Source organism: Polaromonas sp. YR568 (assembly GCF_900116715.1).
Lineage (GTDB): Bacteria > Pseudomonadota > Gammaproteobacteria > Burkholderiales > Burkholderiaceae_C > Polaromonas.
Window position 1 is genome coordinate 1 of record NZ_FPBM01000011.1, and the last position, 57,671, is coordinate 57,671.

At 62.0% G+C, this 57,671-nt stretch carries 46 protein-coding genes, 2 tRNA genes and 1 pseudogene (1 of these 49 running past the window's edge); 31 read left to right on the forward strand and 18 right to left on the reverse strand.

Annotated elements, in window-relative coordinates; genetic code table 11:
- The 20 genes and pseudogenes from BM408_RS19515 to BM408_RS19610 all read left to right on the forward strand — a co-directional run.
- Positions 1 to 114 (forward strand): annotated as a pseudogene (locus BM408_RS19515) (elongation factor Tu); the annotation flags it as partial.
- Between the two features lie 17 nt (positions 115 to 131).
- Positions 132 to 207, forward strand: a tRNA-Trp gene (locus tag BM408_RS19520).
- A 134-nt stretch (positions 208 to 341) separates the two neighbouring features.
- On the forward strand, positions 342 to 725 hold the full coding sequence (secE, locus tag BM408_RS19525) for a preprotein translocase subunit SecE (RefSeq protein ID WP_092132057.1): 384 nt from the start codon (positions 342 to 344) through the stop codon (positions 723 to 725).
- 68 nt (positions 726 to 793) lie between these two features.
- A complete protein-coding gene (gene nusG, locus BM408_RS19530) occupies positions 794 to 1,321 on the forward strand; it encodes a transcription termination/antitermination protein NusG (protein WP_228778638.1) in 528 nt (175 codons plus the stop codon).
- Between the two features lie 142 nt (positions 1,322 to 1,463).
- Entirely contained in the window at positions 1,464 to 1,898 is a 435-nt protein-coding gene (rplK, locus tag BM408_RS19535) for a 50S ribosomal protein L11 (RefSeq protein ID WP_007871338.1), read from the forward strand.
- Positions 1,895 to 2,590 carry a 50S ribosomal protein L1 gene (rplA, locus tag BM408_RS19540; protein ID WP_074580068.1) on the forward strand — a complete coding sequence of 232 codons (696 nt, stop codon included), beginning with the start codon at positions 1,895 to 1,897 and terminating at the stop codon, positions 2,588 to 2,590. The genes rplK and rplA overlap by 4 nt, the downstream gene beginning before the upstream one ends.
- Positions 2,591 to 2,854: 264 nt before the next feature.
- A complete protein-coding gene (gene rplJ / locus BM408_RS19545; RefSeq protein WP_092132060.1) occupies positions 2,855 to 3,385 on the forward strand; it encodes a 50S ribosomal protein L10 in 531 nt (176 codons plus the stop codon).
- Positions 3,386 to 3,414: 29 nt separating this feature from the next.
- Positions 3,415 to 3,795 carry a 50S ribosomal protein L7/L12 gene (gene rplL / locus BM408_RS19550; protein ID WP_092132061.1) on the forward strand — a complete coding sequence of 127 codons (381 nt, stop codon included), beginning with the start codon at positions 3,415 to 3,417 and terminating at the stop codon, positions 3,793 to 3,795.
- 257 nt (positions 3,796 to 4,052) lie between these two features.
- A complete protein-coding gene (gene rpoB, locus BM408_RS19555) occupies positions 4,053 to 8,165 on the forward strand; it encodes a DNA-directed RNA polymerase subunit beta (protein ID WP_092132063.1) in 4,113 nt (1,370 codons plus the stop codon).
- 27 nt (positions 8,166 to 8,192) lie between these two features.
- Positions 8,193 to 12,413, forward strand: coding sequence for a DNA-directed RNA polymerase subunit beta' (gene rpoC / locus BM408_RS19560; RefSeq protein WP_092132064.1), 4,221 nt, complete (start codon positions 8,193 to 8,195; stop codon positions 12,411 to 12,413).
- 316 nt (positions 12,414 to 12,729) lie between these two features.
- The gene (locus BM408_RS19565) at positions 12,730 to 13,323 is read left to right on the forward strand and encodes a LemA family protein (protein ID WP_092132066.1); all 594 of its coding nucleotides are present in this window, start codon (positions 12,730 to 12,732) and stop codon (positions 13,321 to 13,323) included.
- A gap of 12 nt (positions 13,324 to 13,335) precedes the next feature.
- Positions 13,336 to 14,343, forward strand: a complete 1,008-nt coding sequence (locus BM408_RS19570; RefSeq protein ID WP_092132068.1) for a M48 family metalloprotease — start codon at positions 13,336 to 13,338, stop codon at positions 14,341 to 14,343.
- 166 nt (positions 14,344 to 14,509) lie between these two features.
- Positions 14,510 to 14,851, forward strand: a complete 342-nt coding sequence (locus BM408_RS19575) for a c-type cytochrome (RefSeq protein WP_092132070.1) — start codon at positions 14,510 to 14,512, stop codon at positions 14,849 to 14,851.
- A gap of 15 nt (positions 14,852 to 14,866) precedes the next feature.
- Positions 14,867 to 16,171: an NAD(P)/FAD-dependent oxidoreductase gene (locus tag BM408_RS19580; protein WP_092132071.1), complete on the forward strand. Its 1,305-nt coding sequence runs from the start codon at positions 14,867 to 14,869 to the stop codon at positions 16,169 to 16,171.
- Positions 16,172 to 16,334: 163 nt separating this feature from the next.
- Positions 16,335 to 17,666 (forward strand): 16S rRNA (cytosine(967)-C(5))-methyltransferase RsmB, encoded by a 1,332-nt coding sequence (gene rsmB, locus BM408_RS19585; protein WP_092132190.1) that lies wholly within the window; start codon positions 16,335 to 16,337, stop codon positions 17,664 to 17,666.
- A 70-nt stretch (positions 17,667 to 17,736) separates the two neighbouring features.
- Positions 17,737 to 18,333 carry a DUF4390 domain-containing protein gene (locus tag BM408_RS19590; RefSeq protein ID WP_175541855.1) on the forward strand — a complete coding sequence of 199 codons (597 nt, stop codon included), beginning with the start codon at positions 17,737 to 17,739 and terminating at the stop codon, positions 18,331 to 18,333.
- On the forward strand, positions 18,330 to 20,654 hold the full coding sequence (locus BM408_RS19595) for a sensor histidine kinase (RefSeq protein WP_092132074.1): 2,325 nt from the start codon (positions 18,330 to 18,332) through the stop codon (positions 20,652 to 20,654). The genes BM408_RS19590 and BM408_RS19595 overlap by 4 nt, the downstream gene beginning before the upstream one ends.
- A gap of 73 nt (positions 20,655 to 20,727) precedes the next feature.
- Complete coding sequence (locus BM408_RS19600; RefSeq protein ID WP_092132076.1) at positions 20,728 to 21,408, forward strand: response regulator; 681 nt, start codon at positions 20,728 to 20,730, stop codon at positions 21,406 to 21,408.
- Between the two features lie 58 nt (positions 21,409 to 21,466).
- A tRNA-Phe gene (locus BM408_RS19605) sits at positions 21,467 to 21,542 on the forward strand.
- A gap of 176 nt (positions 21,543 to 21,718) precedes the next feature.
- Positions 21,719 to 22,582 carry a hypothetical protein gene (locus tag BM408_RS19610; RefSeq protein WP_092132077.1) on the forward strand — a complete coding sequence of 288 codons (864 nt, stop codon included), beginning with the start codon at positions 21,719 to 21,721 and terminating at the stop codon, positions 22,580 to 22,582.
- 123 nt (positions 22,583 to 22,705) lie between these two features.
- Here the strand turns inward: BM408_RS19610 and BM408_RS19615 are convergent, their stop codons facing one another.
- Both BM408_RS19615 and BM408_RS19620 read right to left on the reverse strand, forming a co-directional pair.
- Positions 22,706 to 23,026, reverse strand: a complete 321-nt coding sequence (locus BM408_RS19615) for a DUF4148 domain-containing protein (RefSeq protein WP_092132079.1) — start codon at positions 23,024 to 23,026, stop codon at positions 22,706 to 22,708.
- Positions 23,027 to 23,415: 389 nt separating this feature from the next.
- Positions 23,416 to 24,342, reverse strand: a complete 927-nt coding sequence (locus BM408_RS19620; RefSeq protein ID WP_092132081.1) for a LysR family transcriptional regulator — start codon at positions 24,340 to 24,342, stop codon at positions 23,416 to 23,418.
- 205 nt (positions 24,343 to 24,547) lie between these two features.
- On the opposite strand from BM408_RS19620, the gene BM408_RS19625 reads away from it, so the two are divergent.
- Positions 24,548 to 24,829: a DUF4148 domain-containing protein gene (locus tag BM408_RS19625; RefSeq protein WP_092132082.1), complete on the forward strand. Its 282-nt coding sequence runs from the start codon at positions 24,548 to 24,550 to the stop codon at positions 24,827 to 24,829.
- Positions 24,830 to 24,992: 163 nt separating this feature from the next.
- Here the strand turns inward: BM408_RS19625 and BM408_RS19630 are convergent, their stop codons facing one another.
- From BM408_RS19630 to BM408_RS19645, 4 genes are all read right to left on the reverse strand, one after another.
- Positions 24,993 to 26,345: a PQQ-dependent sugar dehydrogenase gene (locus BM408_RS19630; protein ID WP_092132084.1), complete on the reverse strand. Its 1,353-nt coding sequence runs from the start codon at positions 26,343 to 26,345 to the stop codon at positions 24,993 to 24,995.
- 116 nt (positions 26,346 to 26,461) lie between these two features.
- Positions 26,462 to 26,920 (reverse strand): Lrp/AsnC family transcriptional regulator, encoded by a 459-nt coding sequence (locus BM408_RS19635; RefSeq protein WP_092132085.1) that lies wholly within the window; start codon positions 26,918 to 26,920, stop codon positions 26,462 to 26,464.
- 214 nt (positions 26,921 to 27,134) lie between these two features.
- Positions 27,135 to 27,968 carry a creatininase family protein gene (locus tag BM408_RS19640; protein WP_092132087.1) on the reverse strand — a complete coding sequence of 278 codons (834 nt, stop codon included), beginning with the start codon at positions 27,966 to 27,968 and terminating at the stop codon, positions 27,135 to 27,137.
- Between the two features lie 46 nt (positions 27,969 to 28,014).
- Complete coding sequence (locus tag BM408_RS19645; RefSeq protein WP_092132088.1) at positions 28,015 to 29,601, reverse strand: B12-binding domain-containing radical SAM protein; 1,587 nt, start codon at positions 29,599 to 29,601, stop codon at positions 28,015 to 28,017.
- Positions 29,602 to 29,734: 133 nt separating this feature from the next.
- Between BM408_RS19645 and BM408_RS19650 the strand changes: the two genes are divergently transcribed.
- From BM408_RS19650 to BM408_RS19670, 5 genes are all read left to right on the forward strand, one after another.
- Positions 29,735 to 31,936, forward strand: coding sequence for a protein-disulfide reductase DsbD family protein (locus BM408_RS19650; RefSeq protein WP_092132090.1), 2,202 nt, complete (start codon positions 29,735 to 29,737; stop codon positions 31,934 to 31,936).
- A gap of 60 nt (positions 31,937 to 31,996) precedes the next feature.
- On the forward strand, positions 31,997 to 32,617 hold the full coding sequence (locus BM408_RS19655) for a thioredoxin family protein (RefSeq protein WP_092132192.1): 621 nt from the start codon (positions 31,997 to 31,999) through the stop codon (positions 32,615 to 32,617).
- Positions 32,618 to 32,678: 61 nt separating this feature from the next.
- Entirely contained in the window at positions 32,679 to 33,131 is a 453-nt protein-coding gene (locus BM408_RS19660; protein WP_092132092.1) for a CoA-binding protein, read from the forward strand.
- 77 nt (positions 33,132 to 33,208) lie between these two features.
- Positions 33,209 to 33,991, forward strand: a complete 783-nt coding sequence (locus BM408_RS19665; RefSeq protein WP_254774887.1) for a hypothetical protein — start codon at positions 33,209 to 33,211, stop codon at positions 33,989 to 33,991.
- A gap of 161 nt (positions 33,992 to 34,152) precedes the next feature.
- Entirely contained in the window at positions 34,153 to 35,487 is a 1,335-nt protein-coding gene (locus BM408_RS19670) for a class I SAM-dependent methyltransferase (protein WP_092132093.1), read from the forward strand.
- Between the two features lie 9 nt (positions 35,488 to 35,496).
- Here BM408_RS19670 and BM408_RS19675 read toward each other — a convergent pair whose 3' ends face one another.
- Entirely contained in the window at positions 35,497 to 35,793 is a 297-nt protein-coding gene (locus BM408_RS19675) for an RNA-binding protein (RefSeq protein WP_092132095.1), read from the reverse strand.
- Between the two features lie 276 nt (positions 35,794 to 36,069).
- On the opposite strand from BM408_RS19675, the gene BM408_RS19680 reads away from it, so the two are divergent.
- Complete coding sequence (locus tag BM408_RS19680) at positions 36,070 to 38,583, forward strand: GGDEF and EAL domain-containing protein (protein ID WP_092132096.1); 2,514 nt, start codon at positions 36,070 to 36,072, stop codon at positions 38,581 to 38,583.
- Here BM408_RS19680 and BM408_RS19685 read toward each other — a convergent pair.
- A complete protein-coding gene (locus tag BM408_RS19685) occupies positions 38,564 to 38,926 on the reverse strand; it encodes an aminoacyl-tRNA synthetase (protein ID WP_092132098.1) in 363 nt (120 codons plus the stop codon). The genes BM408_RS19680 and BM408_RS19685 overlap by 20 nt on opposite strands.
- Positions 38,927 to 39,063: 137 nt before the next feature.
- On the opposite strand from BM408_RS19685, the gene hemE reads away from it, so the two are divergent.
- Positions 39,064 to 40,173, forward strand: a complete 1,110-nt coding sequence (gene hemE, locus BM408_RS19690; protein WP_092132100.1) for a uroporphyrinogen decarboxylase — start codon at positions 39,064 to 39,066, stop codon at positions 40,171 to 40,173.
- A 375-nt stretch (positions 40,174 to 40,548) separates the two neighbouring features.
- Entirely contained in the window at positions 40,549 to 42,663 is a 2,115-nt protein-coding gene (gene priA, locus BM408_RS19695; RefSeq protein ID WP_092132101.1) for a replication restart helicase PriA, read from the forward strand.
- 169 nt (positions 42,664 to 42,832) lie between these two features.
- Here the strand turns inward: priA and BM408_RS19700 are convergent, their stop codons facing one another.
- Both BM408_RS19700 and BM408_RS19705 read right to left on the reverse strand, forming a co-directional pair.
- A complete protein-coding gene (locus BM408_RS19700) occupies positions 42,833 to 43,900 on the reverse strand; it encodes a GTP pyrophosphokinase (protein WP_092132103.1) in 1,068 nt (355 codons plus the stop codon).
- 257 nt (positions 43,901 to 44,157) lie between these two features.
- Positions 44,158 to 44,922, reverse strand: coding sequence for an ArsR/SmtB family transcription factor (locus BM408_RS19705; RefSeq protein ID WP_175541856.1), 765 nt, complete (start codon positions 44,920 to 44,922; stop codon positions 44,158 to 44,160).
- A gap of 141 nt (positions 44,923 to 45,063) precedes the next feature.
- Between BM408_RS19705 and BM408_RS19710 the strand changes: the two genes are divergently transcribed.
- Positions 45,064 to 46,350, forward strand: a complete 1,287-nt coding sequence (locus BM408_RS19710) for an MFS transporter (RefSeq protein ID WP_175541850.1) — start codon at positions 45,064 to 45,066, stop codon at positions 46,348 to 46,350.
- Position 46,351: 1 nt separating this feature from the next.
- Here the strand turns inward: BM408_RS19710 and BM408_RS19715 are convergent, their stop codons facing one another.
- The 6 genes from BM408_RS19715 to BM408_RS19745 all read right to left on the reverse strand — a co-directional run bounded on the left by BM408_RS19715 (position 46,352) and on the right by BM408_RS19745 (position 51,251).
- The gene (locus tag BM408_RS19715; RefSeq protein WP_092132107.1) at positions 46,352 to 47,650 is read right to left on the reverse strand and encodes an RNA polymerase sigma factor; all 1,299 of its coding nucleotides are present in this window, start codon (positions 47,648 to 47,650) and stop codon (positions 46,352 to 46,354) included.
- Positions 47,651 to 47,656: 6 nt separating this feature from the next.
- Complete coding sequence (locus tag BM408_RS19720) at positions 47,657 to 48,088, reverse strand: YciI family protein (protein WP_092132109.1); 432 nt, start codon at positions 48,086 to 48,088, stop codon at positions 47,657 to 47,659.
- A gap of 45 nt (positions 48,089 to 48,133) precedes the next feature.
- Positions 48,134 to 48,670, reverse strand: a complete 537-nt coding sequence (locus BM408_RS19725) for an SRPBCC family protein (RefSeq protein WP_092132111.1) — start codon at positions 48,668 to 48,670, stop codon at positions 48,134 to 48,136.
- Between the two features lie 183 nt (positions 48,671 to 48,853).
- Positions 48,854 to 49,627 carry a YciI family protein gene (locus BM408_RS23085; protein ID WP_217649449.1) on the reverse strand — a complete coding sequence of 258 codons (774 nt, stop codon included), beginning with the start codon at positions 49,625 to 49,627 and terminating at the stop codon, positions 48,854 to 48,856.
- A gap of 62 nt (positions 49,628 to 49,689) precedes the next feature.
- Positions 49,690 to 50,115 carry a YciI family protein gene (locus BM408_RS19740; protein ID WP_092132112.1) on the reverse strand — a complete coding sequence of 142 codons (426 nt, stop codon included), beginning with the start codon at positions 50,113 to 50,115 and terminating at the stop codon, positions 49,690 to 49,692.
- 182 nt (positions 50,116 to 50,297) lie between these two features.
- Positions 50,298 to 51,251, reverse strand: coding sequence for an AEC family transporter (locus BM408_RS19745; RefSeq protein ID WP_092132198.1), 954 nt, complete (start codon positions 51,249 to 51,251; stop codon positions 50,298 to 50,300).
- A 116-nt stretch (positions 51,252 to 51,367) separates the two neighbouring features.
- Between BM408_RS19745 and BM408_RS19750 the strand changes: the two genes are divergently transcribed.
- A complete protein-coding gene (locus tag BM408_RS19750; RefSeq protein ID WP_092132114.1) occupies positions 51,368 to 53,500 on the forward strand; it encodes an ATP-dependent helicase in 2,133 nt (710 codons plus the stop codon).
- Between the two features lie 528 nt (positions 53,501 to 54,028).
- Here the strand turns inward: BM408_RS19750 and BM408_RS19755 are convergent.
- Complete coding sequence (locus BM408_RS19755) at positions 54,029 to 54,373, reverse strand: hypothetical protein (RefSeq protein WP_092132199.1); 345 nt, start codon at positions 54,371 to 54,373, stop codon at positions 54,029 to 54,031.
- Positions 54,374 to 54,565: 192 nt separating this feature from the next.
- Positions 54,566 to 57,671: the final stretch of a hemagglutinin repeat-containing protein gene (locus BM408_RS19760; protein ID WP_175541851.1), read on the reverse strand. Its footprint extends 3,488 nt past the window's final position; the window shows 3,106 of its 6,594 coding nt (coding positions 3,489–6,594); the start codon falls outside the window, past its right edge; it ends in the stop codon at positions 54,566 to 54,568.

The window sequence follows — 57,671 nt, forward strand, 5'->3', positions numbered from 1 at the left end:
TCGATCACCGTCAAGCTGATCAACCCGATCGCCATGGAAGAAGGTCTGCGCTTCGCCATTCGCGAAGGCGGCAAGACCGTCGGCGCCGGCGTCGTGGCCAAGATCATTGCGTAATTTGTAAGGTTTGATGGAGGGGTATAGCTCAATTGGCAGAGCGTCGGTCTCCAAAACCGAAGGTTGTAGGTTCGATTCCTACTGCCCCTGCCACCTGATGGTTGATGTGTATCGACGTTGAGGGTGGTTTGAAAAGTTAAAAAGCAAGCCCGCCGGGAGTCAAAAACTCCAGGTGGGCTTAAGCGTCTGAAAAGACGCCCGAAGATTGAACAGGAAATCCGGCAATCATGGCCTCTTCTCAAGTTGAAACCGTCAGTACCAGTGCCGACAAGGCCAAGCTGGGTGCGGCAGTGCTGTTGCTGGTGGGTTCGCTGGCGGGCTTTTACTTCTTCGCCAAGCAGGGGCAGCTCGCGCAATGGGGCGCGCTGATCGCCGGCTTGGTGGCTGCCGTGGCTGTTTTTCTGACCTCGGAGCCAGGCAAGCAGTTTGTGGCCTTTGGCCGTGATTCCTGGCGTGAAGTGAGAAAAGTCGTTTGGCCGGCCCGCAAAGAGGCTATCCAGATGACCGCATACGTGTTTGTCTTTGTGGTGGTGATGGCGTTGTTTTTGTGGCTGACAGACAAAACGCTCGAGTGGGTGTTTTACGACCTGATCCTGGGATGGAAAAGATAATGAGCGATCTGAACGGCACGGTAGTGAGCGAAGTGGCGGCAGGGACGTCCCTCACGCCGACCCCAGGCATGCAGTGGTATGTCGTTCATGCCTACTCCGGCATGGAAAAGGCGGTTGAGCGCAACATTGTTGAGCGCATTAACCGTGCGGGCATGCAGTCCAAGTTTGGCCGTTTCCTGGTGCCCACTGAAGAAGTGGTTGAAATCAAGAATGGTCAAAAGAAGACGACCGAGCGTCGCTTTTTCCCCGGCTACGTTCTGGTTGAAATGGTCATGGATGATGAAACCTGGCACCTGGTGAAGCACACCAACAAGGTGACGGGTTTTGTCGGTGGCGCCAAGAATCGCCCGGCCCCGATTTCTGAAGAAGACGTCCAGAAGATCGTCAGCCAGATGCAGGTCGGCACCGAGAAGCCGCGTCACAAGGTTGAGTTCGAAACGGGCGAGTATGTCCGCGTCAAGGATGGCCCCTTCACCGACTTCAACGGTACGGTGGAAGAAGTCAACTACGACAAGAACAAGGTGCGTGTGTCGGTCACGATTTTCGGCCGCGCCACACCGGTGGAACTGGAATTCAGCCAGATCGAAAAGACGTAATTTCGATCCGGTAATCAATTTCGCGCCTTGCAACTCGGTGCGAAACGGCCCTCAGGGGCTGCTTTGAGTTGTGTAACCCCCGGGGAGCCGGGGCCCGCCTCAGTGGCGGTGCCCAGGCGCTATGACCCGTAAGGAGAAAAGTATGGCGAAAAAAATCGTCGGCTTCATCAAGCTGCAAGTGCCAGCTGGTAAGGCCAACCCATCCCCCCCGATCGGCCCTGCGCTCGGTCAGCGTGGCCTGAACATCATGGAGTTCTGCAAGGCATTCAATGCGCAGACCCAGGGTGTCGAGCCAGGTCTGCCACTGCCTGTGGTAATCACGGCATTTGCCGACAAGAGCTTTACCTTCGTCATCAAGACCCCTCCCGCAGGCGTTCTGATCAAGAAGGCCATCAAGCTCGACAAGGGTTCGTCCACACCGCACACGGTGAAGGTTGGCAAGATTTCGCGCGCACAGCTCGAAGAAATCGCCAAGACCAAAATGAAAGACATGACGGCTGCTGACCTCGACGCAGCAGTTCGCACGATTGCCGGTACGGCTCGCTCCATGGGCGTGTCGGTGGAGGGTGTTGTATGAGCAAGCTGACCAAACGCCAAAAAACCATTGGCGACAAGATCGACAGCAACAAGCTGTACGCATTGCCTGAAGCTTTGGGCCTTGTGAAAGAATTCGCCGTCGCCAAGTTCGATGAATCCATCGACGTGGCTGTACAGCTCGGCATCGACGCCAAGAAGTCCGACCAGGTCGTTCGCGGCGCGGTTGTGTTGCCTAACGGCACCGGCAAGACCAAGCGCGTGGCCGTGTTTGCACAGGGCGCCAAGGCTGAAGAAGCCAAGGCCGCCGGCGCCGACATCGTCGGCATGGACGATCTGGCCGCCGAAATCAAGGCCGGCAAGATGGACTTCGACGTGGTGATTGCCTCCCCGGACGCAATGCGTATCGTGGGTACGCTGGGCCAGGTGCTCGGCCCCCGTGGCCTGATGCCCAATCCCAAGGTCGGCACCGTGACGCCTGACGTCGCAACCGCCGTCAAGAACGCAAAAGCCGGCCAGGTCCAGTTCCGCGTCGACAAGGCCGGCATTGTGCACGGCACGATCGGCCGCCGCTCGTTCGACACCGCCAAGCTGCAAGGCAATCTGGCTGCGCTGATCGATGCATTGCAAAAAGCCAAACCGGCTTCGAGCAAGGGCGTGTATTTGAAGAAAGTTGCGGTTTCGTCAACGATGGGTGTGGGCGTTCGCGTCGACACGCAAACCATCGCAGCGTAATCGCAGAAATTTGAGTGGGCCCGCAAGGCCTGCTCAATGTGGTGGGCTGCCGGAGTTCGCTTCGGCAGGTCATCCAAGACCGTTGGCGCGGCAGGCTTTCAAGCTGGCCGCTTAATCGAAAGACAGCCAACGCAGATGGCGGTCCCGCTGCAGATGGTTTTGAAAAGAATCTGAAACAGTTGGTCGCTGAACATGAGCGTGTTGAAGGGCAATGGCAAGCGAAAGCAGGCCAGCACCCGACGGCACATTTTTAAGGAGTAGACCTTGAGTCTCAACCGCAGTGAGAAACAAGCCGTCATTGATGAAGTGACTGGCCTCGCCGCTAAAGCTCAAACGCTCGTGATGGCGGAATACCGTGGTATCACGGTCGCTGACATGACCCGTCTGCGCAGCCAAGCCCGCGACAAAGGCGTGACCCTGAGTGTTCTGAAGAACACCTTGGCTCGCCGCGCAGTGGCCGGCAGTGCATTCGAAGTCGTGTCCGACCAGATGACCGGCCCGCTGATCTACGGTTTTTCTACAGATGCAGTAGCTGCCGCGAAAGTGGTATCTGACTTCGCCAAGACCAACGACAAGCTGGTCATTCGCGGTGGTGCATTCGGTGGCAAGACCCTGGACGTGAACGGCGTGAAGCAACTGGCCAACATTCCTTCCAAGGAAGTGTTGCTGGCCCAGTTGTGTGGCTTGCTGATGTCGCCTATTTCGCGTACGGCCGTTGTGCTGGGCGCCCTGGCGGCGAAAAAGGGTGGCGGCGCAGCCGATGCCCCCGCAGCAGCTGAAGCTGTAGCAGCGTAATTTGTACCCAACTTTTTTAGGAAATCAAAATGGCATTCGATAAAGACGCATTTTTGACCGCGCTGGATAGCATGACGGTCCTCGAACTCAACGAACTGGTGAAATCCATCGAAGAGAAATTTGGCGTGAGCGCAGCTGCTATGGCTGCCCCCGCTGCTGGCGGCGGCGGTGGCGGCGGTGCCGCAGCTGCTGAAGAGAAGACCGACTTCAACGTCGTGCTGCTCGAAGCTGGCGCCAACAAGGTGTCGGTCATCAAGGCCGTGCGCGAAATCACCGGTCTGGGCCTGAAAGAAGCCAAGGATCTGGTGGACGGCGCTCCGAAGAACGTCAAGGAAGGCGCTCCAAAGGCCGACGCAGAAGCTGCGAAGAAGAAGCTCGAAGAAGCCGGCGCGAAAGTCGAACTCAAGTAATTGCTTGTGTTTGCGAAGGCTGGAAGACCTTAAAAGGGCTTCCAGCCTTTCGTGCTTCAAGGAGCACACCGAAAAGCAGACCTCACAGTCTGCTTTCCAGTGTTTTTCTGATTCCCGACTGCAGAAAACGCCTTGGTTCGGGTGACGTGCAATGCGTCACCGTCCGCCATGGTTGGTAGTGGCCAACCACCAAGCTGCCTGAATACGTGGTGTATTCGGGCACGAGAGTCGCCAGAGCCCATCAACGCGGAGAACTCATGGCCTATTCCTATACCGAACGTAAACGCATCCGCAAAAGCTTCGGCAACCGCGAAAGCGTGTTGACTGTTCCCTATTTGCTGCAAATGCAGAAAGACGCGTACACAGCGTTCCTGCAAGCCGACCGCGCCCCCCAGAAGCGCACCATCGAAGGCCTGCAGGCAGCGTTTGACAACGCATTCCCCATCGTCTCGCACAATGGTTTTGTCGAGATGAAATTCATCGAGTACAACCTGGCCAAGCCCGCATTTGACGTGCGTGAATGCCAGACCCGTGGACTCACATTCGCCTCGGCCGTGCGTGCCAAGGTGCAGCTGATCATTTATGACCGCGAATCTTCCACGTCGCAGTCCAAGGTGGTCAAGGAAGTGAAAGAGCAGGAAGTCTATATGGGCGAAGTGCCGCTCATGACCGACAAGGGCTCCTTCGTGATCAACGGGACCGAACGCGTGATCGTGTCCCAGTTGCACCGTTCGCCAGGCGTGTTTTTTGAACACGACAAGGGTAAAACCCACAGCTCGGGCAAACTGCTGTTCTCGGCCCGCATCATCCCTTACCGCGGTTCCTGGCTCGACTTCGAGTTCGACCCGAAAGACGTGCTGTACTTCCGTGTCGACCGCCGCCGCAAGATGCCGGTCACCATCCTGCTCAAAGCCATCGGCCTGAACCCGGAATCCATCCTCGCGAACTTCTTCGTGTTCGATAACTTCCGCCTGATGGACAGTGGCGCGCAGATGGAATTCGTCGCCGAGCGCATGCGCGGTGAAGTTGCCCGTTTCGACATCACCGACAAAAACGGCAAGGTCGTTGTCGCGAAAGACAAGCGCATCACGGTTCGCCACACGCGCGAGCTCGAGCAAAGCAACACCACCACCATCAGCGTGCCGGAAGACTTCCTGGTCGGCCGCGTGGTCGCCAAGAACATCGTTGACGCTGAAACCGGTGAAATCATCGCCAAGGCCAATGATGAACTGACCGAAGTGCTGCTGAAGAAGCTGCGTGTGGCCGGCGTGCAGGACCTGCAAGTGCTGTACACCAACGAACTCGACCAGGGCGCGTACATTTCGCAAACCCTGCGCGCCGACGAAACGGCTGACGAGTTTGCCGCGCGCGTTGCGATCTACCGCATGATGCGCCCCGGCGAGCCGCCGACGGAAGACGCAGTGCAAGCCCTGTTCCAGCGCCTGTTCTACAACCCTGACACCTACGATCTGTCCCGCGTGGGCCGTATGAAGTTCAACGCCCGCGTCGGCCGCGATTCTTCGACCGGCCCCATGGTCATGACCAACGAGGACATTCTCGCGGTCGTCAAGATCCTGGTTGACCTGCGCAACGGCAACGGCGAAGTCGATGACATTGACCACCTCGGCAACCGCCGCGTGCGTTGTGTCGGTGAACTCGCCGAAAACCAGTACCGCACCGGTCTGGCACGTATCGAAAAAGCAGTGAAAGAGCGTCTGGGCCAGGCCGAGCAAGAGCCGCTGATGCCGCACGACCTGATCAACAGCAAGCCGATCTCCGCCGCCCTGAAGGAATTCTTCGGCGCATCGCAGCTGTCGCAGTTCATGGACCAGACCAATCCGCTGTCTGAAATCACCCACAAACGCCGTGTTTCGGCCCTTGGCCCCGGTGGTCTGACCCGCGAACGCGCTGGCTTCGAAGTGCGCGACGTGCACGTGACCCATTACGGCCGCGTCTGCCCGATTGAAACGCCCGAAGGTCCGAACATCGGCCTGATCAACTCGCTGGCTTTGTACGCCCGCCTCAACGAGTACGGTTTCATCGAAACCCCGTACCGCCGTGTGGTGGACAGCAAGATCACCGACCAGATCGACTACCTGTCGGCCATCGAAGAAGGCAAGTATGTGATCGCCCAGGCCAATGCCCTGCTGGACGACGCAGGCAAGCTGACGGGTGACCTGGTATCCGCCCGTGAAAACGGCGAATCCGTGCTGGTCGGCGCAGAGCGCATCCAGTACATGGACGTGTCGCCCGCGCAGATCGTCTCGGTCGCCGCATCCCTCGTGCCCTTCCTGGAACACGATGATGCCAACCGCGCACTGATGGGCGCCAACATGCAGCGTCAGGCCGTGCCTGTGCTGCGCCCTGAAAAAGCCTTCGTCGGCACCGGTATCGAGCGCGTTTCCGCGGTCGACTCCGGCACCGTGGTGACGGCCAATCGCGGCGGTGTGGTCGACTATGTCGATGCCACCCGTATCGTGGTGCGTGTCAATGATGCAGAAGCCCTGGCCGGTGAAGTCGGCGTGGACATCTACAACCTGATCAAGTACCAGCGTTCCAATCAGAACACCAACATCCATCAACGTCCTATCGTCAAGATGGGCGACAAGCTGGCCAAGGGTGACGTGATTGCCGACGGCGCATCGACCGACATCGGCGAACTGGCCCTGGGCCAGAACATGCTGGTGGCTTTCATGCCCTGGAACGGCTACAACTTCGAGGATTCGATCCTGATCTCCGAGCGTGTGGTGGCTGAAGACCGCTACACCTCGATTCACATCGAAGAACTCGTCGTGATGGCCCGCGACACCAAGCTGGGCTCCGAAGAAATCACGCGCGACATTCCCAACCTGTCAGAGCAGCAGCTCAACCGCCTTGACGAGTCCGGCATTATTTATGTCGGCGCTGAAGTCCAGCCGGGCGACACGCTGGTCGGCAAGGTCACGCCCAAGGGCGAGACCACGCTGACGCCGGAAGAAAAACTGCTGCGCGCCATCTTCGGCGAAAAAGCCAGCGACGTGAAAGACACTTCGCTGCGCGTGAGCCAGGGCTCGCAGGGCACTGTGATCGACGTGCAGGTCTTCACCCGTGAAGGCATTGTTCGCGACAAGCGCGCCCAGCAGATCATTGACGACGAGCTCAAGCGCTTCCGCCTGGACCTGAACGACCAGCTGCGCATCGTTGAAGCCGACGCATTCGACCGTATCGAAAAGATGCTGGTCGGCAAGGTCGCCAACGGCGGCCCGAAGAAGCTGGCCAAAGGCACCAAGATCGACAAGGCCTACCTGGCGGACGTCGAGAAGTACCACTGGTTTGACATCCGCCCTGCCGATGACGAAGTGGCTTCGCAGCTGGAAAGCGTGAAGAACGCCATGGAGCAGACGCGCCATAGCTTCGACCTCGCTTTCGAAGAAAAGCGCAAGAAGCTCACGCAAGGTGACGAGCTGCCGGCTGGCGTGCTCAAGATGGTCAAGGTTTACCTGGCCGTCAAACGCCGCCTGCAACCCGGCGACAAGATGGCCGGCCGCCACGGCAACAAGGGTGTGGTGTCCAAGATCGTTCCGGTCGAAGACATGCCTTACATGGCCGACGGTACGCCGTGCGACATCGTGCTCAACCCGCTGGGCGTGCCTTCGCGCATGAACGTGGGTCAGGTGCTTGAAGTCCATCTGGGCTGGGCCGCCAAGGGCCTGGGCCAGCGTATCGGCGACATGCTGCAAGCCGAAGCCAAGGTGGCTGAGCTGCGCAAGTTCATGGACACGCTGTACAACAAGTCCGGCCGCACCGAAGAGCTGGGCAAGTTGTCGGATGCCGATGTGCTCGAGATGGCCAGCAACCTGGCTACCGGCGTGCCGTTCGCGACACCGGTGTTCGACGGCGCTTCTGAAGAAGACATCATGACCATGCTCAAGCTGGCCTACCCGGATGACATCGCCAAGGCCAAGGGCCTGACGGCGACGCGCACCCAGGCCCAGCTCTACGACGGCCGCACGGGCGATCAGTTCGAACGCACGACGACGGTTGGCTACATGCACGTCCTGAAGCTTCACCATCTGGTGGACGACAAGATGCACGCCCGCTCGACCGGCCCCTACAGCCTGGTCACGCAGCAGCCCCTGGGCGGTAAGGCGCAGTTCGGTGGACAGCGCTTCGGCGAGATGGAGGTCTGGGCGCTGGAAGCCTATGGCGCCTCCTACACGCTGCAGGAAATGCTCACCGTCAAGTCCGACGACGTGCAAGGCCGTACCAAGGTGTACGAAAGCATCGTCAAGGGCGAGCACGCGATCACGGCGGGCATGCCCGAGTCGTTCAACGTGCTGGTCAAGGAAATCCGTTCGCTCGGTATCGACATCGAACTCGAACGCAGCTAATCAACAGGAAAGAAAAGGATTTAACTCATGAAATCATTACTCGACCTGTTCAAGCAATTCACGCCGGATGAGCATTTCGATGCCATCAAGATCGGCATGGCTTCGCCCGAAAAGATCCGTTCGTGGTCTTTCGGCGAAGTGAAGAAGCCTGAAACCATCAACTACCGTACCTTCAAGCCAGAGCGCGACGGTCTTTTTTGCGCCAAGATCTTTGGCCCCATCAAGGACTACGAATGCCTGTGCGGCAAGTACAAGCGCCTCAAGCACCGCGGTGTCATCTGCGAGAAGTGCGGCGTTGAAGTCACGCAGACCAAGGTTCGCCGCGAACGCATGGGTCACATCGACCTGGCCGCACCGTGCGCGCACATCTGGTTCCTGAAGTCGCTGCCGTCGCGTCTGGGCCTGGTGCTCGACATGACGCTGCGCGACATCGAACGCGTGCTGTACTTTGAAGCATATGTGGTGACCGACCCCGGCATGACCCCGCTGAAGAAGTTCAGCATCATGTCGGAAGACGACTACGACGCCAAGCGCAAGGAATACGGCGATGAATACACCGCCAAGATGGGCGCTGAAGGTATCAAGGACCTGCTCGAAGGGCTGGATCTCGACGTTGAAATCGAGAAACTGCGCAACGACCTGACCGGCTCCGAAATCAAGATCAAGAAGAACGCCAAGCGTTTGAAATTGATGGAAGCGTTCAAGAAGTCCGGCATCAAGCCGGGCTGGATGGTGCTCGACGTGCTGCCCGTGCTGCCGCCGGACCTGCGTCCGCTGGTGCCGCTGGACGGTGGCCGCTTTGCGACCTCCGACCTGAACGACCTGTATCGCCGCGTTATCAACCGCAACAGCCGTCTGCGCCGTCTGCTCGAACTGAAGGCGCCTGAAATCATTGCCCGCAATGAAAAGCGCATGCTGCAGGAAGCTGTGGACTCGCTGCTGGACAACGGCCGCCGTGGCAAGGCCATGACGGGCGCCAACAAGCGCGCACTGAAGTCTCTCGCCGACATGATCAAGGGCAAGTCAGGCCGTTTCCGCCAGAATTTGCTGGGCAAGCGCGTCGACTACTCCGGCCGTTCCGTCATTACCGTGGGCCCTACGCTCAAACTGCACCAGTGCGGTTTGCCCAAGCTGATGGCGCTGGAACTGTTCAAGCCTTTCATCTTCGCGCAGCTCGAATCGCGCGGCATCGCCACGACCATCAAGGCCGCCAAGAAGGAAGTTGAATCCGGCACGCCAGTGGTGTGGGACATCCTGGAAGAGGTCATCAAAGAGCACCCCGTGATGCTGAACCGTGCGCCTACGCTGCACCGTCTCGGTATCCAGGCCTTTGAGCCCATCCTGATCGAAGGCAAGGCCATCCAGCTGCACCCGCTCGTCTGCTCGGCCTTCAATGCCGACTTCGACGGTGACCAGATGGCTGTCCACGTACCGCTGTCGGTGGAAGCGCAGATGGAAGCCCGCACTTTGATGCTGGCTTCGAACAACATCCTGTTCCCCGCCAACGGCGAGCCCTCCATCGTTCCGTCGCAAGACGTGGTGCTGGGCCTGTACTACACGACCCGCGACCGCACCAACGGCAAGGGCGAAGGCCTGGTCTTTGCCGACACCGGTGAAGTGCGCCGCGCGTTCGACGCGGGTGAGCTCGACCTGAACGCCCGCATCAGCGTGCGTCTGACCGAGTACACCAAGGACAAGGAAACGAAAGAGTTCGTGCCCTCGACCAAGCTGTGGGAAACCACCGGCGGCCGTGCACTGCTCTCCGAAATCCTGCCCAAGGGCCTGCCTTTCTCCAACATCAACAAGGCGTTGAAGAAGAAGGAAATCTCCAAGCTCATCAACGTGTCTTTCCGCAAATGCGGATTGAAAGAGACAGTGGTGTTTGCCGACAAGCTGCTGCAGTCGGGCTTCCGCCTGGCGACAAAAGCCGGTATCTCGATCTGCATCGACGACATGCTGATCCCCAAGGAAAAGCCGACCATCATTGCGCGCGCGCAAAAGGAAGTCAAAGAGATCGAGCAGCAGTATGTCTCGGGCCTCGTGACCTCCGGCGAGCGTTACAACAAGGTGGTGGATATCTGGGGCAAGTCCGGCGACGAAGTGTCCAAGGTGATGATGGCCCAGCTCTCGAAAGAGAAGGTCATCGACCGCAACGGCAAGGAAGTCGAGCAGGAATCCTTCAACTCCATCTACATGATGGCCGACTCCGGTGCTCGCGGTTCCGCCGCGCAGATTCGCCAGGTGGCCGGTATGCGCGGTTTGATGGCCAAGCCTGACGGCTCCATCATCGAAACGCCGATTACCGCCAACTTCCGCGAAGGCCTGAACGTGCTGGAGTACTTCATCTCCACCCACGGCGCCCGTAAGGGTCTGGCCGACACGGCGTTGAAAACCGCCAACTCCGGCTACCTCACGCGCCGCCTGTGCGACGTGGTGCAGGATCTGGTCGTGACCGAAGAAGATTGCGGAACCCAGGAAGGCTCGCTCATGCGCGCCATCGTGGAGGGTGGTGAAGTCATCGAATCGCTGCGCGACCGTATCCTCGGCCGCACCGCGGTTGAAGATGTGCTGCACCCCGAGAACCGCTCGGTTCTGGCCAAGGCCGGCGTCATGCTGGACGAAGACCTGATCGAAGACCTCGAAGCAGCCGGCGTGGACGAAGTCAAAGTGCGTACCGCTCTGACCTGCGAAACCCGCTTCGGCCTGTGCGCCAAGTGCTATGGCCGCGATCTGGGCCGTGGCGGCCTCATCAACATCGGTGAAGCGGTCGGTATCATCGCCGCGCAGTCGATCGGTGAGCCCGGCACGCAGCTGACGATGCGTACCTTCCACATCGGTGGCGCCGCATCGCGCGCAGCGATTGCCTCCAGCGTCGAAGCCAAGTCCAACGGCGTGATCGGTTTCAACGCACCGATGCGTTATGTGACCAACAGCAAGGGCGAGCTGGTCGTGATTGCCCGTTCCGGCGAGATCATCATCCATGATGAGCACGGCCGTGAGCGCGAGCGCCACAAGGTGCCGTACGGCGCCACGTTGACCGTCAAGGCCGACCAGACCATCAAGGCCGGCGCCATTCTGGCCAACTGGGATCCGCTGACGCGCCCCATCATTACCGAGTTCGCCGGCAAGGTGGCCTTCGAGAATGTGGAAGAAGGCGTAACGGTTGCCAAGCAGGTTGACGATGTGACGGGTCTGTCCACCCTGGTGGTGATCGATCCGAAACGCCGCGGCGCTACCAAGGTGATCCGTCCTCAGGTCAAGCTGATCGACGCCTCCGGCCATGAAGTCAAGATCCCCGGCACCGATCACTCGGTGACGATCGGCTTCCAGGTGGGCGCGCTGGTTCAGGTGCGTGACGGCCAGGACGTGGGCCCCGGCGAAGTGCTGGCCCGTATCCCGATCGAAGGCCAGAAGACCCGCGACATTACCGGCGGTCTGCCGCGTGTTGCCGAGCTCTTCGAAGCCCGTACGCCGAAAGACAAGGGCACGCTGGCTGAAATGACCGGTACCGTGTCGTTTGGTAAGGAAACCAAAGGCAAGGTTCGCCTGCAGATCACCGATCCTGAAGGCAAGGTCTGGGAAGACCTGGTTCCGAAGGAAAAGAACATCCTGGTGCACGAAGGCCAGGTGGTCAACAAGGGCGAATCGATTGTGGACGGCCCGGCCGACCCGCAAGACATCCTGCGCCTGCTGGGCATGGAAGAGCTGGCCCGCTACATCGTCGACGAAGTGCAGGACGTTTACCGCCTGCAGGGCGTGAAGATCAACGACAAGCACATCGAAGTGATTGTTCGCCAGATGCTGCGCCGCGTGGTCGTTGAAAACGTCGGTGATTCCAGCTACATCGCCGGCGAACAGGTCGAGCGTTCCGCCATGCTGGATGCCAACGACGCCCTGCGCGCCGAAGGCAAGGTCCCCGCAACGTTCAGCAACTTGCTGCTGGGTATCACCAAGGCATCGCTGTCGACCGATTCGTTCATCTCCGCGGCTTCCTTCCAGGAAACCACCCGCGTGCTCACCGAGGCTGCCATCATGGGCAAGCGCGACGAGCTGCGCGGTCTGAAAGAGAACGTGATCGTCGGCCGCCTGATCCCTGCCGGCACCGGCATGGCCTACCACGAGGCACGCAAAGCCAAGGACCAGATGGACGACGCAGAGCGCCGCGCCATTGCCGAAGCTGAAGCTGCTGAACTGGAAGCAATGCCAGCCGCTGCTGAAGCCGGTGGCGAAAGCCCGGCTTCCGAATAAGCCAGCCAGCTCCCGGCGCTATGAAAAGCGCCAGGCCCCGCACCGCAAGGTGCGGGGCTTTTTTTTGGCTGATGGCGTGCGGCCACGGACTCCTGAATTTGTCCCTTCTCCCGAGTAGTCAAGGGAATTAGCTGGTTTTCGCAGTAAGGATGGGCGTTGTCAGCTATTAAAAGAATAGCAAAAGGTTGCTGGCCACCCAGCTTGCCGATTCGGCCCAAAAGCAGTTAACCTCGCGGCAACCGCAAACGAGCGCCTGAAATTGCCTTCAGGCTTTTTTCGACACCTTCCCGGCATCTTTCAGCATCAAGGAATTTTCATGTCCCTCAATACCCTTGTTTTTGTCGTCGTGTTTGCCTTGCTGGTTTTCTGGGCCGTGGGCGCCTACAACCGCCTAGTGCGCCTGAAGAACATCATCGCCAACGCTTTCGGCCAGATCGATGTGCAGCTCAAACGCCGCTATGACCTGATCCCAAACCTGGTGGAAGCCGCCAAAAAATACCTGCAGCATGAACAGAGCACCCTGGAAGCCGTCACCCTGGCGCGCAACCAGGCACGCACCGCCAGCGATGCGGTGCGTAGCCGGCCGGCCAATGCAGCGGCCGTGACTGCCCTGGCCGTGGCAGAGCAGGCCCTGGACGGCAGCCTGGGCCGGCTCTTTGCCGTGGCCGAGGCTTATCCTGAACTCAAAGCCGACCAGACCATCCGTGAGCTCAGTGAAGAACTGACCAGCACCGAGAACAAGGTCGGCTTTGCTCGCCAGGCCTATAACGACGCCGTGCTGGACTACAACAATGCGCAAGGGCAGTTTCCGGCCTTGCTGATTGCCCGTGTGTTTGGGTTTGCGCCGTCCGCCATGTTGCGCGCCACTGAAAGCGATGTTGAACGCCAGGCCGTGCGCATACAACTGTAAGAGCCCGGCTTAATGCGCTTCTTTGAGCGTCAGGACGCAGCCCGCGCGCAAACCACGCGGCTGTTGTTGCTGTTTGGCCTGACCGTGCTGGCGCTGGTCGTGGCCGTCAATGCCGCACTCGCCCTGACCTGGCGTATCGTCACACCGGGCTTTAGCGGCTACCCGGCTTATTTCTTTGCGGTGAATACCGGCATGACGCTGCTGTTCGTACTGGGCGGCTGGTGGATTGAGACTTCGGAATTAAGCGGCGGCGGTGAGAAGCTGGCACGCCGGGCCGGCGCCAGAGAAGCCTGGCCGGCCAGCCGCGAAACCGAGCGCAAGCTGTGCAACATCGTGAGTGAGCTGGCCATTGCCTCCAGCATGAAGCCGCCGCTGGCGATGGTGCTGGACCGCGAAGAGGGCATCAACGCTTTTGCCGCCGGCTGGGACGAGGACGACGCAGTGGTGGCCGTGACGCGCGGCGCGCTGGAACACCTGACGCGCGATGAGCTGCAGGGCCTGGTGGCCCATGAATTCAGCCATCTGCACGAGGGCGACACCCGCTTGAACATGCGCCTGGCAGGCATGGTGTTCGGGCTGGAGATGATCTTCAACCTCGGGCGCAGCATGTGTGATACCGATGCGAATGGGCAGCGCTCTTTTCTCGCCCTGCCCGGGTTCGCCATTCTCGCCACCGGCTCATTGGGCTGGCTCGCAGGCCGCGCCCTGAAGGCCGCAGTGTCGCGGCAGCGTGAATATCTGGCCGACGCACGCGCGGTGCAGTTCACCCGCAGCCGCGACGGCCTGGGCGGCGTGCTGCGCAAGGTGGCGGGCCTTCAGGAACAGGGCGGCCCGGCGCCGCGCACCCTGCATCCGGCGGTGCAACACATGCTGCTGGTGAGTGTGAGCGCCGACACCCGCTGGTTTGCCAGCCACCCACCCTTGCCCGAGCGCATTCGCCGTATCTATGGCCATTCGATGACGGCGCTGCCTGTCGGCCGTAGTGACGAGATGCCGACGCGGCCCGATGCCATTTTCTGAAGGCGCGCCGCGCCAGCGATGACTTGCAAATAAGCACATCGCCAATGGTTCGAACACCATGGCGCCTGTGCCTGCCGAAGTACTGGATACTCCCTATAGGGTGCCAGGAGCCCCGCGTTAAATTGTCAGTTGAAGAGACTGCTGCCCCAAAACGACAGGAGAACCCATGAGAACCCCACGATTTGCCAAGCTCGCGCTGCCCCTGCTGTGCCTTGCGCTCAGCCCTCTGGCACAAGCGCAAAGCGCCGGCACCAAAGAAGCGCTGTACACCAAAAGCCTGGCGGCCACTTGCGCCAACTGCCACGGCACCAACGGCAAGGCGGTGGACGGATCCTCCGTCCCGTCGCTCGCCGGACTCGATAAAGGCTACATCGTGACAAAGATGAAAGCCTTCAAGGACACCAAGCCCGGTGATCCATCGGTCACGGTGATGCACCAGATCAGCAAGGGCTACAACGATGCGCAGATCGAGTCGCTGGCCGGCTACTTTGCCGCCCAGAAGAAGTAAGGACGAAAGAACACCATGAACACCAACCTTCATTCCCTTTCTGGCTTCAAGCGCCGCTCCTTTCTGCAATCGACCGCCGCCCTCGGCTTGCTGGGCCTGGCCGGCTGCGCCACGACTTCGATCCCATCCAAGGCCAAGGTGGTGGTGATAGGCGGCGGCTACGGCGGCGCCACCGCCGCCAAATATGTGCGGCTGCTGTCGGACAACAAGATCGACGTGGTGCTGATCGAGCCGCAGGACGCGTTTATCTCCTGCCCCATCTCCAACCTCGTGCTCAGCGGCGGCAAACAGATCGGCGATATCACCACTTCGTATGCGGGCCTGTCACGCAACCACGGCATCACTGTGGTGAAAGACTACGCCAGCGCCATCGACACCGCGAAGAAAACGGTCACCCTGGCAGGCGGCGCCACCATTGCTTACGACAAGCTGGTGGTCTCGCCCGGCGTGGAATTGATGTTCGGCAGCATTGAAGGCCTGAAAGACGCCAATGCTTCGGGCCAGGTGCTGCAGGCCTGGAAGGCCGGCGCGGAAACCGTGGCGCTGCGCCGCCAGCTGGAGGCCATGCCCGACGGCGGCGTGTACGCCATCACCATTCCCGAAGCGCCTTACCGCTGCCCGCCCGGCCCGTATGAACGCGCCAGCGTGATCGCCGGCTACTTCAAGGCTGCCAAGCCGCGCAGCAAGGTGCTGATTCTTGACGCCAACCCCGACGTCACCTCCAAAGGGCCGCTCTTCAAGAAAGTGTGGGCCGAGCAGTACAAGGGCATTGTTGAATACCGCGGCCAGCACAAGGCCACCGCGGTGGACGCCAAGGCCGGCATCATCAAGTTCGATGTGCAGGACGACGTGAAAGCCAACGTGCTCAATGTGCTGCCCGCCATGCGCGCCGGCACGATTGCCGTGCAGACCGGCCTGAATAACCAGGCCAACAACCGCTGGTGCGGCGTCAACTACCTCACGTTCGAATCCACCGCCGCAAAAGACGTGCATGTGCTGGGCGACTCCATCCAGGTCGCACCCGCCATGCCCAAGAGCGGCCACATGGCCAACAACCACGGCAAGGTGGCGGCCGCCGCGATCGTGGCGCAGCTCTCGGGCTGGGACGTCAACCCCGCACCCATGCTCACCAACACCTGCTACAGCTTTGTCGACAACAAGAACGTGATCCACGTGGCCAGCGTGCATGAATACGTGGTCGCGGAGAAAACCTTCAAGGCGGTGGCCGGCTCCGGCGGCGTGAGCACCGGGCCGACTGAGCTTGAGGGTGTCTACGCCTTGAACTGGGCGAGCAATATCTGGGCTGATACGCTGGTTTAGCCCCACGCTTCCCACTTCGTGTGGGTCGCTGCCCCCCTAGGGGGCCGCCCGCCTGCGGCCTGGCAAGGCCAGTTCCGCGGCTCATGCTTGCATTTCGCGCGGCCCGTCGAGCGACTGGTCTAATAGAGGGTGACCGCCCATTCCGGGCGGCGTCTGTGAATTGATGCAAGACAACCCGACCCAAGTCCCCCTGTGGCGCCAGCTGCAAGGGGCCGCCTCCCTGCTGATGGCCGTGCGCGACGGCCAGTCCATGACCGCCGCGCTGGAAGATGTCGACGGCGCGCTGCGGCCTGGCGTGCAGTCGCTGGGTTTTCACGCCTTGCGCTGGCTGGGCCGTGCCGAGGCTTTGCGCCAGCAACTGGCCCGCCGCCCGCCGCCGCCCGAAGCGGACGCTTTGCTCTGCGTAGCCCTGGCCCTGATCTGGACGGAGCACGACGCGCCCTACACAGCACATACACTGGTCGACCAGGCTGTCGAGGCCGCCAAACGCGGCGACGCGACGCAGCACCAGGCCAGTTTTATCAACGGCTGCCTGCGCCGGTTTTTGCGAGAACGCGACGAGCTGGTGGCGCGTACCGAAAAAAGCCCGCAAGCTGTCTGGAACCACCCCCAGTGGTGGATAGACCGGGTGCGCAAAGACCACCCCGGCCAGTGGCAGGCGATTTTGCAGGCCAATAACGCCCGCGCGCCGCTGATTCTGCGGGTCAATGAGCGGAAAACGACTCAAACCCAGTATGTACGCGACCTGGGCGCTGTCGATGTGGAAGCAGCGCCGGTAGGAAAACAGGGTGTGATCCTGGCTGCGGCGCGGCCGGTGACGGGCTTGCCGGGTTTTGCCGAGGGGCATTTTTCGGTGCAGGATGCCGCGGCGCAGCTGGCCGCGCCCCTGCTTCTTGAGGGCCTGGCGGCGAAGGAGCCGGGCGCAAAGCTGAACATCCTCGACGCCTGCGCCGCGCCCGGTGGCAAGACCGCCCACCTGCTGGAGCTGGCCGACTGCGAGGTCATGGCGCTGGATATCGATGCCCGCCGCTGCGAGCGCATCCGCCAGAACCTGGGACGCCTGGGTTTGCACGCAGACATCCAGATAGGCGACGCCGGGATGCCCGATGCCTGGTGGGATGGCCGGTTGTTTGACGGCATCCTGCTGGATGCGCCGTGCACCGCCTCCGGCATCGTGCGGCGCCACCCCGACGTGCGCTGGCTGCGCCGGCCCGGCGATATCCCGCAACTGGCCGCCATCCAGGCGCATTTGCTCAAAACCCTCTGGCCTTTGCTCAGGCCGGGCGGGCGCCTGCTTTATTGCACCTGTTCGGTTTTCCGGGCTGAAGGCGACAACCAGATACAAACGTTTCTTACGCACCACACCGACGCCCTATTACAGCCCTCGCCAGGGCATTTGCTCCCCCAAAGTGGCGTTGAAGCGACGGTCTTCCCGGACAATTTGATGCGTGAGCACGACGGTTTTTATTACGCACTCCTTGAAAAACGCGGCTGACTCCCGCCAGCGTGCCGTGGGCGCCTTGGGCGTCTTCACCCGGTGGGTGCTGGGCGTGTGCCTGTGCGCCATGCTGGCCTGGCTGCCCGGCCCGGCATCCGCCACCGAAATCACCCAGCTGCGCGTGGAGCGCGGGGATGACGGCGTGCACCTCTCGGCCCAGGTCCGGTTTGACTTGCCGTTTGTGGTGGAAGACGCCCTGCTCAAGGGCATTCCCATGTTTTTTGTGGTCGAAGCCGATATTTACCGGGACCGCTGGTACTGGACGGACCCGCGCGTGGTCAGCGCCGCCCGCACCATCCGCCTGGCCTACCAGCCGCTCACCCGCCGCTGGCGCGTCAACATCGCATCGGGGCTGATCACCAGCTCCGGCGGCCTGCGCGCCACACTGAACCAGAACTACGAAACCCTGTCCGACGCCCTGTCGGCCATCCAGCGCGTCGCGCGCTGGAAGATCGCCGAAGCCGGCGAAATAGATCCTGATGCTTCGCACAAGCTGGACTTCACCTTCCGGCTCGACCTGACCCAGCTGCCGCGCCCCTTCCAGATCGGGGTGGCCGGGCAGAAGGAATGGAATATTTCCGCACAGGTCAAAGAGCGGCTGAAGCTTGAGCCCGCAGCGCCGCAGGCTGCGCCCGCGGCGGCAGGCACCGAGGGCGCCAAGTGAACCTGCAGGTCAGCGGAGGGTCCCTTAAAAGCAGCAAAGCCTTTCGCTGGACGGTCGGCGTCGGCATAGGCACCATCGTGGCGCTTGGCCTGGTGCTGATGTTCCTGCTCACGCAGGCCACCGGCAACCGCGAGCTCTACGAGCGCAACTACACGCTGCTCCTCATCCTGAATGTGGCGGTGGCCGGTTTGCTGCTGCTGGTGATCGGCTGGATTGTTGCGCGGCTGGCGCTGCGCCTGCGCCGCGGCCGTTTCGGCAGCCGCCTGCTGGTCAAGCTTGCCGCCATCTTCGCGCTTGTCGGCTTGATGCCGGGGCTCATGATTTACGTGGTGTCCTATCAGTTCGTCTCGCGCTCCATTGAAAGCTGGTTTGACGTGGAGGTCGAGGGTGCGCTGGCGGCCGGCCTCAACCTGGGCCGCGCCACGCTGGATACGCTGGCCGCCGACCTGGGCAACAAGACGCGGCAAGCCGCCACGCAGATCGCCGAAACCCCCGACGCGATGGCGGGCCTGGCGCTTGAGCGCCTGCGCGACCAGCTCCAGGCCAGCGATGTGGTGCTCTGGAGCCCCTCCGGCCAGGTGATTGCCAGCGCCGGCGAATCCCGCTTTCTGCTCAAACCCGAGCGACCATCGGTGCAGCAGTTGCGCAGCGCGCGCACGCAGCGCGTCATCACGCAAATCGAAGGTCTGGACGAGGTGGTGTCGGCCGGCAATGGCGAGCTGACGGCCGGCGTCAGCGGCCCTGCGGCCAACGTCGGCACGGCGCCGCGGGTCAAGGCCATTGCCGTGGTGAACAACCCGAATGTGAATGTGCTGGGTGATTCCCGGTTTTTGCAGGTCACCCAGCTATTGCCCGAAGGCCTGGTGGCCAACGCCATTGCCGTGCAGGAGGCCAACCGCGAATACCAGGAGCGCGCGCTGGCGCGCGGCGGCCTGCGCAAAATGTACATAGGCACACTCACGCTCAGCCTCTTTCTGGCCGTGTTTGGCGCCGTGCTGCTGGCGGTGGTGCTGGGCAACCAGCTGGCCAAACCGCTGCTGGTGCTGGCCGAGGGCGTGCGGCAGGTGGCGCAGGGCGACTTGACGCCCAAGGCCGCGCTGCACGGCAAAGACGAACTGGGCGGGCTCACGCGCTCGTTTGCCGACATGACACAGCAACTGTCCGACGCCCGATCGGCCGTGCAGCAAAGCATGAGCCAGGTCGACGCCGCGCGCGCCAACCTGCAGACCATTCTGGACAACCTCACGGCCGGCGTCATCGTGCTCGATGTGCGCGGCCGCATCCAGTCGAGTAACCCAGGGGCGACGCGCATCCTGCGTGCGCCGCTGGCGGCCTATCACGGCAAATCGCTAGGCGAGGTGCCGGGCCTGGGCGTGTTTGCCAAAGATGTGCTGGCGCAATTTGCCGACTACCTCAGCGACAACGCGCCCCACGGGCTGGAGCACTGGCAGCAATCCTTTGAGCTCAATGCGGCCGTACCCGGCGCGCCCGACAACGCGATCACCGTGGTTGCCCGCGGCGCCAAGATGCCCGGCACTGAGGAATTTTTGCTGGTGTTCGACGACATCTCGGAGATGGTTTCAGCCCAGCGCGCGCAGGCCTGGGGCGAGGTGGCACGCAGGCTGGCCCACGAAATCAAGAACCCGCTCACGCCGATTCAGCTGTCGGCTGAGCGCCTTGAGATGAAGCTCACCGGCAAGGTGGGCGAAGCCGAGCAGACGCTGCTCACCAAGTCCGTCAAAACCATCGTGGACCAGGTCGACGCCATGAAGCGGCTCGTCAACGAGTTCCGCGACTATGCCCGCCTGCCCGCCGCCGAGCTCAAGCCCGTGGACCTCAATGCCCTGGTCGGCGATGTGATGCAGCTCTACCTGAGCGACCCTTACGCCGACGGCCACGGCGGTCAGCGCAGCGGCAGCGCCGCCGCGGTCCCCGTCGTGACAGACCTGGACCCCAAGGCCCCGCCCATCCAGGGCGACGCGCAGCAGCTGCGCCAGGTTATCCACAACCTGCTGCAAAACGCGCAGGACGCCCAGGAGGGCAAAGAGGGCGCGCGCGTCACCCTCAAAACTGAATATTCCGACAGCTCCAAGCGCGTGCGCCTGATCGTGCGCGACAACGGCACCGGTTTCCCCGAGCACATCCTCAAACGCGCATTCGAGCCCTATGTCACCACCAAGGTCAAAGGCACCGGGCTGGGGCTGGCGGTGGTCAAAAAAATCGCCGACGAGCACGGCGCGCGCATCGATATTTCCAATCGCATTACGGACGGCGCAGTGCAAGGGGCACAAGTGTCGTTATCATTTGCAGTTGTGGCATAACAACACATTCAGTAACACTTCGATCTCGAACTAAAGCACGGCATCGCAACAACAGGCAGGCAGCAACTCAATCATGGCAAATATTCTGGTGGTCGACGACGAACTGGGCATACGCGACCTTCTCTCAGAAATTCTCAATGACGAAGGGCATCAGGTCGAGCTTGCCGAAAATGCGGCGCAGGCCCGCGCCGCCCGTGGGCGCTCCCGGCCCGACCTGGTGCTGCTGGACATCTGGATGCCCGACACCGACGGCGTGACACTGCTTAAGGAGTGGTCCTCCAGCGGCCTGCTCACCATGCCCGTCATCATGATGAGCGGCCATGCCACCATCGACACCGCCGTGGAAGCCACCAAGATCGGCGCCATGGCGTTTCTTGAAAAGCCCATCACGCTGCAAAAACTTTTGAAAGCAGTGGAGCAGGGGCTGACCAAAACAGCCGCCCGCAAACCCGCTGCCCCCAACAGCAGCCCAGCAGCCCATCCCGCCGACCTCACGGTCGAAGCTGTCATGACCGGCGGCGTGCTGCCCGCACCTGTTGATCTGGGCCCGCAGGCCACGCAGAGTTTTCTGCTCGAAAAGCCGCTGCGCGATGCGCGCGACGAATTTGAAAAAGCCTACTTTGAATTCCACCTGGCCAAAGAGGGCGGCTCCATGACCCGCGTGGCCGAAAAAACAGGCCTGGAACGCACCCATCTCTACCGCAAACTCAAGCAATTGGGCGTGGATCTGACCCGCGGAAAACGCGGCGTCTGATGGCCGCCTGCCCGGCAAGCCGGGCACCCTCTGCGGGTGATATATAATCTAAGGCTCAGGCCCGGTAGCTCAGTCGGTAGAGCAGAGGATTGAAAATCCTTGTGTCGGTGGTTCGATTCCGCCCCAGGCCACCATATTCCATGCGCCCCAGCGCCCTTTTCGGGTTCTGGGGCGTTTTTGTTTGCCGGGCTTTAAGATGTGCCGTTTTACACCCTGAACGATTTGCTTGCCGCAGTCATTGATTGTCCAATGACCTCGAAATCCGGCAGGCCAATTTCAGGTTGGCGATCATCAATACTCGGGACTTCATTTGAACTACCACGTCACTCACATCACGTGCAACGGCCAGGCGCACGGCTTAAACGGTTATCGGGAAGTGGTCGAGTCCGTCATCTGGGGCCTGCGTGAGTTGGGGCACACGGTTGAGTCCGGCCTGGATACGTTCTCTTCATCGGCAACGAATATCGTCTTTGGCGCCCAAATGGTTGAGATGGACGTGCTGGAAAAGCTGCCACCCTCGACCATTGTCTATAACTTCGAACAGCTTCGAGGCACGACCTCGCTCAAGCCGCAGCTGATTCATGCCGCGGCGAATTTCAGGATTTGGGATTACACCGAAGCAAACGTGGACGTCTGGAGGAGTCTCAATGCGGATTTGCGGATTGTTCCGGTGGGTTATGCGGAACCTCTGACGCGAATCCCCAGAGCGGCAACGCAGGACATCGACGTTCTGATGTACGGCTCGCCTGGTCCCGATCGGATGGATGCGTTCTTTCATCTGTGTCATTCCGGGCTCAAGACCGTCTTTGTGTGCGGCCTGTACGGGAGCGCGAGGGATGAATTGATTTCGCGATCAAAAATAATCGTGAACATCAATTTCTATACGGCCAAAAAAATATTTGAGGTCGTTCGCGTTTCTTATCTGTTGGCCAATCGCAAAGCCGTAGTGGCCGACATTGATCCGGAAACTTATATTGAGGAAGATATTCGCGCCGGAATCTGCGTGGCGGCTCCGTCAATGCTGGTTCAGGAGTGCCACGACATCGCCGCCAATGAGAGTCGCCGCAGAGCGATAGAAGAATCTGGATTTGAGGTTATTCGAAGCCGCGACATCAGGCCTATCCTCGAAGCTGCCCTGGCAAACTCAGATCAGAGGGTTCAAAGGCGAGTCTGACAGGTCGGCAGGCGCACAGCACAAGACCCCGCAGCGCCTGAGCGTGCGGGGTCTTTCGGTTTTCAATGATCAACGGTGGCGGCTGTCACAGCCTCCGCCACTGATCAACAGCGCAAAAAGCGCTTATTGAACAACAGGGTAGTCGCGATCAATTGCCGAGACGGAAATCGGAGCGCCGATTTCGGCTTGTACTTCGGCGCGGCTCTTGGTGCTGACGGGGGCTGCCACTTCGGCTGCCTGGTAGCTGGGGCCAATGTTCACGGAGTAACCATCGCGCTGGGCTTGTGCGAGTTCTGCGCGGACATCTGCACGGGTCTTGGTGCTGACTGAGTTCACCTTCTCTTGTGGGAAGGGGTCGCGGCCTTCGGCGTAGCTGCTGGCGGAGCCGAAGAAGGCGAGTGCGGAGACGGCAAGAACGGAGGCGGAGACGAGATTCGATTTCATGATGAATTTTCCTTTGGATGATTAAAAAAATCCGGTCGGACGGGCTGTGTGCCCGAGGGGCCTTCCTCGCTGAGTCGCTGTTATGAATGTGGCTCACCGATGCTTCCAACCTTGTTCCGCCAGGCCGATAGACAAGTGCGTGTTTGCAGAACATTCCATTGCCGGAACTGGAACAATGAAGCGGTGAAATCCTGGAACTTTTTTGAATGAAAGTTTTTTGAAAGCATCGCGTCAAGAGTGCAGCGATCTCTTGTTGCGCGCGTTCATGCAGTTTCTGATGGGCATGTGGGGGCGAAGCGCCGGCTTTCCATCACGGCGGTGATGGATGATGGAGAGGGAACAAAATGGCCCTCAACAATTCAGCGACGAATTGCCGGCGCGCGAAAAACTCAGTCCTGCCGCGCTTCCATTTTTTTGATCACCCGGCGTGTGTACTCGGTCATGAACTCGAGAAACACACTCGTGCGCACAGGAATGAATTTGCGGCTTGGCAAGGCCGCATACAAGGTGTTGGTGCCGGTGATCCAGGGCGAGAGGATGCGTTGCAGCGCGCCGCTGTTGAGATGGTTGGCCACCAGGTCGATCGACTGGCTCATGATGCCGGCGCCGTCCACGCAGGCGCGTATCAAGGTGTCTGAGTGATTGACCAGCATGCTCGGCTCGAGTTGCACTTCGACCACGCGCTTGCCCTCGTTGGGATTGGTCAAACGCCATACGCGGTGGCGGTTGGCGGCCTGCTTCACACGCAGGCAGTGGTGCTGCGGCAGGTCTTCGGGCCGTGCCGGCGTGCCGTTGCGGCGCAGGTACTCGGGCGAGGCGCAAAGAACCCCGTCAGATGAGGCAATAGGCCGCGCAATGATGTTGGCGTCAAAGGTATCGGCCGCGCCCAGCAAGGTGAGGTCGTAGTCTTCCACCGGCGGCACCAGCGGCGAGTCGACATGGATGTCGAGCACCACCTTGGGGTAGCGCCGCCCGAACTCGGCCACCAGCGGCGCCAGCACATGCACGGCGAACACCGGCGGCGTCATGATGCGGATGGTGCCGGACATCTCCTGTGCATGGGCCTGTGCGGCGGCATGGGCTTCGTCGATGTCGGTCAGGATGTGGCGCACCCGCGCCAGGTAGGTTTCGCCGGCGTCCGTCAGCGCGAGGCGGCGCGTGGTGCGCTGCAGCAGCCGCACGCCCAGATGGTCTTCCAGGTCGCCGACAAGGCGCGTCACAACGGCCGACGACATGTCGAATTTGCGTGCCGCGGCGGCAAAACTGCCGTCATCGACCACTTGCTGGAAGACGCGCATTGACTGAAGCCTGTCCATGGTTAACCCTTATATAACACCTTTATTGTTGCTAATTTAACAGCAATGTATTGTTGTGAATGGTATTTTTTGTTTGATTTGACAGGAATACAGTTCATACATCGATGAGCCAAAGCCCCTTACAAGGCGACTCACCGAGGCTGGACAGACGGGGAGATGAGCCCGCCATGCCCGGAACGTCATTAACTTTGAAAGGATATTCATCATGAAATCGAACTTTATTGCCGCCGCTGTCGTTGCTGTTGCCGCCCTGTCTTCCGTGGCTGCTTCCGCCCAACCCCTGAACGGCTTCCTGCTGGAGCAAATGCAGGCTCCTACCAGCAAGACCCGCGCTGAAGTCAAGAGCGAAGTGATCCAGGCGCAAAACGCCAATGCAGCTTCCAGCTACAACGGCGCAACCGCCCAGCAAAACCTGAGCGCTCCCCGTGCCGAAAAGGCCGGCGCAGCTCCCCAGGCTGCCGCTGAATTCGTCAAGACCGCCCAGTAAGCCGCAAGGCTGGACGCGCCCCGCTCTACAAGTCTCCGGCAAGGCATCCGCAAGGTGTCTTGACGACGGCTTGAGAGCAGGCGCCGGCTCCGGCAGATACTGTTGAGCAGCTACGCGAACGGCCCTATTCGCCTCACGAAGCGCAACTGCCTCAGGCCGTGCGCTACCTGGCCTGGTTGCCGCTGACGCGCCAGACCACATTGCCGACATCGTCGGCCACCAGCAGCGCGCCGCGCTTGTCCATCGCCACACCCACCGGCCTGCCATAGGCATGGCCCTCGGGGCTGAGGAAGCCAGTGAGTACATCCACCGGCAACCCGGCTGGCAGGCCCTTCTGGAAGGGCACAAACACCACTTTGTAGCCGCTGTGCGGCACGCGGTTCCATGAGCCGTGCTCGCCCACGAAGGCACCGGCGGCCAGCGATGGCGGCAAGGCCTTGCCTTCTGAAAACACCATGCCCAGCGGCGCGACGTGGGAGCCCAGCGCATAGTCGGGCGACACGGCCTGCGACACCAGGTCCGGCCTAGCAGGCCGCACCCGGTCATCCACGTTTTTGCCGTAGTAGCTGTAAGGCCAGCCGTAAAACACGCCGTCGCGCACCGAGGTCAGGTAGTCGGGCACCAGGTCGCTGCCGATCTCGTCGCGCTCGTTCACCACCGTCCAGAGCGCGCCGGTCTCAGGCGCCCAGCCCATGCCGTTGGGGTTGCGCAGGCCCGAGGCATACACCCCGTGGCTGCCGGTTTTGGGGTCGACCTCCCAGATCGCGGCGCGGCCGGTTTCGGCCTCCATGCCGCGCTCACCCACATTGCTGTTGGAGCCTACCGTCACGTAGAGCTTGCTGCCGTCGGCGTTGGCGATGATGTTTTTGGTCCAGTGGTGGTTGATGGGGCCGGCTGGCAAGTCCACCACCTTGACCGGCGCGGCCGTGATGCTCGTCTGCCCCGGCTGGTACGGAAAGCGCACCACCGCATCGGTGTTGGCCACGTAAAAATCATTGCCCACCAGCGCCATGCCAAAAGGCGAATTCAGGTTTTGCAAAAACACCGTGCGGGTTTCGGCCTGGCCGTCGCCATCGGCGTCGCGCAGCAAGGTAATGCGATTGGCCGTGGGAGTACCGGCGCCGGCCCGGCCCATCACTTTCTTCATGAACCAGCCGCGCAAGCCCTTGCCGTCTTCCGGCTTGGGTGGTGCATTGCTTTCGGCCACCAGCACATCGCCGTTGGGCAGCACATAGACCCAGCGCGGGTGGTCCAGCCCGCGGGCCAGGGCCGTCACGCCCAGGCCGGTCATGGGCGTGGGCATCACGCCTTCAGGCCAGCCTTTGGCCGGTGCGATATTCACCGTGGGAATCAGCCTTTTTTGGGGTGGCGGCAGCGTGGGGTTGGCGCCCATGCCTGCCTCGGGCGGCAGCAGGGCCGTGTCACCACAGGCCACCAGGCCGCCCACGATGGCCGCGCAGATGGCGGGTGCAAGCCATGTCTTGATGGAGAGAGCCGAAGGAGCCGGTGAACGCATAAATCCCCCTGGATGCCGCGCCGCATGAGCGCGGCGCCTTTCCACTGTGCGCGCAGGCGGCCGGCGGCGCTGTCAGCCGGCCGCACAGCGCGCTGTCAGCGCCGGCCCCGCTGTGGTCACCCCGGCAGCAGCGGCAGGTCGGCCTTCTTGAGGGTGCGCAGCACAAAGCTCGACTTGCTGTGGCGTATGCCTTTGATCTTGTAGAGCCGCTCGCGCAGCAGGCGCTCATAGTCCTTGGTGTCGTGCACCGCGATGCGCAGCAGGTAGTCGTACTCGCCCGACACCAGATACGCCTCAATCACTTCCGGAATCGCCGCCAGCGTTTCGCCGAATTTCTCCAGCGTGTTGTCGGAGTGGCTGTCCAGCGTGACCTGCACCATCACCGTATCGCCCAGGCCCAGTGCCTGCGCATTGAGCCGCACGGTGTAGCCCTCGATCACGCCGGCTTCCTCCATCTTCTTGATGCGGCCCCAGCAAGGCGAGGGGCTCAGGCCTACAGCCTGGCCGATGTCTTGCAGGCTGGTGCGCGCATCGGCCTGCAAAACCTGAAGGATTTTCCGGTCTAAAGTGTCCATTCAGGTAATTTATCTGAAAATTGTCATTTAACAGATTTTTTATCTGTTTTAGGCAAATCCAGCAGCAAATCAGGCAAATTATTCGGCCCGACCCGGGAGATACTTTCTTCCATGGCAGCGGGCTTACCGGTCCGTCTGGCAAGACAAAGCCCCCAGCAAGTTACCGCCTGCTGGGGGCTTTGATTTTTGAGGGAAGGGCGTCTGGATTCAGCGCTTAGAAAGCCGTCTTGTCACGCAGCGTGTCGGCCGGCAACTGGTCGATCTGCACCAGCAGCTGCGCCAGGCTGCGCCCTGCGGCATTCAGCAGGGCGCGGCCTTTGTCTGCTGTGGCGGCTGCCGCATTGCCCACCGCGCCTTGCGGGTTGTAGTCCTGCATCTGCCAGGCCAGCTTGGCGCTGCGGCCGTCGCCCAGGATGCTGAATTTGGCGGCGCGATCTTGTGAGGTGGAGTGAAAGTTCTGCGCCTTGGCCATGTCGACCTGCTCAGGTTTGAGCGCCAGCACCATGGAGGTCTCAATCTCGCCCGCATGGACGCCGAAGCGATGCTCCTCTGCGCTGAATAAATCGTTCACGGATTTGCCGTCCTCACCGGTGAGCGGCAGGTTGAACCAGTTCACGCTGTAGACCAGCATGCCCAGACGCGCCCGCAGGTCGCGCGCCACCACATCCAGCAGGCCCACCTGGCCGCCATGCGAATTGAGCAGCACCAGCTTCTTCACGCCCGTTTGCGCCACTGATTCCGCCAGCTCCGTCCAGAGCCGGATCACGGTCTCGGCCTTGAGGGTGAGCGTGCCGGCAAAGCGGGTGTGCTCGGGGCTGAAGCCCACCGATTGCGTGGGGAGGAAGAGCACCGGTTGCGAGGCTGGCAGATGCGGCAAGGTTGCTTCGACCACACCATCGACCAGCGTTGCGTCCACGTTCAGCGGCAGGTGCGGGCCGTGCTGCTCTGTCGCCGCCACCGGCAGCACCGCGATGCAGCGCGTCAGGTCCAGCTGAGCGAAGTCTGGTGATTTGAGGGCGGACCAGAAGCGGGGTGGAGTGGCGGTCATGGGGGTATTTTGAGCTATTTGATACAGGCCGGCCTTTGTGGCGCCATCAAGCCGCGGCGGCGGCCTTCTGAATGGCTTCCCGGTGACCCATCTGCTGGCTCACGTGCCGCCCCTGGCGGTCGGCCCCGTGTTTGCCGGCGCGAACCGGCGCGGCCAGGCGTATTTCGCCCAGCAGTTCGGCCAGGCAATGGGGCCGGCCACGCGCGCCGCTGGCGACATAGTCTGCGAGCAGGGCATCGCGTACATCGCGGTCTGCCAGGCCACGAACCGCGGTGAGGTGTTCACACAGCAAGTCCACCAGTTTTTCCAGCGCAAACTCGTGCGTCTTGCCGGTGGTCAACCACAGCCAGTCGCTGAACTGCAAAAAATTGCCGAAGGCCGAGCCGGGCGCAAGCAGCAGCTTGAGCCCTTGGGCAAAGCGCCCGGAGTTGGCCACCATTTCCCAGTAGCGCGCAAAGCGGTTGATGCGCTGCATGGTGACAAAGTCGATCGTCGAGTTCTGCAAAATCGTGTACGGCGTCTGCGGGTCGTAGGCCATGGCGTACTCGCCGGTGTGCCGCGTGATGGGCGTGCCGCGCAGGCGCTTCAAAATGCCGAACTGGATTTCATGCGGCGCGAGTTCGTACAGGCGATCAAAGCCCGCCGCAAAACTTTCCAGGGTTTCACCGGGCAGGCCGAAGATCAGGTCGGCGTGCACATGCGCCTGGCTTTCGTTGACCAGCCAGCGCAGGTTGTCGGCGGTTTTGGTGTTGTCTTGTTTGCGTGAAATGCGCTGCTGCACTTCGGGGTTAAAGCTCTGGATGCCAACTTCAAACTGCAGCGAGCCAGCGGGGAACTGCGCAATCAGCGCCTTGAGCCGATTCGGCAGGCTGTCGGGCACGACTTCAAAATGCACAAACAGATCAGGCGCCATCCGGTCCAGGAAGAACTGCAGAATGCGCACCGAGTTTTCGACCTTCAAATTGAAGGTGCGGTCGACAAACTTGAAGTTGCGCGCGCCGCGCTTGTAGAGCAGCTCCATCTCGGCCATAAAAACGTCCAGGTCAAAAGCCCAGGCAGTCTTGTCGAGGGAACTGAGGCAGAACTCGCACTTGAAGGGGCAGCCGCGCGAGGCCTCGACATACAGCAGCCGTTTGGCGAGGTCCTGGTCGGTGTATTCGGCGTAGGGCAGGGCCAGCGCCTCCAGCGCCGGCTGCTCGCCCGCGATCACCTTCATCAGCGGCTGGGGGCCGTCAAGCAGGGCGCGGCACAGTTTGGGAAAACTCACATCGCCCCAGCCGGTGACCACATGGTCGGCAAGGCGGCAAATCTCCTGTTCACCGGTTTCAAAGCTGACTTCCGGCCCGCCCAGCACGACCTTGATGCCTGGCCTCAGGGTCTTGAGCAGGCGCACCACCTGGGTGGTTTCGACCACGTTCCATATATAGATGCCCAGGCCGATCACCTCGGGCTCCAGCGCCAGCAGCTCTTCCACGATCTGCGTGGGCCGCTGCTGGATCACGAATTCGCGCAGCTGCGTCTGGGCCCGCAGGCCGGAGCCGCCGTGCCTGTCCATATTGGCCAGCAGGTAACGCAAACCCAGCGAGGCGTGGATGTATTTGGCGTTCAGGGTGGCAAGGACAATGCGCGGCATAACCCTATTATCGGAGCCGGCCCTCAAAAACGGCTGTAATCAGGCGGGCGGCAGGCAAGACCGGTGCCGTGGGCCATTTCGGCCAGAATCGCGCCAGGAACTAAAGCCTTTACGCCCAGCTCACACCTCCACCATGCATTTCAAGCGTTTTTTGCCGGTTCCGTCTGCTTTGCCCGCCGTGGCGGCCGCTACTTTTTTGATAGCTGCTTACGCTCTACCCACGGGCGCAAACGCCCAAAATACCGCTTTTAATCTGCCGGGCAAGAGCCAGGGCGCGGCCGCGGCGGTTGTCACGACAGAGCAAGTCCGCGCCGAGCTGCTGGCCTGGGCGCCCCAGGGCGTTGAGCCCGGCCAGCCGGTCTGGGTGGGCCTGAAGCTGACGCACCAGCCCGAATGGCACACCTACTGGAAGAATTCAGGCGACTCGGGCTTGCCCACAGAGCTCAGCTGGCAACTGCCCGCCGGCATCACCGTCGGTGACATCGCCTGGCCGACGCCGAAAAAAATCCCCATCGGCACGCTGGCCAACTACGGCTACGAAAAAACTGTGCTGCTGCCGGTGCCGCTCACCGTGGCACCCGGCTTTTCCGCCACCCAGCTGATGGTCAAGCTCAAAGCCGCCTGGCTGATCTGCCGCAAGGAATGCATTCCGCAAGAGGGCGACTTCTCGCTGACCATTCCGGTGAAAAGCTCCACCGCAGCCAGCGGTGAGCTGTTTGAACAAACATTCAAGGCCACGCCCAAATCCCTTCCCGCCGGCGCCAGCCAGGTTGAAGTTGCAGGGAAGGCGATCCAGGTGTCACTGGCCGGCCTGCCTGCAGCGCTGCAAGGCAAGACGCTGGAGTTCTATCCCGAGACCGGCAGCGTGATCGAGCCCGCCGCAGCCTGGCAGCAGGCCTGGCAAGGCGCGGTGTGGACTGCCACTGTGCCCTTGTCGGCCCAGCGAACCGAAAGCCCGGCCAGCATGCCGCTGGTGGTGGCGGCCGGTGAGACGGCTTACCGCATCGATGCGCCGGTGAAGGGCCCCTGGCCCGCCGCAGCTCCCATCGCCACTGTGTCGCCCGCACTGGAGGCGGCGCTGCGCGCCAATGCAGCAGCGGGCGCCGCGCCTGCGCCTTCCAATGCTCCTCCACTTGGGTTGCTCGCGGCCTTGCTGGGTGCGCTGCTGGGCGGTCTGATCCTGAACCTGATGCCTTGCGTGTTTCCGGTGCTGGCCATCAAGGTGGTGGGCTTTGTGCACGTGAAAGACCAGGCCACGCGCGTAACCACCGGCCTGGCCTATACGCTGGGCGTGGTGCTGTCTTTCCTGGCGCTGGGCGCCTTGCTGCTGGGCCTGCGCGTGGCCGGGCAGCAGCTGGGTTGGGGCTTTCACCTGCAAAGCCCGGCCGTGGTGGCGGTGCTGGCCGCGCTCTTCACGCTGCTGGGGCTGAACCTGGCGGGCCTCTTTGAGTTCGGCAATTTCCTGCCGGGCCGCGTGGCCGGTTGGCAGGCCAAGAACCCCACCGTTAATGCTTTCCTATCGGGCGTGCTGGCCACGGCCATCGCCTCGCCCTGCACAGCGCCTTTTATGGGTGCGTCGCTCGGTTACGCCATCGGCCTGCCGGCGCTTGAAGCCCTGGCCATTTTTGCGGCCATAGGCATCGGCATGGCCTTGCCTTACCTGGCCGCCAGCGTCATACCGGCGGTGGCCCGCGCCTTGCCGCGCCCCGGCCCGTGGATGGTGACGTTTAAACAGCTGATGGCCTTTCCGATGTTCGCTACCGTCGCCTGGCTGGTCTGGGTGCTGGGCCAGCAAAGCGGCATAGACGGGGCAGGCGCGCTGCTGGCCCTGCTGGTGCTGATGGCCCTGGCCATCTGGGCATTTACCTTGCGCGGTACCGCGCGCACGCTGATTGCCAGTTTTTCAATAGCGCTGTGTGCGCTTGGCATCTGGGCTATCGGCCCAAACATCACAAAACCTGTAGTGGACACGCCCACCGCCGCCGCCGAGGCCCCTGGCGGCTGGCAGGCCTGGGCGCCCGGGCGGGTTGACCAGCTCGCCGCGCAAGGGCAAAGTGTGTTTGTGGACTTCACCGCCGCCTGGTGCGTGACTTGCCAGTACAACAAAAAAACCACCTTGTCCGACGCCTCTGTGCTGGCCGACGTCAAGGCGAAAAATGTGGCATTGCTGCGCGCCGACTGGACGCGGCGCGACCCGGCGGTGACGGCCGCGCTGGCGCAACTGGGCCGCAGCGGCGTGCCGGTGTATGTGATTTACAAACCCGGCCGCGCGCCCGTGGTGCTGTCGGAAATCCTGTCGGTTGACGATGTCAGGGCCGAACTGGCCAAGCTGTAGTTTTCGTTTCTCTTTTTTCAAGGAGTTCAAACCATGTCTTACCGCTTCGAGAATCACCTTATGAATCGGCGCCTGTTTTCGGGCGCATTGGCGCTGGCCCCTTTGGCTGCGCATTTCACGGCCCACGCCCAGGCACCCGCCGCCGTGGGCCAGGCCGCGCCGGATTTCACCGCCATAGACACCGCGGGCAAGTCCCACAAGCTCAGCGACTACAAAGGCAAGCTCGTCGTGCTTGAGTGGACCAACCCGGGCTGCCCCTTTGTGCGCAAGCACTACAGCGGCAACATGCAGGGCCTGCAAAAAGAATTCACCGGCAAGGGTGTGGTGTGGCTGGCCATCAACTCCACGGAGCCGGCCAGCGGCGACTATCTGGCGCCGGCCAAGCTGGCGGGGTGGATCGCCGAGAAGCAGGGCCAGCCCACCGCAACACTGATGGACGAGTCCGGCAAGGTCGGCCAGCTCTACGGCGCCAAGACCACGCCGCACATGTACATCATCAGCCCGCAAGGCCAGCTTGTGTATGCAGGCGGTATCGACAGCATTCCGTCCGCACGTGTGGACGACATCAAAACCGCCACCAACTATGTGCGCCAGGGCCTCACGGAAGCGCTGGGCGGCAAGCCGCTGAGCGTGGCGTCCAGCCGCGCCTATGGCTGCTCGGTGAAATACAAGGACGCCTGAAGCAGAACCCTCCAGCGCTGACCGGCACACGGCCCGACAAACACAACGAAAGACGCACTTCATGAGCGCTATTCCCCCATCGGAACGCATGCCGCATATCCTGAACCACTGCCGCACCATCGCGGTGGTGGGCCTGTCGCCCAAACCGCACCGCGCCAGTTTTGACGTCGCCCGCTACATGCAGGCCAACGGCTACCGCATCATTCCGGTCAACCCCAACGCCGCCGAAGTGCTGGGCGAAAAGGCCTATTCCACACTGCTGGAAGCCGCGAAGCACGAAAAAATCGACCTGGTGAACTGCTTTCGCAACAGCGAAGACATTCCGCCGGTGGTCGACGAAGCCATCGCCATAGGCGCCAAGGCGGTGTGGATGCAGCTGGGCATCGCCAACGCCCAGGCGGCCGCCAAGGCGGAAGCGGCCGGCTTGCTGGTGGTGCAGGACCACTGCATCAAGATCGACCACCGGGTGCTGCACTCGCGCGGCCTGGTGCGCGACCACGCAAAGTCGGCCTGAGAGCAGGTGCCGGGTGCGCCGGTCCGCACAGGGAAAGCCATGCTTGCACGCCGGGGCGGCGCCGCAGAGAATGCGCCATGTCCTTGAGCACGGCGCCTGACCTTATTCCCACCCCGTCTTCTTTGCCGTCTCTTTTCCGTCTTTTTCTTCTTCCCTTTCTAGCGGCCCTGGCCTTGCTGGCAGGCTGCGCAAGCCCCGCACCCATCCACAAGGGCGAAGCGCAGGCCGCGCCCATGGCCTCCAGCGAAGTTGCCCAGTCGGATACCAACCGCATGGCCACCCTGGGCATGCGCGACAACATCGAGAGCCTGCTGCGCCTGGCCGACAAGCTCTACCGGCGCAACCCCGCCGAGTGGCGAAAAACCAGCACCATCAGCCGCGATGCGGCGCTGGCCCAGCTGCGTGTGGCGGTAGACACCCGCACCCCTTGGCCCGAGTTGCAAGGCAAACGCGACATCGCCGCGCTGGCGCTGGCGCTGGGCCCGGACTTCAAGGGCGACCGCGTAGCCGCTTTTATTTATGCGAGTGCCGACATGGTGGTCACCGCGCATGGCGGCAAGACTACCTTCTACCTGACCGACAGCCTGGATGCGCAATACATCTACAACGCCGCGCGCAATATTGAAATCGCCGTCTGGATGCTGTCCACACGCCGCAACGCCGCCGGCCAGCCGCTGCTGCTGGCCGACGAGATCACCGAGCGCGAACGCAACCTGAGTTTTGAGCGTGAGTTCGGCAAGATCATCGGGCGGCTGGATTTGTTGTCGTCGGTGCTGACGGAGAAATACCGGCGTGCGGTAATTACCTATGTTCAAAATCTACTGGGGGGCACGTTCCTCCAGTTCCTACCCGTCAGGTAGCCCCTTGTATTAACCAAGTGACAGCACGGAACCGGCTTCGCCGGGCCGTAGATGTCGCCCCCTGAGGGGGGTCCCGCTACACGAAGTGAGCGGAGAAGGGGGAGACACGTCTTCGGCCGGAGACAATAGCGCTCTTGCTATTTGTTTTCCCGGAACACGCCATGCCCGATAACTACCTGCCCGAGGTTCGAAACCAATACGAGGCGCTGCCTTACCCGCCCTGCAACCCCGAGGACGACCGCAAGCGGCTGGTGCTGACCTGGCTGGAAGACCTGCCGATGATCAACCACTACTGCTTCGCCGGGAAGCAGTCTTTCCAGAACGGCTTCAAGGCGCTGGTGGCGGGCGGCGGCACGGGGGATGCGACGATCTTTCTGGCGGAGCAGTTGCGCCACACCGATGCGCAGGTGGTGCACCTGGACATGAGCGAGGCCAGCATTGCGCTGGCCAAAACGCGTGCGCAGATTCGCGGGCTGAGCAATATCCGCTGGGTGCATGACTCGCTGCTCAACCTGCCCGCGCTGGCGGCGGAGCTCGGCAAGTTTGACTACATCAACTGCAGCGGCGTGCTGCACCACCTGGCTGATCCTGACCTCGGCTTCAAGGCGCTGCTCAGCGTTCTCAAGGACGACGGCGCCATCGGGCTCATGGTGTACGCCACCTCGGGCCGCACCGGCGTGTACCAGATGCAGGAGCTCATGCGCATGGTCAACGGCAGCGAGGCGGATGCACAGCGCAAGATCGCCAACACGCGCGACCTGCTGGCCAGCCTGCCCGCCACCAACTGGTTCAAGCGCAGCGAAGACCTGCACCACGACCACAAGGCCGGGGACGCCGGCATTTACGACTTGCTGCTGCATTCACAAGACCGCGCCTACAGCGTGGGCGAGCTGTTTGACTGGTTGGGTGGTGAGGCTGATGGCGCAAAAGGCGGTCACGGCATGCACCTGGAGTTCACCGACGTGCAGCGCGGGCGCTCACCCTATCTGCCGCACATGGTGCTGGGCGCCAAGCCGCCGCCCATGACGGCGGCGCTGCGCAAGCTGCCGCTGCGAAAGCAGTATGAGATGGCGGAACTGATGTCGGGCAGCATCATCACGCACTCGCTGTACGTCACCCGAAACGCCGCTTGCACCGCGCCTTATGGCGATGCGGCCTATGTGCCTTTCTACTACCACGAGCCCCTGACGGGTGAGATCGCGGCGCAGGTGTTCGGCAGCAACAAGGGCCAGCCCTTCATGCTCAGGCACCAGCATTCGGGCGTCTCGGTGATGGTCAACCCCGGCAAGTACGGCGCGAAGATTTTGGCGCTGATAGACGGCAAAAAGACCTTCGGCGAGATCTTCGACCAGTTCCGCGCGGCCTGGCAGGGCAAGGCCGCCGCGCCTGACAATGCCGTGCTGTTTGCCGACTTCGCCGAATCGTTCGAGGTGCTGAACGCGCTGGATCGCCTGCTGCTCAGGCATCCCTCGTCTGACGCAGCGATAGCGAAGTAAGAACCGCCCTCAGGCGAGAGAGCCCCACGCACTTTCAGTCTGAGGCGGCTCGGCCGACAACAGGTCCACCACGACCACCAGCTCACCGCCGAAGCGGCCTATGCCCAGGCCGCTCATCAGCTTTTGCTCTTCTTCCTCGGTGGCCATGCGCAAAAAACACAAGGCCTGGTGTTTGCCGGCATGGGTGGCCGGCACGATTTTGAGTTGCGTGACCGAACCAAATCGGGCGCACATGGTTCCCAGCACAGTTTGCAAGGTGGCAATGTCAGGGCATTGCTGCAACTGGTCGAGTTCGAGAGGGTTCATGGATCCTTGCCTGAATAAAAACAATGCGGAACGAAAAAAGGTAAGGGCAGACATCCGGGAGGTGCTGCAGCATGGGGGGTGAAGCAATCACCTCACGTGAGGCGCCGCATACCCACAGCGTAGGACAAAACCGCGCGCACGTCAGTGACGGAACGTTTTGCAACGCTTCTCGCCAACGCTTGCAAATCATCGCCAACACTTGCAAATCTCCCCTGAAAAACTCGCCGCCATGCGTCAGCATCGTTGATTGAATGTTTGAAAAGCAGGTGCTTTCCCGTGTCCGTTTCTGTTCCTCGCGTTGATCCCGCCTTCGCGCTTCATGTGTTGCCCCATTCCGGCGCCGACCGGCTCAGCCGGCTGGCCGCGCGAGCCTGCGCCGCTCCCATCGCCGTCGTCGTGGCGCTGGAAGGCGGCGAGGCGGTGTTTATTGCGGGCAGCGGCTTTTCACCGCAAGAGCGCGAAGGGCTGGTCACGCTGTGCGAAGCCACGCTCGAGTCGCCGCCCCGCATGCCGCAGCTGCCGGCCCGCTGCGCGCCCGACATCCACTTTTACCGCGGCCTGCCGTTGACGCGGGAAGACGGCACCCTGCTGGGCGTGCTGGCCGTCATGGACAAAGTGGCGCGAAGCCTGAGCGCCGAGCAGGAAGAAGACCTGGAGACCCTGGCAGGCCTTGCCGCCGCCCAACTCGACACACGGCACATTCACGCCTTGCAGGCCGCGCAGCAGACCGAAGAAGACGCCCAGCGGCTGGCCACACGCCTGGGCATCACGCTGGAGAGCATCACCGAAGGCTTTTACACGCTCGATACGCAGTGGCGCTTTAACTACCTCAACCGCGAAGGCGCGCGCTTGCTGGGCCGGCCCTCCAAGGAGCTGTTGGGCAAAAGCATCTGGAAGGAATTCCCGGGCGCCATCAACACCCTGTTTTCGGACCAGGTGCGGGCGGCGGTGGCCGGCAACTACCAGGTGGAGTTTGAAGCGCTGTACGCGCCGCTGGAAAAATGGTTCGAGATACGGGCCTATCCTTTCCCCGACGGGGTGGCTATCTACTTTCGTGATGTCAGCGAAAGGCGCCAGGCCAGAGAGCAGCTCATGCTGCTGGAGACCAGCATCTCGCGCCTCAATGACATCGTGCTCATCGCCGAGGCCGTGCCCTCCGGGCGGCCGGGGCTGCGCATCATTTTTGTGAACAACGCCTTTGAGCAACACACGGGCTACAGCCCTGAAGAAGCGCTGGGCCATTCGCCGCGCCTGCTGTGCGGGCCGCTGACGCAGCGCAACGAACTCGAGCGTATCCGCAGCGCCTTCCAGAAGGGCGAGCCGGTGCAGGCCGAACTCATCACCTACAAAAAAAACGGCCGGCATTTCTGGATGGAGGTCGACATCGTGCCGGTGGCCGATGACGCCGGCGTCTTTTTCACCCACTGGGTGGCGGTGGGGCGCGACATCACGCGGCGCAAGGTGACCGAAAGCGAGATCAAGCACCTGGCCTTTTACGACCCGCTGACGCAGCTGCCCAACCGCCAGTTGCTGATGGACCGCCTGGAAGCGGCGCTCAACCACAACCGCCGCCACCCGCGCGAAGGCGCGCTGATGTTCATCGACCTGGACAACTTCAAAACGCTGAATGACACCATGGGCCACCAGAAGGGCGATTTGCTGCTGCAGCAGGTGGCCAGGCGCCTGGGCGCCTGCGTGCAGCCTCCAGACACAGTGGCGCGGCTGGGCGGTGATGAATTTGTGGTCATGCTGGAGGACTTGGGCCAGGACCCGCGCGAAGCCGTCGCCAAAGCCGAAGCGGCCGGCGCGCGCATTCTGGCCGCGCTGACCGAGCCCTACAGCCTGGCGGGCTACCAGCACTACAGCACCTGCAGCATAGGCATTACCTCGTTCAACCAGACCCTGAACAACATCGGCGACCTGCTCAAGCAGGCCGACCTGGCCATGTACCAGGCCAAGATGTCGGGGCGCAACACCGTGTGCTTCTTCAACCCCGCGATGCAGGCCGCCGTGACCGCCAGCGCCGCCTTGCAGTCCGACCTGCGCCAGGGCCTGCGCGAAAAACAATTCCTGCTGTATTACCAGCCGCAGGTGGGGCGCGACGGCCGCATGACGGGCGTGGAGGCCCTGCTGCGCTGGCAGCACAGCGAACGCGGTTTTGTGCAGCCTTCGGAATTTATTCCGGCGGCCGAAGAGGCCGGGCTGATCCTGCCGCTGGGCCAGTGGGCCCTGGAAACCGCCTGCCGCCAGCTGGCCGCCTGGGCCAATCGCCCTGAGACCGCCGCGCTCAGCATTGCCGTGAATGTGAGCGTCCGCCAGTTCCGCCATCCCGAATTTGTCGACCTGGTCATGGCCGCGCTGAAGGAAACCCAGGTCAGCCCCCACAAGCTCAAGCTGGAGTTGACGGAAAGCCTGCTGGCCGAAGACATGGACATCACCATCACCAAGATGGCCAAGCTCAAGAAGATGGGCGTGACGCTCTCATTGGACGATTTCGGCATGGGCTACTCGTCGCTGTCATGCCTCAAGCGCCTGCCGCTGGACCAGCTCAAGATCGACAAATCCTTCGTGGAGGACATCCTGCGCGACCCCAACGACGCCGCCATTGCACGCACCATCATCGGCCTGGCGCAAAGCCTGGGGTTGGGTGTGGTGGCGGAAGGGGTTGAAACCGAGGCGCAGCGGGACTTCCTCTCGCGCCATGGTTGCGACTGTTATCAGGGCTATTTGTTTTGCAAGCCGCTGCCGATTGATGAGCTTGAGGCTTTTATCAAGACACTAAAGATGTAGGTGCGGCCGGCAGCGTGGCCTTGTGGTGCTCCAGCCGGAAGATCACTTCCTTGACGATGCCGTACATCACGGCGCGGTCGCGGTTGGGGTGGTCGGTGAAATGCACGATGGTGGCGCCAAGGCTCACACCGTCGCCTTCATAGCCCACCGTGATGCCGTAGGCCGTCATCAAGGGCCCACAGGCTTTCCAGTCGCGCGTCCATTGCGGCAGGGCCTGGGCGCTGTCCCAGAGGGTGCCGGCGCTTTCATAGCATTCCTCGATGTGCGTGTGGCCCAGCAATTGCGCCAGGTGCCGCTCTTTGGCGATGCAACTGCGGAAATACTCCTGGTCGTTCATGCGCATGGAATTGCTCCTTGGAGGCTGTTCAGCCATGGTAAGTCTGAACCCGCGTGAGTACCAGCCCGGCGTACATCCCGGCGTATACCCCGGCGCATACCCCGGCGCGGGAGGGCCAACCCCACACCTGAGACAATCAGGGCATGTTCGCACCCCTTCAAAACGACACTTTTTTACGCGCCTGCCTGCGTCAGGCTACCGACCACACCCCCGTCTGGCTGATGCGCCAGGCCGGCCGCTATTTGCCTGAATACCGCGCTACGCGCGCCCAGGCCGGCAGTTTCATGGGCCTGGCCACCAATACCGACTACGCCACCGAGGTCACGCTACAGCCCCTGGCCCGCTATCCGCTGGACGCCGCCATCCTGTTCAGCGACATCCTGACCGTGCCCGACGCCATGGGCCTGGGCCTGTCGTTCGCGCTGGGCGAAGGCCCGCGTTTTGCCACACCGGTGCGCGACGAAGCCGCCGTGGCGAAGCTTGAAGTGCCCGACATGAACAAGCTGCGCTACGTGTTCGACGCCGTCACGTCGATCCGCAAGGCGCTCAACGGCCGCGTGCCGCTGATCGGCTTTTCGGGCAGCCCCTGGACGCTGGCCTGTTACATGGTCGAAGGCGCGGGCTCTGACGACTACCGCCTCGTCAAGACCATGCTGTACCAGCGCCCCGACCTGATGCACAAAATGCTGACGGTGAATGCCGACGCGGTCGCTACCTACCTCAATGCGCAGATCGAAGCCGGCGCCCAGGCGGTGATGATTTTTGACAGCTGGGGCGGTGTGCTGGCCGATGCGGCCTTCAAAACCTTCAGCCTGGCCTACACCGCACGTGTGCTGAGCCAGCTCAAACGCGAGCACGAGGGCGTCAAGATCCCGCGCCTGGTCTTCACCAAGGGCGGCGGGCAGTGGCTGGAGGCCATGGCCCAGCTGGACTGCGAAGTGCTGGGGCTGGACTGGACGGTCAACCTGGCCCGGGCGCGCGCCCTGGTCGGCGAAGACGGGCCACACGCCAAGGCCCTGCAGGGCAACCTGGACCCAAACGTGCTGTTTGCCAACCCGGCCCAGATTGAGGCCGAAGTGGCCGCCGTGCTGGACAGCTTTGGCGCGCCCCATACCGATGCCAACCGGCCCGGTCCGGCCCATATTTTTAACCTCGGCCATGGCATCAGCCAGCACACGCCGCCGGAAAGTGTCGAAGTACTCGTGCGCGCAGTGCACGCTCACTCTCGCAAAATGCGCATGGCCCGAGGCTAATGCGGCGGGCAGGCGTGCGAAAGGCCACTGTCTGGTGACGTATTACAAACAGGGCTAGCACAAAATGGTGCACTGGCGTCTGGACTTATGCACAAAATTCTTGTTGCGCCGCCGCAATACAAGAGCCTGAACACACATCGCGCTATCAAAGCAATAGCGCTCGTAAGTTGTTGATTTATATAGAGACTTTAAATTGCTTTTTTTCTGGGCAGTTTAAGAAGAGCCTTGATTTACAAGGCTTCGCGGCCAGAGCTGACGAGCTATCAACAAAGTTATCCACAGAAAATCTGGAAATCTGTAATCGGTTTGTAAATCAAGGACTTAGCGCTTTCTTTGGATGTATCTCTCAAGAATTAAACACATTTAGTTACCCCAATGAGCAATTGGCTTCAAATCGTCGTCGCGGCCCCCGCGCACAGTGCCATCGCCGGGCCACTGACCTACCAAAGTGAGTCGCCACTACCTGTGGGCTCATTGGTGCGCGTGCCATTGGGCAGGCGCGAAGTCCTTGGTGTGGTGTGGGAAATCCTGCCCGACAGCGGCGCCTTGCTTGAAATGCAGACCCGCCATGTCGCGGGCGTGCTGGAGGGACTGCCCCCCTTGTCGGCAACCTGGCGAAAGCTGGTGCAGTTCACGGCGGGCTATTACCAGCGCTCTTTGGGTGAGGTGGCGCTGGCGGCGCTGCCGCCGCAGCTGCGCGACCTGAGCAGCGTGCAGCTGGCGCGGCGCCTCAAACGCCCGGTGGCCGATACCAGCCACGCGCCATCCACGGCAAGTTTGATGGCGCTCAGCCCGGAGCAGACAGCGGCCATTGCCGAATTTGATGTCGACACCCGGCCCGCACTTCTGTTTGGCGCCACCGGCAGCGGCAAAACCGAGGTCTACTTGCGGGCAGCCGCCCGTGTGCTGGAGCAAGACCCGGCAGCGCAGGTGCTGGTCATGGTGCCAGAGATCAACCTCACGCCGCAGTTGCAATCGCGCTTTGAAGAACGCTTTGCCCACCTGGGCAAAGAGCGCGTCGTAGCCCTGCACAGCGGCCTGACGCCGGCTCAGCGCCTCAAAAGCTGGCTGGCCGCCCACGCCGGCCATGCGCGCCTGGTGCTGGGCACCCGCATGGCTGTGTTTGCCTCCATGCCCAACCTGCGCCTGCTGGTGGTCGATGAAGAGCACGATCCGAGCTACAAGCAGCAAGAGGGCGCGCGCTACTCCGCACGCGACCTGGCCGTCTACCGCGCCAAGATCGAAACCGAAGACGCCACGCACGACCACGGCCCCTGCCGCGTGCTGCTCGGCTCGGCCACACCGTCGCTGGAGAGCTGGCAGGCGACCTTGGCGGGCCGGTATCAACGCCTCACGATGAGTGAACGCATCGCGGCCGATGAAGGCGAGCAGGCAAGCCTGCCCACAGTCAGGCGTGTGGACATGAACCACCAGCCCAAGCAGGGCGTGATTGCGCCGCCGCTGCTGGACGCCATTGCACAGCGCGTGGCGCGCGGCGAGCAGTCGCTGATTTTTTTGAACCGGCGCGGCTACGCACCGGTGCTGGCCTGCCACGACTGCGGCTGGAAAAGCGAGTGCCCGCATTGCAGCGCCTTTCGCGTCTTCCACAAGATAGACCGCACCCTGCGCTGCCACCACTGCGGCTACACCGAGCGCGTGCCGCGCGCCTGCCCCAGCTGCGGCAATATCGACATCGCCCCCGTGGGGCGCGGCACCGAGCGGCTCGAAGAGCACCTGGCCGAGCTGCTGGCCGGCGTGAAACGGCCCGACGGTGAGCCGCCCCGCATTGCCCGCATCGACGCCGACACCACACGCCTCAAAGGCGCGCTCGAATCACAGCTGGCCAGCGTGCACGCTGGCGAAATCGACGTGCTGGTCGGCACGCAGATGATCGCCAAGGGCCACGACTTCCGGCACATCACGCTGGTGGCGGCCATCAACCCTGACGGCGCGCTGTTCTCCAGCGACTTCCGCGCGCCCGAGCGGCTCTTCAGCCTCTTGATGCAGGCCGGCGGCCGGGCCGGCCGCGATGCGCGGCACAGCGGCGCCAGTGAAATGTGGGTGCAGACTTTTCACCCTGCCCATCCGCTGTTTGAGGCACTCAAGAAACACGACTACCCGGGCTTTGCGGCGCAGCAACTCGCCGAACGCGAAGCCGCAGGCATGTCGCCCTTTGGTTACTCGGCGCTGGTGCGCGCCGAAGCGCGGGCGCAAGACGTGGCGCAGGGCTTCCTCAACGCAGCCGCGGCCCAGGCCGAAGCGCAGCAGCTCACCGGCGACGGCCAGGTCACCGCCTACCCGGCCGTGCCGATGACGATACAGCGCGTGGCGAATATCGAGCGCGCCCAAATGCTGGTTGAAAGTTCTTCACGCGCGGCGCTGCAACGCTTTCTGGCGGCCTGGCAACCGGTGCTGTTTGAAACGCGCCAGCAGGCTGAATTCAAGAGCCTGATTCGATGGGCGATTGATGTGGATCCGATTGCGATTTGATGGGAGTGGCAAGGGGTCACTTTCAAACCATCATGGCCTATCGGCTCACTCCGTACTAGAAAACGCCGATAACTCTTCCATTAGTCTGCCTGCCACTGGCACTTCGGTGACGCAGATTCCATGTCGGCACGAGGCTCATACGACCTGGTTAACTGCATTGCGCGCTCCGCTATGTCCCATTTTTTTTTGCCGCGGTTGGCTTGCGTTTAGTGGCCTTATTTATAGTCGGTGTTTTCTTCCCAGGCTTTTCCGTATCTTTCCGTTTAAAAAAAAGCGCATCCACTTTTTCGCCTCCAAACTCTTTTCGAAGAGCGTTTCGCGTCCAACCTACATGACGATAGAACACTCCTCGTTCAATTCGCTCCCGGCTCGTTCCATTGAAGTCTTGCTCCCGTCGGCGACGTTCAACTTGCTGGGCATCCGCCGCGGCGACAAAATTCATGTGTTTAGCAAGCAAGTCGCGTAACTTGCCTGCGGTATCTACTTTGAGTGCAAGAAGGTCTTCAAGGAGTACACCGTAAGTTTCATTTTCCGATTTGTTCTTTGGCGGAAGCATTTCAGACAGCAGCGCCTGTAGCGAATCGACGTTCAGCGGTTGATCATGTTGATCAAGGTTCAAATCCTTCTGGACATACGTCTCTCGGTCTTGCAATACTCTTTCAAACTCAAGGTCCACCGTCTCAAGTAAGGCAGACACGCGGTGGATCGCACGTCGCACTGGAGGCGGTACGCTCTGCTCTTGCTTGTACTGCAGCTTGTGAGATGCCGCTGCCCATATGTGCTGCGCTAAGGTGCGAACCTGCAATTCGGCCTTCAATGTACCTAAATCGCTCAAGCTGGGGATGGACAGCCATGCCTTTGGTAGTCGAAGCACGTAGTGCTGTGACTGATAACCAAACTGAGCCTCTCCAAGGCGCTCGGCTGTGTTCTCGCTGCTCAGGACATCGAATGTCGCTTCGATTAGCTTACTTGCCTCAGACACATCCCGGTTGAAAAGTAGGATTGCGCGGACACCAATGAGGTCATCAAGATCGTTCAGCGTTGCAAGGGGCTTCGACTTGCGTTCAATCTTTTCCGAGATCGAGGCGAGTGTCTTCACTCGGCCCTCCAGCGGAACTCCAAGAGTGATGCTTTTTGACTCAAGGAGTTTGCCGACCTGCTCAAGAAGTGCCAACCGCAGTCGCCCCGCTCGACCTGCAATCTCCTGGTATTCTTCTTCGAGTTCTTGCTGATTCATGGACACAGCCTAACTTAATGCATACCGCAAATGCTGCGGCATAACTTGGCGACTTCAACCACAAAAGCGGGCATTGAGACTTGCTTCATCTGAGTGGCTTGCTCTCTAAAAATAGCGACAAACTCGATACTTGTGTCAATGACACGTTTCAAGCTCCCAGCGATTCTCGACCAACTGCATTAGTTTGAACATCCTCTCATCGGAGGAAGATCCAGAAGATCTGGTATCTGTAGCGCTCCGTCATCGACGCCAAAAGCCTACGCGGCCACGCGCCGCTGTTCTTGCCGCGCAGGAAAGGTTTCCCCCTCCGTCACCTGCCGCCAATCCTCCTGCCCCATCCAGTCGCGCAGCGCCACCGCGCCTTTGGGTGTGATCTCCAGCGCGCGCATGCCCTGGCGGCGCAGCAGCCAGCCGCGCTCCAGGCTGTGGTTGCAGATCAGCGTGCCCAGTTGCCCGGCCACGTGAAAGCGGCGCTCGCTCCAGTCCAGGCAGGGGCGGCAGTAAGGCCGCTTGGTGTTGATGCTGGTGGGCGAGGTTGACAGCTCAATGCCCAGGCGCGCCAGCACGGCATTGGCCTTGGGGGTGACGTGGCCGGCTTCGCCGTCAAAGGTGATGGCGCCGTCGGCCAGCAGGTGGTGGGCAATGGCCACGCCGAGGCGGCCGGCGATGTGGTCGTAGCAGCTGCGGGCCATGCGCATGGCAGCGTCTTTGGGGCCGGGCACGACGGCGCGGCGTGGTGCGGGGGCGTTTTGTGCGGCGAGCTGTGTGATGCCTTCCAGCACACGCGCCACCTCCACCGAGGCCAGGCGGTGGTAACGGTGGCGGCCGTGCTGCTCCACGCAGAGCAGGCCGCCTTCGACCAGCAGGGCCAGGTGGCGGCTGGCGGTTTGGGGTGACACATTGCCGACCCCGGCCAGCTCATGTGCGGTGAGGGAGCGGCCGTCCAGCAGCTCCATCAGCATGGCGGTGCGGGCCGGCTCGCCGACCAGCGAGGCGATGTGGGCGATTTGGTTGGTATTCATCATGGTGTTTGACGCCTTGTAGTGCCTACCTTAGCAGCATCGCGCGGCCCATGCTTCGCTCCGTGACGAAGCATCGGGGCAGTGCTTCGCCGCACCATAAAGGCCATGCCGCAAACGCCGCCACCCCACAAGGAGAACCCCATGGAACTGCCAATGACCCCAGCCCTGCAGCCCCCGGCGCCGCGCGCCTTTTACGGGGCCACTGTTGTACGCGCCGCTTTTGTGCTGGCCATCTTCGGCTGGGGCGTGGGCTTTTACAGCCCGGCGATTTTTCTGCATGCGGTGCTGGCCCGTACCGGCTGGGCGCTGCCGCTGGTATCAAGCGCGGTGACTTTTCATTTTCTCTTTGGCGCCGCCGTGGTGGCCTGCCTGCCGCGCATCCATACCCGGCTAGGCGTGGCCGCTACCACCGCCGTGGGTTGCGCGGCGCTGGCCACAGGCTTGCTGGGTTGGGCCCTGGCCGCGCAGCCCTGGCAGCTGTTTGTGGCGGCGGTGCTGACGGGTGGCGGCTGGGTCACCATGGGCGCGGCGGGCATCAACGCCATCATCTCGCCCTGGTTTGTGCGCGGCCGGCCCATGGCGCTGGCCAAGGCCTATAACGGCGCCAGCCTGGGCGGCGTGATTTTCTCGCCGCTGTGGGGCGCGCTGATCGCCGCGATGGGTTTTACCGCCGCCACCGTGCTGGTGGGCGGGGTCATGCTGGCCATCGTGGGGTGCCTGAGTTTTTATGTGATCACGCAGACGCCTGAGCGCATGGGCCAGCGACCTGACGGTGATGCGCCCGGTGCGCCGGCACGCGCCATCACTTCGGCGCATGCCAGGCCCCTGCCGGGCCGCCTGCTGTGGCGCGACCGCAGCTTTCGTACGCTGGCGGCGGCGATGGCGCTCAGCTTGTTTGCCCAGGCCGGTTTGATCACGCATCTGTATTCGCTGTTGGTGTCGGCGATGGGCGCACAGGGTGCGGGCCTGGCGATGGCGCTGGCCACCGCCTGTGCCATTGGCGGCCGCACCGTGGTCGGCAAATGCATGCCGCCGGATGCCGACCGCCGACTGGTCGCCTGCGTGAGTTACGCGGTGCAGATAGGCGGCTCGCTGTTGCTGGCTTGTGCTGCTGAACACCAGACAGCGCTGATCCTGATGGGCGTGGTGTTGTTCGGTGTCGGCATCGGCAACGCGACCTCGCTGCCGCCGCTGGTGGCGCAGGTGGAATTCGTCAAGGAAGATGTTCCGCGCGTGGTGGCGTTGATCGTCGCCATGTCGCAAGGCCTGTGGGCGCTGGCACCCGCCACGTTTGCCTTGCTGCTGGTGACGGGCAACGGAAGCCCGGCGCATCTGGGTGCGGGCACCGGTCTTTACTTTGGCGCGACGGTGTTGCTGCAACTGGCGGCCATCGCCTGCATGCTGGGCGGCCGCAAGCCGGCTGCCTGACTCATGCCAGGCGCGGTGTGGAGCCCGACTTGCAGGCCTCCGCACGCGCCAGCAGCAACTCGCGTTCGCGCAGATTGCGCGTGAGCGAGGCGGCGCGTTCGAACTCCGCATGCGCTTCTTCGAGCCGGCCGAGCTTGAATAAGAAGTCCGCGCGTACGCTGGGCAGCAGGTGGTAGTTTTTCATCAGGGGCTCGGTGAGCAGCGCGTCAGCCACTTCCAGCCCCGTCGCCGGGCCAAAGGCCATGGCCAGCGCCACGGCGCGATTGAGCTCCACCACCGGCGAGGGCATCAGCTGCGCCAGCGCATCGTAGAGCGCGGCAATGCGATGCCAGTCAGTGTCGGCGCCTGTGGGCGCACGTGCATGGCAGGCGGCAATGGCGGCCTGCAGCGCATACGGCCCCAGCGCGCCGCCCAGCGCCTCGGCGCGCGCCAGCGCGGCAAAACCGCGGCGTATCAGGATGTGGTCCCAGCGTGCGCGGTTTTGCTCCAGCAGCAAGATGGGTTCACCCGACGGGCCGGTGCGCGCCTTGGCGCGAGAAGCCTGGATTTCCATGAGCGCTACCAGTCCATGCACTTCGGGCTCCTGCGTCGCCAGCTCGGCCAGCACGCGCCCCAGCCGCAGGGCCTCATCGCACAGCGCGGGCCGCATCCAGTCGCCGCCCGAGGTGGCCGAATAGCCTTCGTTGAAGATCAAATAAATGACCTCCAGCACCGAGGCCAGCCGCGCATCGCGCTCGGCGGGGCCGGGCACTTCAAAGGGAACACGCGCCTCGGCCAGGGTGCGCTTGGCGCGCACGATGCGCTGCGCCACGGTGGGCTCGGGTACCAGGAAGGCACGGGCGATCTCATCGGTGCTCAGGCCGCCCAGCAGCCGCAGCGTCAGCGCGATGCGCGCCTCGGTCGACAGCACCGGGTGGCAAGCGGTGAAGATCAGGCGCAGCAGGTCGTCGCCGTAGTCGTCATCGCCGCCTTCTCCGGAGCCGGGCTCGTCTACATCGGCGAAAGCCATTTCCTGCTCCAGCTCGAGTTCATGGCCAAGCTCTTCATGCTTGAGCGCGAGCAGCTTGCGCCGCCGCAGGTAGTCGATGGCGCGGTGCTTGGCCACCGCCATAAGCCAGGCGCCCGGGTTGTCCGGCACGCCGGTTTTGGGCCAGCGCTCCAGCGCGGTGACCAGCGCGTCCTGCGCAATCTCTTCGGCCAGGCCGACCTCTTGCACCATGCGTGCAACCTTGGCGATGACCTTGGCCGACTCGATGCGCCAGACAGCATCGATGGCGCGATGGGTTTCATGCGACGCCATGCGGCTTCAGGCGCTCTTGTTCTTTCCGCTCGGGGCCTGCTGCATCTCGGTGAAACCGGCGGCGGCCTCCTGCACGTCGGGCGGGAAGTCCGACATCTCCTGCACCTGGCGCACTTCGATGATTTCGTTTTCTCCGCCCGGGCAGCGTGAGGCCCATTCAATGGCTTCGGCACGCGACGCCACATTGATCATCCAGTAGCCGCCCAGCACTTCGCGGGCTTCGGCAAAAGGGCCGTCGCTGACGTGGGCCTTGCCACCGGGGAAGGTCACACGCGCGCCCATCGAGGGCGGGTGCAGGCCGTCCAGCGCGATCAGCACGCCGGCTTTTTGCAGGGCTTCGTTGTATTTCATCATCGCGGCTACGGCGTCAGCATCAGGCATCGTGCCGGCAGCGGCGGTTTCGTAGCCTTTGGGGATCATCAGCATCATGAATCGCATTTGAGTACTCCTTGAATGTAGGGGTGTGGAGTGGTTGAGCCGGGCTTACTTTTCCGCAGCGGCCTTCATGGCGGCCAGACCATCTTCAAAGTCCTTGCCCACCATCTTGTCGATGTTGAAGAAGACGTGCATCACCCTGGACATCAGCGGCGCGGGGCCGGACATGTCCCAGCTCACCACACTGCCGCCGGCCTGCGGCTGGATGGTGAACACCACCTTGTTGTGCGCCTCGAAAGGCTTGGTGAAGTTCAGGTCAATCTTGACCATGGAGGAAGGCACCGACTCGGTGATCAGCATGTCGCCGGTGCCGACTTCCTTGCTTTCCCAGGCGTAGGCCGCGCCTTTGCCGGTGGCCGGGCCGCTGAAGCTGCGCTTCATCGCGGCGTCTTTCTTCTCCCAGGGCGACCAGGCGGCCCACTGTTTGTAGTCGTTGATCAGCGGGAAGATTTTTTCAGGCGGCGCCTGAATGGTGGCCTGGCGCTGCACGCGGAAGGTGTCTGGTTTGTTGGCGGCGAGTATCAGCACGGCCACGATAAAAACGACGATGGCGACGGCTGCGATAAGGGCGATGGTTTTGAACATGTCAATCTCCTGAGTTGGTGTTCGCTTACTTTTTGAGGAAGGGGCGAGCGCCGGATTTATCGGCCTTTTATGGCCTGAAAAACGTCTGCTCTACCGGTACGACGAACGGAAAACGCGAAATCGACATGGTTGGCCAAAATTTTTCAAATTATTTTTGACCACCGCCTGAACCGCCCCTGAACCTCAGGCGGCGGCGAAATCCGCGGCTTCATACAGCAGCCGGATCTCGACCTCCACCTCTTCCGTATCCCGAAACGGGAAGGGATACGCCAGCGCCCAGTCCACCGCAGCCTGCAGCGACCGCGCCTGGATGATCCAGAAACCGGCCAGCAACTCCTTGGCTTCGGCAAACGGCCCGTCCATCACGCTGGGTTTACCCCGGGTGAATTTCATGCGGGATGCGCTGGCGCTGGGCTTGAGTCCTTCGCCCATCAGCAGCACGCCGGCCTTGACAGCCTCGTCATTGCGCTGGGCCATGCGCCCCAGCCACTGGGCGTCGGGCACGATGCCGGCTTCGGCCCGGTCATTGGCCTTGAGCAAAATCATGAAGCGGCGGAAGCCCTCAGGCAGGGGCGGTGCGCCTTCGCCGGCCACGCCGCGCAGGCCGCCGGGGCAGCCGCCTTCGCGGATTTCCAGCGAGGTGTTGCCGTTGGCATCTTCCTGGGGCCAGCGTTTGAGCCACTCAAGGGCGTCCTGCCGCGAAGCCGCCTCGATCATGGTGAAGCCGGCGATCAGCTCTTTCGCTTCGGTGAAGGGGCCGTCGGTCACCGTGGGCTTGCCACCCGAAAACCGGATGAGCGCGCCCTTGGAACTCGCCTGCAAGCCCTCGCCGCCCAGCAGCATGCCGGCTTTGGCCAGTTCTTCGTTGTAGGCGCCCATGGCCGCCAGCAGCGCGGGGCCGGGCAGCTCGCCGGCCTCGGTGCTGGCGTCGGCTTTGCGCAGGATCATGTATTGCATGCGTGAAGTCTCCTCAGGATGGCAGTCCCCGGTTTTTACCTCAAACGCGGGGCCTGCGCGTTTCAGCGCTGCGCCTCGACCTGGCGGCGCAGGCGCTCCTCGGCTTCGCGAAGCTCCGGCGTGAATTCAGCGCCGAAGTCTTCGGCCGAAAACACCTGGCGAATTTCAATTTCGGCTTCGCTCTCGGGCGGAAAGGGCGCGCGCTTGACCCATTCAATCGCTTCTTCTTTCGACGAGACCTGCAGTATCCAGAAGCCGGCCACCAGCTCCTTGGTTTCGGGGAAAGGCCCGTCGATCACACTGCGCTTGCCGCCCGAGAACCGGACGCGCGAGCCTTTGGCGCTGGGGTGCAGCCCCTCGCCCGCCAGCATGACGCCGGCCTTGACCAGTGATTCGTTGAACTTGCCCATATCGGCCAGCAGTTGTTCGGTGGGCATTTCCCCGGCTTCGCTGTGCTTGTCGGCTTTGACCAGAACCATGAATTTCATTTCGGACTCCTTGAGGTGGTGTTGGGAGCGGAGAGCCCGGACAACCCGGGCAAAAACATCCTGCTCTTACCGGTACGACGAGCGGGTAGGGCGAAATCGACAGCTTGTGGCCATCTTTTTTCAGGTTTTTTTGTAACAGTGGCCGAAAAAGCCAGCAGGCCGGCTGGCCGGTTCGGGGCTGTTCAGGTCAGCAGGGCCACCGCCGCCGAGAAGCTGAAGAAAGCCAGCACGGTAGACAACAAGATGATGCGGGCAATGCGCCCGTTGTCAGCGCCGAAGCGCTCGGCCAGCAAGGCCACATTGCTGGCGCTGGGCAGGGCCGCCACCAGCACAATCACCGTCAGCGCAAACGGCTGCAGCGGCACTCCCACCGCGATGGCGCCCAACCCCACCAGGCCCACCAGCACTGGGTGCAGTACCAGCTTGATCAGCGCGACCGGCACGTACTCTTTCAGTGGCGTGGCGGCCGTGCTGTTCATCTGCGAGCGCGCCAGCACCGCGCCTATGGTGAACAGCGCCACCGGCGAAGCCGCATCAGCCAGCAGCCCCACGGTCTGCATCACCGGCGCCCACAACACCACGCCAAAGCCCGACGACAGCGCGCCCAGCACAATGGCCCAGGGCATGGGGTTGAGTGCCACGCCCTTGAGCGCCTTTTGTGCGGCGACTTCGGCGCCATGGATATCGGCCGAATCCAGCCGCGACAGCGCGATGCATAGCGAACTCGTCACCAGCAAATCGACCAGAATGGTGACGATGGCCGGGCCGGCGGCCTGCGCGCCCAGCAACGCGACCAGCAAAGGCACGCCCATAAAGCCGGTATTGGGAAAGGCCGCCACCAGCGCGCCGAAAGACGCATCGTTCCAGGCAATGCGGCCCTTGCGCGTGATCATCACGGTGAAAGCCACCATCAGCAGCGCACACACCAGATAGACGGCTACCAGGCTGGCATCCAGCAACTGTGCAATCGGCGTGCCCGCGCCAAAGCGGTACAGCATGCAGGGCAGCGCGAAATACAGCACAAAGGTATTGAGGCCGGGAATAGCCAGCTGCGGCAGCAGCGCGCGCCGCGCCGCCACGTAGCCGCACAACACCAGGGCAAAAAACGGAAAAGTGACGAGGAGAATGCTTAACACAAAGCGTATTGTCACCGGCAAGCACGGGTGAAGGCTGACCGCCGCTGACTGGCTATGATTCCGGCTGCTTCTTTGTCTTCTGTCTGGATTTCCCCCGGCCCCACCCGTCTGCCTGCATGTCGTCACCCTCTCCCGCGTCCTCCGCTGCGTCCCCCATCGCCTCTGGCCTGAACCTCGCCCAGCAAGAAGCCGTCAATTACCTGCATGGCCCCTGCCTGGTGCTGGCCGGCGCCGGTTCGGGCAAGACGCGGGTGATCACGCACAAGATAGGTCGGCTGATCCAGTCGGGGCTCAAGCCCGAGCAGATCGCCGCGATCACCTTTACCAACAAGGCCGCCGCCGAAATGCGTGAGCGGGCCAAGGCACTGATCGGCAAAAGCGCCAAGGGCGTGCTGGTCTGCACCTTCCATGCGCTGGGTGTGCGCATGCTGCGCCAGGACGGCGCGGCGCTGGGCCTCAAACCCCAGTTCTCCATCCTCGACAGCGACGACGTGACCAGCATTCTGAAAGACGCCGGCGGCAGCACCGATGCGGCCACGGCGCGGCAATGGCAGTGGACCATCAGCCTCTGGAAGAACATGGGCCTCAATGCGGCTGAGGCCATGGCGCAGGCCAATGGCGATGAAGAACGCGCCATCGCCCGCGTGATGGCGCACTATGAAGAACGCCTGACAGCCTACCAAAGCGTCGACTTCGACGACCTGGTGGGTTTGCCGCTCAAGCTGCTGCGCGAGCACGACAGCGTGCGCACCAAGTGGCAGGACTCTTTGGGCCATGTGCTGGTCGATGAATACCAGGACACCAACGCCACGCAATACGAAATGCTCAAGCTGCTGGTGGGCCCGCGCGGGCGCTTCACCGCGGTGGGCGACGACGACCAGTCCATCTACGGCTGGCGCGGCGCCACGCTGGACAATCTGAAGAAGCTGCCGCAGGACTATCCCAACCTCAAGGTCGTGAAGCTCGAGCAGAACTACCGCTCCACCAGCGCCATCCTGCGCGCGGCCAACAATGTGATTGGCCCCAATCCCAAGCTCTTTCCCAAGACACTGTTCAGCGAGCTTGGTGAAGGTGAGCCGGTGCGTGTGATCGATTGCGACAGCGAAGAGCACGAGGCCGAGCGTGTAGTGGCCCGCATCCAGAGCCTGCGCGCCGAAGGCAGCCTGCAGGCCGAAGGCGGGCAGTTCAAGGAGTGGAAAGACTTTTGTGTGCTCTACCGCGCCAACCACCTGGCCAAACCTTTCGAGAAAGCCTTTCGCAAGGCCAACATTCCCTACAAGGTCTCAGGTGGGCAAAGCTTTTTTGACCGTGCGGAGATCAAGGACCTGTGCTGCTGGATGCGCCTGCTCGTCAACAACAACGACGACCCGGCGTTTATGCGCGCGGTGACCACGCCCAAGCGCGGCATAGGCCACACCACGCTGGGCGCTTTAGGCAACTTTGCCAGCCAGTCCAAACAAAGCCTGTTTGAAGCGCTTTTCAGCAACTCGCTGGGCTCGGTGCTGCCGGCCAAGGCGGTCGGCTCGCTGCACGAATTTGGCCGTTACCTCAACGACCTCGAGTACCGCGCCAAACGCACCGTGGGCGCCGAAGACGCGCGCGCCTTTCTGAACGACTGGCTCAAGGAAATCGATTACGAAAAACACCTGTACGACGGCGAAGACAGCGAAAAGCTGGCTGCCGCGCGCTGGACCAACGTGATGGATTTTTGCGACTGGGTGGCCCAGCGCTGCGGCGGGCAGATCGACGACACCTCAGGCGCAGTCGTGGCTGCCGAAACCAAAACCATGCTGGAAGTGGTGCAGACGATTGCGCTGCTCTCGACCATCAGCGAACGCGAGGGCGACCAGAACGTGGTGACGCTTTCCACCCTGCACGCCGCCAAAGGGCTGGAGTGGCCGCATGTGGTGCTGGCCGGCGTCAACGAGGGCCTGCTGCCCTTCAAGCTCGAAGACGACGACGGCAGCAACACCGACAACATCGCACTGCGCCTGCAGGAAGAGCGCCGCCTGATGTACGTGGGCATCACCCGCGCACAGCGCACGCTGGCGGTGAACTGGCTGCGCAAACGCAAAAAAGGCCGCGACATGATTCCCGGTGCGCCCAGCCGCTTCATCGCCGAGATGGCGCTGGACAAGGCCACGGTGAAAGAAGATCCGCGCGAAAAGCTCAAGGCTTTGCGTGCGGAGTTTGCCAAGAAGTCAGCGGATGGGATTGCGGCGGCTGCCGCGGCGGCAGAGACGCGCTAGCCTGTTGAATTGTGCTGAAGCCTGCCTCATTCTTTCCATTAAATTCTGACCTACTCTCATTGTTAGGAATAGGCAGGGTCTACGTGGATCAGGCTTGAACGGGAATTACTGTTCTAACTGGTGTTGAATTGCGCTGGAGCCTGAACCAATCTTTTCATCAACTCCGCACCCACACTCCTTGGTCACGATGTAGGCGGCGCCCCTAGATTTCGCTGCTTTCAGAGGCTAGCAAGGTAGCGCTTATGTGGGTCAGACTTGGATAGAAATTCCCGCGCTAACCGGGTCAGATCTCAGCGGAATTCAACACTCCATTCGCATCTAAAACGGCCAGTGCCCTCGTGTATGTCTTCTGTCCTTCTATTTCGACCACTACAGAGCGTTGGATACGGAGGCTGTACTTAGATGATTTCATGGTTTTCCTAATGGGTAGAAGGTAGTGCGTTGATTCTTTGCATCCCAATAAAATTGGATATCTATGCCGCCCGTCTTCATATTCATAGTGTGACCTACAGGCCCTAGAGAGGTGACTCAATCACGCAAGTACCACCAAGAACAATACAAATTTGGCTCGAGAGTCACTTCGGCCTCTGATTTCCCGCCGGGAGTATCAAATACAACATGAATACCTGAACCTCTTTGAGTGGAGCGAATTTCTATCAAGCTTGCATTTTCCGAAGACACGGAGACCATCTCTTGGCCAGCAGATCTCAAAACGACCTGAAACGATTCAGAAACGGCACTGAAGGAAAAATCTAATTCACTTGCACCGTTGTTCGACGTTTTTACGTACCGGCAGTAAGCCATTGACGCATCAACTTCAACAGGCTCAATCCCAAAAGACTGCAAGAAGTCCAATTCGCTAGGAAATTTCATTTTTCTTCTCTTAGTGTTGAATTGCATTGAGGTTTGATCCAATCTTTCCATCAACTCTTGACCCAGACTCATTGATCACGATGTAGACGCCTCCCCTAGATTTCTCTGCCTTCAAAGCTAGCAAGGTAGAGTCTAGGCGGGCGACGATTGGATGGAAATTACTGCTTTAACCGGATCAAATTTCGACGGAATTCAACACGCGGTGTTCTGGATGTCTGCGACGGTCAGGGTGCCGCCGGTTTTGAAGCTGTTTTTCTGGGCATTGACGGCCTGGGTGTCGCTGGCGATGACGCTGCCCAGAAGGGCGGTATTGCCCGCTACGCTGACCTGGAAGCCGCCGCTTCCAGCCTTGATGCCGCTTTGCTCACCGACGCTATTGAAGTTACTGTTGATATTGCTCTTGGAGGCGTTGAAGCTGCCGCTCATGTTGCCCCAACCCACGCTCACCGAGCCACCCATGCTCTTTTGTTCGCTGGTGTAGGTGCTGGTGTCTTGTAAAGAGGCAATGTTGAGGTTGCCGCCCACATCGGCTTTGACCTGGTTGGCCTTGACTACCGCGCCTTGCAGCGTGGTGTCGCCGCCGCTGGTGATGCTGACCTGCTCGCCGGCCTTGACCTGGGTGTTGGTGTAGAAGGTGTCTGCCCCGTCGCCCCGGCCTTTGCCGCCGCTGGCGCTGGCGTTGAACAGCAAGCCGCTGGTGCCGTAGCTGATGCCCAGGCTGCCGGAGCTGTTGCTGTTGGTGCTGTTCTGGCTGGCGGTGTTTTGTGCAGCGAGGAGCTTGACCTGGTTGTCCGCCAGCAGCTGCACTGCTCGGCCGGCTTCTATGTTGCTGCCTTGAATGGTAAGGTTGCTGTCTGCGCCTGCACCGGTGGCAGCGATGGTGATGGTGCCGCCTGCGGTGACGGCGCTGCCCCGGCCTGTGTTGCTTTGGCTGAGCGAGTTGCTCTGGCTCTGGCTGCTGCCTATGCTGATGGCGACGTTGATGCCGCCTGCTTTGTCGGCGTCGTTGGCGTCGCGGCTGGTGGTCTTGCCGTCGGCATCTTTACCGGTGACTATCTGGCCCTCTTTGTCACCGATCTTGACGCCCTGCCCGGCCTTGATCGCGTCATAAGCGCTCTTGCCGGCCAGACCGGCGTTGGCCAATGCCAAGACTTGTGCGCGGCTGTCTTTGGTGTTACTGGTCGCTTCGCTCATCTTGTCGATGGTCTGCATGGCGCTGATGACGGGCGAGGTGACTTCCAGTGTCAGGCCGGTCTGCTTGAATTTCTGCTCGGTCTCGCTACGGCTGGTTTCGCGGGCCTCAACAATGTCGACCTTCTTGGCGACGATGGTGACGTCGCCGCCCGGGGCCATCACGTCACTGCCGACCTGCTTGTACGCCTCATTGGCCACCAGGGTGACGTTGCCGCCAATGCTGCCCACGGTGCTGGCGGCGGCGGTGGTGCCGCGGTTCTTCTGCTCGGTGGATTGTTCACGCGTGCCGACGGTGATGCCGGCGCCGCCGCCGTCGAGCAGGCCGGACTCTATCTTTTCATGGAAGGAGGTGGAGCCGCTGGTGTTCTGCGCGGCCTCGATGCTCAAGTTGTTGCCGGCGGCCAGGGTGGTGCCGGTGTCGCTGATGACGGTGGAGCCTTTGACGTTGATGTCTTTACCGGCCACCACGGTGACGGTGTTACCGCCGAAGCTGGAGCCGACGGCATTGTTCTGCTCGCTGGTGCGGCGCTCGGTGGTGGTGCTGGAGCTGAAGAGGTCGCCCTCTGTGGTCTTCAGTGCAAAGCCGACGCTGTTGGTCTGCCGGCCTTCGGTGATGTTGACGTTGTTGCCTGCGCTGGCCGTGAGGTCACCGCCGGCCTGCACGTTGGCGGCCTTGGCGTTGAGGTCTTTGCCGGCAATCAGATTCAGGCGGCCGGCGGTTTGCAGCTGGCTGCCCACGTCTGTGGTCTGGTTGCTCTGCAGGAAGTGGTCTTCACCGCGGGACTGCAGGCTGCTGCTGGCGGTGGCGACGGTGCCCAGGTTGATGTTGTTGCCGGCGCTGACGACGGTACTACCGTTGGCGCCGCTGTTGGAGATGACCCCCGCGATGATGTTGGCGTCGCGCCCGGCGCTGGCCACCAGGGTGCCGCCCGGGTTGCTGACATACAGACCCGCCACACGGTCTATCCCCGTGAGGCTGAAGCTTTTGGAGCTGGTGCCGCCGGTCTGGTTGCTGGCGCTGCTGGTGGTCGTAACGACGTTGAGGTCGCGCCCGGCGCTGGCGTTGAGGCTGGTGGCGGCAATGATTTGCCCGCCGATGTTGTTCAAATCGTTGCGGGCGGCCACGGTGAGCGCGTCACCGGTGATGCGCCCGCCCAGGTTCTGCACGTTCTCGGCGGTCAGGTTGACGACGGTGCGGCCGGCCACGGTGCCGCTGTTGCTCATGTCGCCTGCCAGGTTGATGTTGACGCTTTTGCCGGCCAGCAGGGCGCCTGTGAGTGCAAGGTCGCCGTCTTTGACGTGCACATAGACCTGGGGCACCAGGGCGCGCGTTTTGCTGCCGTCGGCGAGGGTCACTTCCTGCTCAACGAGCCAGACGATGTCGCTGGTGAGCTGGGCCATCTGCTGAGCGCTCAGGGCGATGCCGGGGCGCAGGTTGTAGGTTTGGGCATAGGTGATGCCGGCGTCCATCAGGGCTTTGTACTGGACTTCTTCACTGGTGTAGTTGCCCAGGAAGCGCTGGCCGGTGAGCTGGGCCACTTGCTCGTTGATCAAACGCTGCTCGTAGAAACCGTCGCCCAGGCGCTTTTGCGTAACGGTCGGGTCCAGCGCGAGCTGGCCCAGCATGTAGTCGCTGCCCAGCCAGGTGCGGTAGTTGGCAAAGCGCAGGTCGGTTTCGATCAGGAAGCCGCCGGCCGGATTGGGGTTGAGGCGAAAGAGGCTCGTGGTGGGGATGCTGAGGTTGACGGGCACGGTGTGCACGCCGGCCGCGCTGAGCGCGCCAGGTGTGGTGGGGATGCTGCCGATGCTGGCGCCGGCTGCCGCGGCCACTTGCGTGCCGGTGCCGCCGGGCGCGGTAAAGCTGCGGCTTTGGAAGGCGTTGAGCGTGATGGTTTGCGGCACATCTTGCGTGTAGGGGCCGTCGCGATAGGCGTTGTAGTTGTAGTCGCAGCCGTCAAAGCCGCCGCAGCCTTCGTTGTAGTTGCTCCAGAAGTAGGCGGTGCCGTTGCGCTGTGCATTGACGCTGACGGTGCGGCCGCGGTTGTCGACAGCCTGGCCGGTGATGTTGAGGGCGCCGCCCGCGATGATCTGGCTCTGGTCGTTG

Excerpts from the sequence above, each read along its gene's own strand:
- BM408_RS19660 (WP_092132092.1), top strand. The coding sequence starts at position 32,679 with ATGAGCGCTATTCCCCCATCGGAACGCATGCCGCATATCCTGAACCAC.
- BM408_RS19740 (WP_092132112.1), bottom strand. The coding sequence starts at position 50,115 with ATGAAATTCATGGTTCTGGTCAAAGCCGACAAGCACAGCGAAGCCGGG.
- BM408_RS19665 (WP_254774887.1), top strand. The coding sequence starts at position 33,209 with ATGTCCTTGAGCACGGCGCCTGACCTTATTCCCACCCCGTCTTCTTTG.
- rplL (WP_092132061.1), top strand. The coding sequence starts at position 3,415 with ATGGCATTCGATAAAGACGCATTTTTGACCGCGCTGGATAGCATGACG.
- BM408_RS19685 (WP_092132098.1), bottom strand. The coding sequence starts at position 38,926 with ATGCGCATGAACGACCAGGAGTATTTCCGCAGTTGCATCGCCAAAGAG.
- rpoB (WP_092132063.1), top strand. The coding sequence starts at position 4,053 with ATGGCCTATTCCTATACCGAACGTAAACGCATCCGCAAAAGCTTCGGC.
- BM408_RS19655 (WP_092132192.1), top strand. The coding sequence starts at position 31,997 with ATGAATCGGCGCCTGTTTTCGGGCGCATTGGCGCTGGCCCCTTTGGCT.
- rplK (WP_007871338.1), top strand. The coding sequence starts at position 1,464 with ATGGCGAAAAAAATCGTCGGCTTCATCAAGCTGCAAGTGCCAGCTGGT.
- BM408_RS19755 (WP_092132199.1), bottom strand. The coding sequence starts at position 54,373 with ATGAAATTTCCTAGCGAATTGGACTTCTTGCAGTCTTTTGGGATTGAG.
- secE (WP_092132057.1), top strand. The coding sequence starts at position 342 with ATGGCCTCTTCTCAAGTTGAAACCGTCAGTACCAGTGCCGACAAGGCC.
- BM408_RS19715 (WP_092132107.1), bottom strand. The coding sequence starts at position 47,650 with ATGGCGTCGCATGAAACCCATCGCGCCATCGATGCTGTCTGGCGCATC.
- BM408_RS19640 (WP_092132087.1), bottom strand. The coding sequence starts at position 27,968 with ATGACCGCCACTCCACCCCGCTTCTGGTCCGCCCTCAAATCACCAGAC.
- rsmB (WP_092132190.1), top strand. The coding sequence starts at position 16,335 with ATGCAAGACAACCCGACCCAAGTCCCCCTGTGGCGCCAGCTGCAAGGG.
- BM408_RS19645 (WP_092132088.1), bottom strand. The coding sequence starts at position 29,601 with ATGCCGCGCATTGTCCTTGCCACCCTGAACGCCAAATACATCCACGCC.
- BM408_RS19565 (WP_092132066.1), top strand. The coding sequence starts at position 12,730 with ATGTCCCTCAATACCCTTGTTTTTGTCGTCGTGTTTGCCTTGCTGGTT.
- BM408_RS19570 (WP_092132068.1), top strand. The coding sequence starts at position 13,336 with ATGCGCTTCTTTGAGCGTCAGGACGCAGCCCGCGCGCAAACCACGCGG.
- BM408_RS19650 (WP_092132090.1), top strand. The coding sequence starts at position 29,735 with ATGCATTTCAAGCGTTTTTTGCCGGTTCCGTCTGCTTTGCCCGCCGTG.
- BM408_RS19725 (WP_092132111.1), bottom strand. The coding sequence starts at position 48,670 with ATGTTCAAAACCATCGCCCTTATCGCAGCCGTCGCCATCGTCGTTTTT.
- BM408_RS19710 (WP_175541850.1), top strand. The coding sequence starts at position 45,064 with ATGGAACTGCCAATGACCCCAGCCCTGCAGCCCCCGGCGCCGCGCGCC.
- BM408_RS19630 (WP_092132084.1), bottom strand. The coding sequence starts at position 26,345 with ATGCGTTCACCGGCTCCTTCGGCTCTCTCCATCAAGACATGGCTTGCA.
- BM408_RS19590 (WP_175541855.1), top strand. The coding sequence starts at position 17,737 with ATGCTGGCCTGGCTGCCCGGCCCGGCATCCGCCACCGAAATCACCCAG.
- BM408_RS19675 (WP_092132095.1), bottom strand. The coding sequence starts at position 35,793 with ATGAACCCTCTCGAACTCGACCAGTTGCAGCAATGCCCTGACATTGCC.
- rpoC (WP_092132064.1), top strand. The coding sequence starts at position 8,193 with ATGAAATCATTACTCGACCTGTTCAAGCAATTCACGCCGGATGAGCAT.
- BM408_RS19750 (WP_092132114.1), top strand. The coding sequence starts at position 51,368 with ATGTCGTCACCCTCTCCCGCGTCCTCCGCTGCGTCCCCCATCGCCTCT.
- rplA (WP_074580068.1), top strand. The coding sequence starts at position 1,895 with ATGAGCAAGCTGACCAAACGCCAAAAAACCATTGGCGACAAGATCGAC.
- BM408_RS19580 (WP_092132071.1), top strand. The coding sequence starts at position 14,867 with ATGAACACCAACCTTCATTCCCTTTCTGGCTTCAAGCGCCGCTCCTTT.
- priA (WP_092132101.1), top strand. The coding sequence starts at position 40,549 with ATGAGCAATTGGCTTCAAATCGTCGTCGCGGCCCCCGCGCACAGTGCC.
- BM408_RS19615 (WP_092132079.1), bottom strand. The coding sequence starts at position 23,026 with ATGAAATCGAATCTCGTCTCCGCCTCCGTTCTTGCCGTCTCCGCACTC.
- nusG (WP_228778638.1), top strand. The coding sequence starts at position 794 with ATGCAGTGGTATGTCGTTCATGCCTACTCCGGCATGGAAAAGGCGGTT.
- BM408_RS19625 (WP_092132082.1), top strand. The coding sequence starts at position 24,548 with ATGAAATCGAACTTTATTGCCGCCGCTGTCGTTGCTGTTGCCGCCCTG.
- BM408_RS23085 (WP_217649449.1), bottom strand. The coding sequence starts at position 49,627 with ATGCAATACATGATCCTGCGCAAAGCCGACGCCAGCACCGAGGCCGGC.
- BM408_RS19720 (WP_092132109.1), bottom strand. The coding sequence starts at position 48,088 with ATGCGATTCATGATGCTGATGATCCCCAAAGGCTACGAAACCGCCGCT.
- BM408_RS19705 (WP_175541856.1), bottom strand. The coding sequence starts at position 44,922 with ATGAATACCAACCAAATCGCCCACATCGCCTCGCTGGTCGGCGAGCCG.
- BM408_RS19670 (WP_092132093.1), top strand. The coding sequence starts at position 34,153 with ATGCCCGATAACTACCTGCCCGAGGTTCGAAACCAATACGAGGCGCTG.
- hemE (WP_092132100.1), top strand. The coding sequence starts at position 39,064 with ATGTTCGCACCCCTTCAAAACGACACTTTTTTACGCGCCTGCCTGCGT.
- BM408_RS19635 (WP_092132085.1), bottom strand. The coding sequence starts at position 26,920 with ATGGACACTTTAGACCGGAAAATCCTTCAGGTTTTGCAGGCCGATGCG.
- BM408_RS19620 (WP_092132081.1), bottom strand. The coding sequence starts at position 24,342 with ATGGACAGGCTTCAGTCAATGCGCGTCTTCCAGCAAGTGGTCGATGAC.
- BM408_RS19575 (WP_092132070.1), top strand. The coding sequence starts at position 14,510 with ATGAGAACCCCACGATTTGCCAAGCTCGCGCTGCCCCTGCTGTGCCTT.
- BM408_RS19600 (WP_092132076.1), top strand. The coding sequence starts at position 20,728 with ATGGCAAATATTCTGGTGGTCGACGACGAACTGGGCATACGCGACCTT.
- BM408_RS19700 (WP_092132103.1), bottom strand. The coding sequence starts at position 43,900 with ATGAATCAGCAAGAACTCGAAGAAGAATACCAGGAGATTGCAGGTCGA.